The organism is Nocardioides sp. (assembly GCF_035576065.1).
In the GTDB taxonomy this organism is placed as follows: Bacteria; Actinomycetota; Actinomycetes; order Propionibacteriales; family Nocardioidaceae; genus Nocardioides.
This window is the reverse complement of record NZ_DATLWX010000018.1, coordinates 112,878-169,740: the sequence shown is the minus strand read 5'-3', so window position 1 is coordinate 169,740 and position 56,863 is coordinate 112,878. Positions and strand designations below refer to the sequence as shown.

Below are 56,863 nucleotides of genomic sequence, written 5' to 3'. Positions count from 1 at the left end.
CGATCGTGCAGAATTGCTTCGTGCCCCTCACCCGCAACTCCAGCGGGTGCAAGAGCAAGGTCGAGGCCGCCAGGGCGCTGCTGCCCGAGATCCGCGAGCGCCTGCTGGGCGGCATCGCCGCGATCCGCGCCAACGGGCTGCGCGACGACGCCAAGATGGTGCAGCTCGGCTATCCGTGGCTCCAGGTGGACAACAACTTCACGTTGTCGGACCCGCCCGGCTATGCCGCCGGCAACGAGGTCCGCGCCCTGGTCACGCAGGGCAACGCCGCCATCGCGGCCGCCATCCCTGCGGTCAACGCCGATCATCCGGGCCAGGCGACGTTCCTGGCAGGAGTGCCGGAGAAGTTCTCCGGCCACGAGCCCGACGCCACGACGCCGATGGGAAACCCGAACCGGTGGATCAACCAGGTGGGCGACGGAGACGCGGTCGAGGTCTTCTACCACCCCAACCGGCTGGGTCACCAGGCGTACGCCGACCTGCTGACCGCTCGCGGCACGTTCGGTGCGCCGACCGGCGCGGGGAGCCCCCCGTCCGACGTACGAGCCCGGATGCGTGTCCGGATGCCCCTGCACCGGGCGCAGGTGGGTGAGCAGGTACGGCTGCGGGTGGCCGTCAGGCTGACCGACGGGTCGCGCCCACGCGGCCGGTTGGTGGTGCGTGACGTGACCCACCACCGCAAGCTGGTCACGACCAGGGTGCAGAAGAGTGACCGCGGGAAGGTCCGCGTCACCGTGCGTCTGCGCAAGCCCGGCCGCACCAAGCTCCGCATCGTCTATCGCGACAAGGCGGCACCCGTCGTGCGCGCGACCCGACGCGTCAAGGTCACTCGTTAGCAGGCGTGGCGCGGCGGAGTGAGCGCTCCGAGAGCCGTGCCGTCGGGCCGATGAGCATCCGGTAGGGCAGCCGCAGCGCTCGGGCCGACAGCCGGGTGTGTCGCTCCTCGAGGGCGACCCGCGCGCGCAGGTGTTGCTTGGGCACGACGGCGGGCTCGTGGTGCTGGAAGTTGAGGGTCACGAGGTGCTTGACGTTCTTGTAGCCGTACTGGCTCGGCGTGACGAGCCGCAACGGCCCGCCGTGCCGAGCATCCAGCGCTTCGCCGTCCAGGTGGGTGGCCAGCAACACGTCGTCGGCGCTGAGGTCCTCCCACACGAAGGAGGCCCACTGGCGATCGGCGCCCAGCGCGACGGCGTACGGCGCAGGCACCTCGGTGATCCCCACCGCCGCCAGGACCTCGCGGAGCGGGACACCCCGCCAGACGAGTCCCTTGACGCTCCAGGTCGTCACGCAGTGGAAGTCCGCCCGGACGTCGCGCGGGCCGAGGGATTCCAACAGCTCGGCGGACACGCGGGCGAGCGGCTGGCGCCCGAGGGTGATGGCCAGGTCCGGTTCGGAGGGTGTCGCCGGCGGCGGGGCAAGCGGCTTGTCCGAGAAGCGCGGCATCTCGGCGAGGAGTCCCTGTCCCGGCGGGAGCCCGTCGGCGGCGCGGGGCCAGTAGCGCGTCATGCCCGAGCCCGACGGTCGATCGCGGCCAGCCAGCTGCGCCGGATCAGGCCGCTGGGACCCCGGATGATCAGCCAGTAGCGGCCGAAGACGCGTCGCGCAGCGGCGTCGGTCCCTGAGATCCGCGTCTCGGTCGTCACCAGCGTGGCTCCGTCCTGCTCCACCACCTCCAGCGAGAAGGCCACCTTGACCGTGCCGGGCAGTCGGTGCTGAGCGAAGGCCTTCGCGTCGGCCAGGGGAGTGGGGGCGTCGGCCCACGGCGACCAGAATCGGCCGGCCGCTCCGTAGAGGGCCACGGCGCGGCCGTCCGTGACGCGTGCGTCGCGGCGCAGGCAGACGAAACCTTCCTCCTCGAAGACGTCGATGAACGACGAGTCGTCCACTCGCATCGACCGCTGCCGGGTGCCCCGGACGAGCTGGGGTAGCGAGCGGAGGGCCATCAAGGGAGCGAGGAGACGAATCTCCTGGGGGCTGACGGACAGGGCTGCGGCCCAGACGACGTCAACGGGCGCGTGGACCGTGCGGTGGTGCCGCTCGGTGAAGTGGGGCGCGGGCAGGACCGCGTCCAGGTGGTTCCCGGTGCGTGCCACCGGTGCAGGTTGTGGGGTCATGAGGCGATCATGGCACATCGTGCCATCGCGTGTAGTCTCGGGGGATGGCCGGTCGGGTTCGTCAGCACGACACGCATCAGCGCATCGTCGGCGCTGCGCTCGCGCTCTTCGCCGAGCGGGGCTTCGGCCAGGTGACGATGGAGGAGATCGCGGTCGCCGCCGACGTCTCACGCCGGACGGTCTACCGCAGGTTCCCGACGAAGGGCCACGTGGTGCTGGCCGTTCCGCTGCGATGGCTCGAGGTGTGGGACGAGGCAGTCGACAAGGCGTCGGGGAGTCCGCCCTCGGTCGTGGTCGAGGCGGCCTCGCTCGCCGTCGGCGGCTACATCGATGCCCACCGGACCGATGTCCTGACGGCGTACGCCGCACTCGAGGAGTCACCCTCGCTCGAGTCTGCCGGCACGATCCATCACGAGTGGATCAGTCGGATCGTGACCCTCCTCGAGCTCGAGCCGGAGCCACTGCCCTCCTCCACGCAGCACGTCATCGCGGGTGCCTACATGGGCGCCATCGACGCCATGTTGGGGCAGTGGGTCAGGACCGGCGGTGAGGGTTCGGTGCTGGCCGAGACGGAGGCCGTGATCAGTCGGCTGCGACCGGTGTGGCCCGACTCGGGCCGCTGATGCCCGAGGTCCACTGCTCGCGGTGGAGCCGCTCGAATCCGTCGAGGAGAAGGTCCAGGGCGAACTCGAACTCGAACTGGTCGTCGCAACCCTGTCCCACGACGGTGGCACCGTCGTGGGCACTCGATGCGGCGATGGCCGCGATGTGGGGGTAGTGCGCGGCCATCTGCTCCATGAGCGCGGCACGAGCCTCCGGCGGCCCGGCGACGGGCTCCGCCGTGGCCGCGGGATCGACGAAGAGCTCCTGGGTGAACCCCCACATGCGTCCGCCCAGCGCGTGCATCACGTGGTGGGCCAGGTCCGCTGAGAACCCACCGGTCAGGAACATGCCGGCGAAGGAGTCCATGTACGACAGCACGGCCGGTGTCTGGGTGGTGCGGGACTCGATGACCCGGCGGGCCCACGGGTGGCGGGCCAGGGCGTGTCGGGCGGAGAGGACCCGCCTGCGGACCGCAGGCTTCCACTCGGCGTCGCTCTCATCAGGACCGATCTTGGCGATGATGACCTCGACCATGCCGTCGAGGAGCTCCTCCTTGTTGGCGACGTGCTTGTAGAGCGCCATCGGCACGACCCCGAGCTCCTGGGCCAGACGGCGCATGCTCAGCGCCTCGATGCCGATGGCGTCGGCCAGCGAGACAGCAGCGAGCAGGACGCGGTCCCGGTTGAGCCGGACCCGCGGGCTCGCCTCGCGCTCTGCGGTCACGTCCACACCTCTCGACCTCACGCCCACGAAGCGTCTGGGGGAGTACACCGTACGCTCACGTCACATCGTCGGCCACGTGCTCCTCAGCCGTCAGTCGAGTGAGCGCAGCGCTCGCAGCGCGAGGCGGTCGACGCCATGCGAGTGGTTGCTGAGCGCGACGACGCCGTCGCGCCGGCCGGGACGGAAGCCGACAAAGGAGCGATAGCCGCCGGTGCCGCCGTTGTGCCACCACATCAGCTCGGGGCGGTCGATCCGCATCCAGCCGAGGCCGATCGGCCGTCTGGGATCCTTGCGACGCACGTGAGCGAGCCTGATCGCCTTGGCCAGCGGGGACTGGTCGGGGTGCAGCTGCGCCGTGAGGAACAGCAGCAGGTCGTCGGTGCTGGACCGGAGTGCGCCGGCCGCGGGCAACCCCTCGAGAGGCCACGCTGCGGTGGGCTTCCCGCGACCACGGTGCCCCGGCACGAGACGCGACCGCTGTTCCGCGCTCAGCTGGGCGTCGACCCTGGTGTCGGCCAGACCGAGCGGATCGCAGATGCGCTCCACGACCAGGTCGGCGTACGACCGCCCGACAGCGTGTGCGAGCGCGGCTCCGAGCACCGCGACGCCGAGGTTCGAGTAGTGCATGCTCCCACTGCCGGGTGTCCGTCTGAGCTTCGCCGCGCCCAGCGCCCGGAGCAGCCCGTCCTCGGTCAGCCCGGCGTAGGGGTCGTGGCCTCGCAGCATCTTCAGGGTCCCGGGCACGATCGGGAGCGGCGCGCTGGGCAACCCGGACGTGTGGGTCGCGAGGTGCTCCAGCGTGATCTCGACGCCGTCCTTCGCGGGGACGGTCACCCCTGCCGGGAGCAGGTCACGCACCGGGGTGCCCAGCGACCAGTCGCCGCGAACGACGCCGTCGGCGAGCAGCAGTGAGGTGAAGGTCTTGGTGACGGAGCCGATCTCGAACAGGGTCGACCCGTCGAGCCGTCCGCCATCGGCCGCTCGGCCACACACGGACGTCTCCCCGTCGCTGAGGACCCCGATCACGAGACCGGCGCGTCGGCGTACGCCGCGATCCACCTCGGCCTGGACGCTCGGCCGCGCCTCTGACACCCCCGTCATGAGACAACCGTATCGGTCCTCTGGCTGCCGCTCAGGAGACGGACTGTCCGACCACCACGGGCGGGGGAGTGAGGTCGGCGCCGGTGGGACCCGGCGCGGAAGCCTTGAAACCCTTCACCACGAGGTAGCACCCGGCTGCCGCCTCGAACAGGCCGCCGGGGGCCGTCCTCGATGGGGTGCAGGCACGACTGACCCGCTGACCTGCCGGTCACAGAGCCGAGGTTCACCCTCAGGGACGAAGCGGAGCGCGTGAACTGGCAGCCATGATGAGGGTCCGGCACGACCCCCTTGGAAAGCGACACCTCATGACCAGCTCGCCGCGGATGCTGGGCGATCGTTATGAGCTGGGCGCTGTCGTGGGACGCGGCGGCACTGCCGACGTGTTCGCCGCCTTCGACCACGTCCTGCAGCGCGAGGTGGCCGTGAAGCTGCTCCGTGATGCCACCGAGGTGGACCGCGCGCGCTTCGCGAGCGAGGTCCGGCTGATGCGCATGCTCCATCACCCCAACGTCGTCAGTGCGCTCGACACGGGCACCGACGGCGGACGTCCCTGGCTCGTGCTGGAGCTGGTGGAAGGCATTCCCCTCGACGTCGTCATGGGCGAGGTGCCGGTGGAGGGTGCCCGAGTCGCGGCGATCGGCGCCCAGGTGGCGGGCGCGCTGGCGCACGCCCATGCCCACGGCATCGTGCACCGCGACGTGAAGCCGTCCAACGTGCTCATCGCCCCGGGAGACCGCGCCAAGCTCACAGACTTCGGCATCGCTCGCCGTACCGACTCAGCATCTGTGACCCTGACGGGTCACACGATCGGGACGGCCGCCTACCTGGCTCCCGAGCAGGTGGCGGGGGAGCCTGTCTCCGAGGCAGCAGACGTCTACGCCTTGGGCCTGGTCCTGCTGGAGGCCGTGACTGGACGCCGTGAGTACGACGGTCCGCCGGTCGAAGCTGCGTTGGCCAGGCTCCAGCGCTCGCCTGCCGTGCCCACCTCGTTGCCCTCGGGATGGTCGGGCCTCATCTCCACGATGACGACACGAGAGCCCACGGGACGTCCTACCGCATCGGAAGTCGCCTCACGGTTGAGCGCTCTCGCGGAGGGCTCCGCGGGTGCAGGCGCGTCGGTGACGCAGCCGACGGCGCTGATCTCCGTGGGTCGGACACCCGTCGCTCCGAGGAACAGGACCGCCATGGCGGTCGTGTGTTCCGCGGCCGCCGGCTTCGTCCTCGCGGCGACCCTGCTGGTGGTCGGCGGCGCCGACGACCAACCTGCTTCCGCGTCGGAGACGGCACCCTCCACGACCGCGACCTCTACGCCGCGCGCAAAGGCGTCAGCCAACACACCGAAGCCCGCCTCGAGCGTCCCCGGCACCGCAGCGGCGGCCACGACGATGGTGGCGCCCGTGACGAAGCGCCCCGCCACTCGTCAGCAGACTGGCACCCGCCAGGACCGCGCGAGCACGCGTCAGGGGACTGTCGGCAAGAAGAAGGCGAAGGCGAATGGGGCCAAGGGCAAGCAGCGCGGCTCCCAGAAGGCAAAGTCCGGCAAGGGTCGAGGCTGAGCCCTCGTCCGGGGTAGTCGTTCTGGCCGGAAAGTCTGCGGCCCCGGATTGGGCGACAAATGGCCCCTTTCGCGAACGAGCGCTGCCATGATTGAGCGCGTGACCCGTCCTCGTGACTCTCGGTCCGAGCAGGGCGCGGGCACCGGTGCCAACGCGCCGGCCTCGGACGCAGGGACCCTATTGCCACCGCAAGCCTCGGGTGACCCGCTGGCTGACCGGTTGACCCGGTTGGCCAGGGTCACCAGCGAGTTCGTCATGGCTGACTCGGTGGACGCGGTGTCGACGATCGTGGTCAACCATGGGGCAGAGGCCTTGGGCGCAATCGTGGCGACCATGACGCTCCTGTGCGACGATGGTGAGACCGTCCGCATGGCGGGCCTCAGCAGGGGCGCTCCGATTGACCGCGACGCCTGGCGCACGTTCCCGCTCTCTGCTCGTACGCCGTCGGGGGAGGCCATCCGGACGGGCCAACGGGTCGTGGTCATCGGGCATGACGCGATGAGGCAGAGGTATCCGGACATTCCCGACGTCGGCGCACGGGCCATCGTCACCCTTCCGCTGAGGAGCGGTGCATGCACCGTCGGGGCGATCGCCATGCTGTTCGCCGACGAGCGTGTGCTGGAGGCGTCCGAGGTGGAGTTCCTCGAGATCCTGGCCGACACCTGCGCACAGACGCTCGATCGCATCGCTGCGCAGCTGGACGCCTTGCGACAGAGCAGGAAGCTGAGCTTCCTGGCCGACGCGGCCGCCGAGCTTGCCAGCAGCCTCGACTACGAAGTGACGCTGAACAGCGTTGCCAAGCTGGCGGTGCCGACGTTCGCAGACTGGTGTGCCATCGACGTCGTGGACGACGGAAGGTTGCGGCGGGTCGCTGTCGCACACGTAGACCCCGCCAAGGTGCGACTGGCGACGGAGCTGGCCGAGCGCTACCCGCCCGATCCGGACGGACCACACGGCGCATGGCACGTGATGCGGACCGGCCAGAGCGAGCTCATCGAGAGCATCACCGACGAGATAGTGGCGGCCGGGGCAGTCGATGCGGAGCACGAGCGCATCATTCGCGCCCTTCACCTCCGCAGCGCCCTGACAGTGCCGCTCGTGGCTCGGGACCGCGTCCTCGGTGTGATCACCTGGGTCGCCGCCGAGTCCGAGCGCCACTACACCGAGGAGGACGTCACCCTCGCCGAGGAGCTGGCCAAGCGCGCGGCCGTCTCCCTCGACAACTCCGAGCTCCACAGCCAGACCCTCGCTGCAGCGGTGCAGCTGCAGAACGCAGTGCTTCCCCATCACTTGTCGGTCTCTGACGGCTGGGAGCTCGCGCTCCACTACAGCCCCGCCGGCCGCACCGAGGTGGGCGGGGACTTCTACGACGTCATCGAGCTGGACGACGGCCGCATGGTGATGTTCGTGGGGGACGTCATGGGCCGAGGCGTGGCTGCCGCCGCGGCCATGGCGCAGGTGCGTGCCGCCATCCGTGCCTATGTGGCCCTTGACCCGAGTCCCGACGTCGTCCTCAGCCGACTCGACACGATGTACGACCTCTACGAGGCCGAGCAGCTCGTCACGCTTCTCTACCTCGTGGCCGACCCGGCCACGGACCAGCTCGTCGTGGGCAACGCCGGCCACCCTCCACCGCTCGTGCTCCGCCGCGACGGCTCCGTGGTCCAGCATGTGCACGCGGACGGCGCGCCCCTCAATGTCGTCACGCAGGAGCGATCTACGACCAGCGTGGTCTTCGGCGCGGGGGACACCTTGGTGGCGTTCACTGATGGCCTCATCGAGCGGCGCGGAGAGGACATCACTGCCGGACAGCGGCGCTTGGGTCGCGCGATGCCTGCACTGGCGGGGAGGCCCCTGGCCGACGCACTGCCCGTCCTGGTCGCCGAGGTGGGCGACCCCTCGCGGGACGACGACGTCGCCGTGCTCGCCATACGACGCATCCATTGACAGACGGGGGAGCGGAGCAGGTCATTCCGACGCTGCTCGGCTACGGTCCGACGGTGGATCTGCAGCGACGCATCATCGAGGGGCGGGGCGAGTTCCTGCTCTTCGCGCTGACACCGCCGAGACAAACGGCATCCGCGGAGAGAGCCCAGGAGATCGCGGACATCACGGCCGAGCGCCTCCGGCCGGTGGGCGTGGACGGTCTGATCCTCTACGACATCGACGACGAGAGTGATCGCAACCCAGCGGAAAGACCGTTCCCCTTCCTGCCGACGATGGACCCGGCGGACTATCTTTCGCGACACTTCGACGGCTGGGACACCCCCGTCGTGGTCTACCGGTCAGTTGGGAAGTACCCCGAGCCGGACTTCGACGCATGGCTGCGTGCCCAGGACACGGACCGTCGGCTGTCGGTGTTCGTCGGGGCTGCTTCGCGGGACACGCCCGTCGCCACCTCCTTGGCGCGCGCGCACGCATTGCGGAGCCAGACACGACCCGACCTGCTGCTCGGCGGTGTCGCGATCCCCGAACGACATGCGCGCACCGGTGATGAGCACCTGCGACTGCTGCGGAAGCAGGCCGGGGGATGCTCGTTCTTCGTCACCCAGGTGGTCTACGACGTGAACGCGGCCAAGAACCTCGTGTCGGACTATCGCTACGAGTGCCTCGCACAGGGTGTGACCCCGGCCCCGATCGTGTTCACCTTCTCGGTCTGCGGCTCGATGAAGACGCTCGAGTTCCTCCGATGGCTGGGTGTGGACGTGCCTCGCTGGATCTCCAACGAGCTCCTGCACGCAGACGACACTCTCGAGGCCTCCTTCGAGTACGCCCTGGCTGCCGCCCGGGAACTGATCACCTACTGTCGCCGCCTCGGGGTGCCGTTCGGGCTCAACGTCGAGAGCGTTTCCATCCGGCGCGCTGAGATCGAGGCGTCGGTCGACCTCGCCGCGCAACTGCGCGACGAGCTGCACCGCTCGGACTAGTGGCCCACGCCCGAGCGAGGGCATGGAGGATCAGGTTGAGGGTCGAGCCGGCGACGGCTGCCGCGATGTACAACCATGAGGGGCAGGCGGGTCACCCGACGCGCGCTCCGGCGTGCAGCGCCAGCCCGTCCATCGCATTGACCGTGGCGGTGAACTGACCGGACGAGCTGACGACCACTGATCGACCCAGGCAGCCGGTGCGGGCGCTGTTGATGTCGCCCATGATGACGTCGCAGTAGGTGCCTGCCGGCAGGCTGGTCTGCCAGGTGCGAGAGACGGAGAAGCCCTCGCGGTTGACCACGGCGTACCCCTTGGTGCCGCGGCTGAAGGCGATGGCCTGGTAGCCGTTGCTCCACCAGTTGGAGACGCCCTGCCCGACCGTGGCGTTGTGGAACGAGACCATGTTGGCCACGCCGGTGCGCCGGTGCTCGCACACCCACTCGGTGCTGTTGCACCCGCTGGGCGAACCGTTGACCCAGACGCTGCGGGTCGTGTTGCCCCCGTTCGAAGGGGGTCCTTGGTCGCCGTTGCTGAAGTGGTAGCTCGACATCACCTGCGGGTAGCCGTACGGCCAGGCGAGCATGAAGTAGTTGGCGAGGTTATAGAGCTGACCGTCCTTGTGCGTCACGACCGTCCCGCCGCCGCCGTGGCCGCGCTGGTTGTCGTGGTTGTCGACGAAGACCTCGGCCAGGTCGCTGCGCATCATGCCCCAGGGCTCACCGAACTGGCTGAGCCAGGAAAGCTGGCCGCCCTTGAAGACGCGGCCGATCTCGGTGGAGTACTGGAACTCGGTCACGTCGCCGTTCTGGAAGTACTCGCTCTCCTTGACGGGCTCGCTCGCGGCCTCGATGACCTCCTGGTAGACGTACGCGTTCTGGTTCGAGAGGCGCGAGCGGATCGCCGCGATGTCGCCGGTGGCCATGTGCTTGGCGGCATCGATGCGGAACCCGTCGACGCCGAGCGAGAGGAGATCGTTCATGTACGCCGCGAGGCGGTCGCGGACGTACGTCGCCCCGGTGTCGAGGTCCGCGAGGTTGACCAGCTCGCAATTCTGCACCTCGTAGCGGTCGCCGTAGTTGACGATGTCGTCGTTGCCGTTGCGCCCGCAGTGGTGGAAGTCCCAGGACTGGTAGGTGCCGTTATAGGTGTACGGCGAGTAGGGAGTGCCGGCGCTGCCCGTGCCGGAGCCGACGCCGGTCATGTGGTTGATCACAACGTCGGCATAGACGTCGACGCCGACGTTGCCGCAGCGCCTGGTCATGTCGGCGAACTGGGCCCGGGTGCCGCCGCGGCTCTCGATCTTGTAGCTGACCGGCTGGTAACGCTGCCACCACGGATAGTTCGAGCCGGCCACGATCGCGTGCTCCTGTGGCGGCGACACCTGGACTGCCGCGAAGCCCTTGGGGCCGAGCCAGCGCTCGCACTCCAGGGCCACGTCGGTCCACTTCCACTCGAAGAGGTGGACCAGCACCGACCGGGGCGAGGTGACAGCGGCATGCGCTCCGTCCTGGTCGCGCCAGGGGAGTGGCGCGCCCAGGCTGAGGACCAGGCCCAGCGTGGCCGCGAGGCTCGTGCGCCGGGCCCAGCTACGACGAATGTGGCGTGCGGCCATGACGACTCCCTTGTCGGCGATTCCCGGAGACGCCGAGTCGCCGCCGGGGTTGCTGGAGCGTAGGACCGCTCGGCCGCCATTGTCGATGGTTTGCAGTGAGTGAAAGATCTTGCAACGCGCGGCAGGCGGTCAGGGGCCGACGTCTTGCAGAACTGGTCGCACGTGGGCCTGGTCTGACCGAAGCCGACCTCGACATCGTCAGCGGCGCGGGACCACGATCGCCCAGGGCTGGTCCCAGCCGCCGAGGTGGCTGCTGTCGTTGAGCCACTGCTCGCGGGTCACGGTCACGGTCCGGCCCTCGCCCGGCTCGTAGAAGGTCAGTGCGCCGGACTCGGCGCCAGTGACCAGCACGACGTGCCGGGGGAGTCCAGGGCTGCCGACGAAGACCGGGACGGTGTGTCCGGCCTGCGCGGCCGACGACATCGAGTCGAAGCTGGCGCCGCGGTCGTCGAGCCGCACGAAGTCGACTTCGTACGTCGTACCGGGGACGCCCGAGCCGCCGCCGGCCGACATCTCCCGGGCCACGTCGTTGGGGTGGGTGCCGAGGCCCATCGGCCAGGCCGGGTTGAAGTTGCCATCACGGTCGTTCCAGGCGTTGGTCCGCTCGTGCATCGCCAGCGACTCGGCGGCGAACCGGTCGCGCGGCGTCCCACCCGTGGTCTGGCCGGTCACCGGGTCGTAGCCGGTGAGGACGGACATCGCATACCCCGGGTTGTTGACCATCCGCGACATCACCAGGCTGGACGACCCGCAGGTCGTCCCGTCCGGCTGGACCGCGTCGGCGCCACGGAACCTCGCCGGGTCGAGCGCGGCGATCCGCTCAGGCGTCAGCTGGCCGAGCCGGTCGGCGTACCGCTGGAGCGCCTCGCCCCGCAGCCCCGACGCCTGCGCCCGCTGCACCAGCGCGCCGATCTGCCCGGCCCGCGGATCGGCGGCGGCAACCGTGAGCGCCACCGGCGCGGCGGCTGCAGCGCCACTCGTCTGGTCGGACGCCGCGTCCTGTGCATGCGCCTCCTGCCGGATCTGGGCCCCCAGCGCCGCCACGAACTGGCTGGCGCGGTCCAGCATCGGCCGCTCGGTCGTGCTCCACGAGTCCCGCACCCGCTCGGCGTCGCGGCCGGTCCAGTCGAACGCGTGCAGCAACGCCTCGAGCCGCGACGCCAGCGCGGCGATCTCGCGCGAACCGTTCTCGAGCTGGTCAGCCGAGGCCAGTCCCGCCACCGTGTCCATCCCGAGCACCGTCATGGCCAGAAGATAGGCGTCCCGTCCGCGCGGCAACAAGTGGAACATTCCGGGAGCAGTCGAGTGACGCTCGAGAAGTGCGCACGAGCTGCAAACCGTTTAACAAATCTTTCAACTCCTTAAATATCGCGGCGGCGACACCCCTGTCAACGTCCCAACGCTTGGCGGCGCCGGCGGCCATATTCGAGCTGCGATCGGAGGTCACTCCTCGCGCAAGTCGCCGGCGAGCTGCCTGGTCTTGGCTCTCGCTCGGCGGACCGGTCTGGGCTCCGAGCTCCTCGGCGGTGAGCTGATGTGCTCCGGACCTACGCGGCGACGCGTCCTCCGCGACGGCGCACCGAGCGGCGTCAACACGCCTGCTGGAGGCCTCGGGCGCGGGTCTAGCGGTTCCTCCAGGCAGACCTGAGCCGGGCTCCAGCGCGCCTGGAGGGGTTAGCGGCACGGTTGCTCTCGACCGCACCGCTGCGACCGAGGAGCCCGCGTGACGATCACCGCTGAGGTCAGCGGGCCTATTGGGCATCCAGTTGTGGCAGAGATGGGGCAAGAACAGCCGCCGCCCTTCCAGATGCGGCCGCGCGGGTCTTGTTTTCGACTGTTGTCCAGAGGCGTGCGTAGGTGCTTCGGGTGGATAGCGTGCTGGGGGTAGAGCTCCTCTGGCCGTCCGATGATCCGGTGACGGCGATCGCCCAGCTGACTGACTGGTTGTCCGCCCCAGACCCGGTCAGCCTGCTGATCGAGACCTCCGGGTCGACGGGCCGACCCAAGCAGGTGGTCCTCTCCCGGCCTGCCGTGGCGGCGTCCGTGGCCGCGAGTGCGCGTCGGTTGGGCGCTGAGAGCCAGTGGGTGCTGGCGCTCCCCTCGACGTGCCGCCGTCCGCCGTACGGTCAACGTGCGGATCGCGGCCGACGAGTCCATCCGGCGGGCAGCGGATCCCTACCGGGTGCGCGACCTCGGCGCCGCCGACATCGCGGTGCTGAAGGTCCAGCCGCTCGGCGGGGTGCGCGCGTGCCTGCGGATCGCCGAGGACATCGGCGTGTTGTGGGGCGACGCACCGCCGGCGACCGCGGCGGGGACTGTGCAGACCTACGTCTCGCAGCTGCGTCGGCTGCTCGAGCCTGGCAGCGACGCCCGGACGGCGTCGCTGCTCGTGACCCGCGGACCGGGCTACTGTCTGCTCGTCGACGACGTCGACTTGCGGCGCTTCTCGTCGCTCGTGGACGAAGGCGCTCGGCTTCTGGCCAGCGGCCGAGCTGCCGAGGCCGAGGTCGTGCTCGTCTCGGTGGTCGCGCTGTGGCGCGGCGAGCCGCTCGCCGACCTGACCAGCGACGACGCCGTCCCCGAGCGCAACCGCCTCGTAGAGCTGCACTTGGGAGCCCGGGAGCCGCTGCGCGAGCGCGTCTGGGCCCGGCTGGTCGAGGCGCTGTACGCCGGCGGGCGGCAGGCCGAGGCGCTCGCCGCCTACCGCACGTGCGCCAAGGTGCTGCGTGATGAGCTCGGCATCGACCCGGGGCCGGAGCTGCGTGAGCTCGAGGCCAGCGTCCTGCGCCAGGACTCGTCGCTGGCCCGCCTGGTCCCCAGGCAGCGGACCGCCGAGCCCATCAGCCTGAGCCACCGGGCATTGCACCGGCGTGCGTCAGCGTCGGGGCTTGACGGTCTTAGACTTTGCCGACTCGGGGCTGCGGCCTACGGCGTTCTTCGCGATGACCGTAAACCGGTACGAGACGCCGGGCTTCAGCTGGCGCACCGTGTAGCGGGTTGCCGATGCCGGCACGGCCACCGTTCGGATCTTGCGCCCGCCTGAGTAAACACCAATGGCTTGGCCGGTCAGGGGCGAACTTCCGGCGGCACCCGGGGTCCAGGAGACGCGTGCGGCCTTGACTCGTACTGAGGCAGTCGCCCGAGTGGGGGCGGTCGGCGCAGTCGGGGCCGGCTGCGCTAAGGCAGGCGCAGGCGCAGGCGCAGGCGCAGGCGCAGGCGCAGGGTCAGGGGCAGGGTCAGGGGCAGGCGCAGGGGCAGGGGCAGGCGCAGGTGCAGGTGCAGGGGCGACGAACAGCAGCCGATCCGGCGTGCCGGCAGACCTTGCGGTGACGACCCCTGTGGTGGTGTCGCTGGTAAGTCGGCTCGCGACGTCGGCAGGAGTGGTGGCCAGTCTCTGGGAGATCAGCAGGGCCGCTACGCCGGCCGCATGCGGGGAGGCCATCGAGGTGCCCGAGATGGTGGCGGTCGCCGTTGCGGAGGTGTGCCAGGTGGACGCGATGGAAACTCCGGGCGCGTAGAGGTCCACACAGGTGCCGTGGTTGGAGAAGGAAGCCTGCTGGTCGCTCTTGTTGGTGGCGGCGACTGTGATGGCTGCCGGAACCCGCGCCGGGGAGGTGTTGCAAGCGTCCGCGGCCTCGTTTCCGGCCGCGACGACGGCGGTGATCCCGTCGTCGATCACTGCCTTGAGCGCGGCGTCGACTGTGGAGTTGGCGTTGCCGCCGAGGCTGAGGTTCATAACCGCCTGGGTCCCGGCGGCGTGATGACCTACGGCCCAGTCGAGGCCACCGACCAAGTCCGACATGTAGCCGCTGCCGTCACAGCCCAGGACCCGGACGGGGACGAGCTGTACGGTCTTGGCGATGCCGTAAGTCTTCCCGGCGACGGTACCAGCGACGTGGGTACCGTGACCGTTGCAGTCGCTGGTCCCGTTTCCGTCAGCGATCCCCGTCCACCCCGAGACCACCCGACCACCGAAGTCCACGTGCGTGTCCAGGATCCCGGTGTCGACGACATAGGCGGTCACACCCGAACCCGACGAAGGCGCGGTGTAGTCGGTGGAGAGCGGAAGGCTGCGCTGGTCGGCACGGTCCAGGCCCCATGGCGCGCTGGGCTGGGTATCGGAGGACCGCACGACGCCGTCTATCTCGACCGCCGCCACGCTGGGTGACCTGGCGAGTACCGCAGCCTTCGTGGGAGTAGTGACGATGGCGGCGCCCCGCACCGCGTTGGAGAAGGTCCGCCGCACAGCCACACCCTGGGACCGTAAACTGCGGGCTTCCGCCGCAACATCGGCACCTTGGGCATAACGCACGAGGTAACGGGCAGCGCTCTCAGCTTCTTCTAACGGACGTTCCGATGCGCCGATGCTCGCGGCGGCAGACCCGGACAGATCCACGCTCGAGCCCAGGCTACCCGCGGTCACACCGGCCCCAACCACAACAACAGCGCCCGTGAGAGCACCTACCAGCACGCCTACCTGAGAAATCATCACAGTGGGTCCGTTCAACTTTTAGCACCGCACTGCGGACCGGGGGGAACCCGCAGCGTTGTTGCTTTGTTGCTTGACCTGGGTTCGGAGCCCGCTGCGGGGCCGGATTGGTGTCCGCGGGAGAACGCGCAAAACGCCTCGACAGCTTGCCGATCTCGGTCATCATCGACGCCAAGCTCACATTCCCCGGCATCGACTTGATCAACCCCAGCGCAGTCTCCGAACCTTGAATTTCATCCGGGTCACCGCCGCCATCGACCCCAGCTTCGGCGGCGATCAGGTTCAGAAGGCCGGCCCTCACCGGCGGGTCCAGGCGGGCCGAGATCCGCAGATTCCAATCCTGCTCGGCGCTGCGCAACGCCGAACGCACCATCCGCAGAGTGCCCGGAAGTGTGCCGGCCGTGGACCGGTCGATGGAGCTCGACGTACTGGGTGGGGTTATTGGACGTTGCTGACTGAAGAGTGCTCTGGTGGCTACCAGCGCGCCCGGCGCACTCGGGTGCTCGGGGCGAGGGTGGTTGGACACGCGGCCCGGTTGGCTGCCGAAGGCGGCTCCGGTCGTCTGGTCGTGGTCGTGTTGATGGACACCACCGGCGCCGCCTTCGGCAACGTCCTCAATCGCTGCGGAGGTTGGTGAGCTGTAGGCCATGGGTGCCGCTAGCTTGCTGAGGAAACCGCGTATAGCGCTAGGTGGTGATCTTGGCTGCACCGGCTTGCAGGATGACGGCGTGGTCGTCGACACCTCCGACCTGTTCTACGAGCCCGGCTGCGTCGCCGTTCACCCCGGACGCGGGGGCTCGCGGGACGACTTACTCTTCACCGTCGATGTCCGTGGGGGCACCAACTTCCTTGGCTGGCTGCCGCATGATGTCAGCGCGTGACGACGGCCGCTTCCCCCGCTCGAGGGTCGGGACACGACGGCGGGCTGGGCGTGGGTGTCCCCTGCTCCGGCAGGCGGTCCCGCAGTCCGGCCACGGCGACGAGGGCGACGAGGGCGCCGACCCCGGCCACCCAGGCGACGCCACCGCCGGTGGCGGCCGCGGCGCCGTGGTTCATGGCCTTCGCACGGTAGAGCGCTTCGCCGACGGCCAGGGCTACGACACCTACGACTTGGCGACCGAGGAGCAGCGTGCCCATTGCAGCGGCGAGGTCACGGGGGTGGCAGGTGCGTGCGATGGCGATCTGCAGCCCCGAGAGTGCCGGGCCCATGCCCAGTCCGAGGACTGCCATGGCGAGCAGTGGTAGCCAGCCGGGTGAGGAGCTGTCGACGAGTGCGAAGAGGCCGGCCCCGACGAGGACCACGCTGCCACTGACCAGCAGCGGTCCGCGGACGTCGTTGCCCCGGACGACCGCGACGACGCCGATGTTGACGGCGATTAGCAGTCCGACGAGCAACGGGTAGATACGGACGCCGGAGCCCGTGGCGCTCGCGCCCTGGTCGAGCTGGTACCAACGAGGCACCAGCAGGACGCAGGCGTACAGGCCGGTGGTCGCGAAGGCCCCTGCCAGGAGCAGCCGACCGGTGACGGGGTGGGTGAGGATCCGCAGCGGGATGACCGGTGCGACCGCCCGACGCTCGACCCAGAGCAAGACCCCCATGCCCAGCACGCCGAGCCCGACGGCCCCGCCCGTGGTGATGTCCGCCCAGGTGTGCAGCTCCTGGTGTCGGTTGATGCCGATCAGCAGGGCTCCGACTGACGCGGTCAGGGCGGCGATGCCCCGCATGTCCAGGGGTGTGTCGCGTGCCTCTGTGCGGCCGAACCCCGCAGGCAGCGCGACGAGTAGGACCGCCATCGCGGCGATGCCGATGGGAACGTTGACCAGGAACGCCCAGCGCCAGCCGGCGTGATCGGTGAGCAAACCCCCGACGAGCGGTCCGGCGATGAAGCTGACCCCCATGACTGCCGCGATGGCCGCCTGGCCTGCGCCCTTGCGGCTGACGTTCGACAGCTCGCTCAGGAGGATGAAGCTGACTGCCTCGAGCGCTGCGGCTCCAACCCCTTGGACGGCGCGACCGGCGGTCAGGACCTCCATCGACGCTGCCCAGGAGCAGACAATGGAACCGGCGACGAACATGCTCATCCCGACCAGCAGCACGCGCTGTCGTCCGTACCTGTCGGAGGAACGGGCCGCCACCGGCAGCAGGACGGTGGCCGGGACTAGGTAGGCGGTGAAGGCCCACACATACCACTCACGCCCCCCGAGGTCGTCCACGATCTCCGGGAGGGCTGTTCCGACGATCGTCTGGTCGAGCATGGCGAGAAGCAGGCCAGAGACGACGGCGACCCACAGCAGGACGCGGCGTCGGGGCGGGAGGTGATCAAGTTCCATAGGTTGACAATGACATGTCATTTTATACACGTCAAACGATATAGGTGCACGGTAGAGTCCTGGCATGTCACTGCGCCACGCGATCCTCGGCCTCCTGGCACGAAAGCCATCGACGGGCTACGAGCTGGCGCAGATGTTCGACCTCTCGCTGCGCACCGCCTGGCACGCCAAGCACAGCCAGATCTACCCAGAGCTGGCCAAGCTCGAGAGCGCGGGTCTGGCGGAGGTCACGGCCCGGGGGTCTCGGGGCAGCAAGACGTACTCGTTGACCGATGCGGGTCACGCCGAGCTGCGGCGGTGGCTGGTCGAGGAGGAACCCGACCGTTCGCAGCGCCACGAGAGCACCGTGCGGCTCTTTCTGGGCCAGCTCCTGGCCCCGGATGATCGGGGCGATGTCTTCGCCCGCGACCTGGCCTACGTCGAACGCGAAGATGCACAGCTGCGAGCACTTCACGAGCAGCTCCCGCCGGACGAGCCCTTCGCGGCCCAGCTCGAGTTGGGCCTGCGCCTCAATGCCGTACTCCTTGCCTGGCTGCGTGAGCAGCAGCAGCCCGCAGCGACGTCGAGTTCCCAGACGGGACTGCCGTCGCAGTAGGACCGGCTGGGTAGGGGTGCTCGGTCAGCTCGCTTGATTCATCTGATGCAATACGCAGACTACAAACTGACATAATGTCAGTTATCGGCGGTTCTTCGGTTCCTGCCACACCAGTCACAGACAGGTTCCGTGCACGTGTACCAGACTCATCGACGTTGGTGGACTGTGGCCGACGCTGCCCGTGTTCTCCGTGTGCATACCGACACGCTTTACGACGCTTGCGCGTCGGGAGACTTTCCCCACGACCTCCAGGACCTCGCGGTCACCAGAGCGCAACACCAGAGCCGGAGCAGGATGATTCGCCATGCCCCCATAATTTCAGACCCATAGCGTTCATCTATTTACGACACGCGACACTAGCCTTCAAGGGCGCCAATTAGCGACACCCGGATCGTCAAGATGCCGCACGTCGGGCCGCCCTCATCGGCACGGCGTCGCCTTGGGAAGGTGCGACCACAGCGGTAGGACGCCGGGGAGACGGCCTCCGTCGCGGCACCGAGGCTGGTCGGGTACGGTTTCCTCGCTGTTGGCCCCGGTAGCCCAACGGCAGAGGCGATGGTCTCAAACACCATTCAGTGTGAGTTCGAATCTCACCCGGGGCACTGTCGGGCGCGTTGTCGGTGGTGGCTGGCACGTTGAGGGCATGTATGCCGAACGCGAACGCGCCCGAGCCTGGGACCTTGTCTCCTCCGGCGCGAGCCTCAGCGCGGCGAGTCGCAGCACCGCGATCGCGCGGTCGACGATCCGCTCCTGGATGTTGTCCCGAAGACCGGCTCGGACGGACTGCGCTCCCTGCAACAACGCGTCGCCCACGTGCGGTCCGACTACGCCGCACTCCTCGGCTTCTACCTCGGCGACGGCTGTGTCTCGACCCACGGCACGCACACGACCTTGCGGGTCTCGTGCGATGCAAGACTCTCCTCGGGATTGTCGGTGATGTCTCCCGCCTCGTCGGCGCCGTCCATCCTGGTGGGGGCGTCTTCCACGTCCGCGCTCCCGGAGCGACCGTGGTGCAAGGCAATCGGAAGCACTGGCCGAGTCTCTTCCCTCAGCATGGTGCCGGCCGCAAGCACGAGCGCCCGATCGTGCTGGAGGACTGGCAGCGAGACATCGTGACGGCGTTCCCTGCCGACTTCCTGCGCGGGCTCTTCCACTCCGACGGCGCCCGGGTCAACAACTGGGCGACACGGGTGGTCGCCGGCGAGCGGAAACGCTACGACTACCCGAGGTGGCAGTTCAGCAACCGCTCCGGCGACATCCGCGACCTCTGCTGCTGGGCACTCGACCTCGTCGAGGTGTCGTGGCGCGCGTCGGGCCCATGGACGATCTCGGTCTTCCGGCGGGAGGCCGTCGCCATATTGGACGAGCTGATCGGACCGAAGTCCTGACTCAGCGCGGACGCCGATAGGCCGGCGCGGCGCCGTTGATCGCGTCGCCCATCCGGTGGATCCGCAGTGCGTTGGTCGAACCCGGGATGCCGGGCGGGCTGCCGGCGATGATGACCACGAGGTCACCCTCCTTGACCCGGCCGATGTGGATGAGCGCCTCGTCCACCTGTCGCACCATCTCGTCGGTGTGCTCGACCTCGGCGCCCTGGAAGGTCTCGACCCCCCAGGTCAGGGCCAGCTGCGAGCGGGTGCGCGACTCCGGGGTGAAGGCCAGGATCGGGATGGGACCGCGGTAGCGCGAGAGGCGCCGGGCCGAGTCGCCACTGACCGTGAACGCCACCAGGAACGCGGCACCGACCGCCTCGGCGACTTCGGCCGCCGCCTTGGCGATGATGCCACCGCGGGTGTGGGGCTGCCAGGACACGGCCGCCATGTGACTGAGTCCGTGCTCCTCGGTCGAGGTGACGATGCGCGCCATGGTCTGCACCGCCACGATGGGGTGCTCCCCCACGCTGGTCTCGCCGGAGAGCATCACCGCGTCGGCTCCATCGAGCACGGCGTTGGCGACGTCGCTGGCCTCCGCGCGGGTCGGCGCGGGAGCGGTGATCATCGACTCCAGCATCTGGGTCGCGACGATCACCGGCTTGGCGTTGCGGCGGGCCTTGTCGATGATCCGCTTCTGGTGGATCGGCACGTCTTCGAGGGGGCACTCGACGCCGAGGTCGCCGCGCGCGACCATGATCCCGTCGAACGCGTCGACGATCTCGTCGATGTTGTCGATCGCCTGGGGCTTCTCGATCTTCGCGATGACGGGGACGGAGATGCCCTCCTCGCGCATGATCACGCGGACGTCCTCGGCGTCGGCAGCGCTGCGGACGAAGCTGAGCGCAATGAAGTCGACACCGATCCTGAGCGCCCAGCGAAGGTCGGCGGTGTCCTTGGCCGACAGGGCCGGGACCGACACGGCCACGCCGGGCAGGTTGATGCCCTTGTGGTTGGAGACCTTGCCCCCGACCACGACCTCGGTCTTCACGTCCGTCCCGTTGACGTCGACCACCCGCAGGCGCACCTTGCCGTCGTCGATGAGCAGCGGGTCGCCCGCCTCCACATCGCCCGGCAGTCCGGAGTACGTCGTCCCGCAGCCGTTCACGTCGCCGAGCACGTCTCGGGTGGTGATCGTGAAGGTGGCGCCGGTCTTGAGCTCGACCGGGCCGTCGGCGAACTCGCCCAACCGGATCTTCGGCCCCTGGAGGTCAGCGAAGACCCCGACGCCGTGACCGGACTCGTCGCTGGCCTGCCGCACCAGGTGGTAGAGCCGTTCGTGCTCGGCGTGGTCGCCGTGACTCATGTTGAGACGGGCGACGTCCATCCCGGCGTCCACGAGTTCGCGGATGCTCTGGGAGGTGGACACCGCAGGGCCGAGGGTGCAGACAATCTTCGCTCTACGCACGCGCTGAGCCTAGCGGTTAGATCGATCCAATGCCCGTCCAGGCTCGAAAGCTTTCCTCGACGTGGTCGTTCAGACGCCGAGCGGGCGTTCGTGCGGCTTGATCGGCACCGGCAGCGTCGAGGATCCCGTGAGGTAGGTGTCGACCGCGGCCGCTGCTGCCCGACCCTCGGCGATCGCCCACACGATCAGCGACTGCCCGCGACCCACGTCGCCGGCGACGAAGACGCCGGGCACGCTGGAGGCGTACGTCGCATCGCGGACGACGTTGCCCCGCGCGTCCAGGTCGACGCCGAGCTGCTCGACCAGACCCTCCTGCTCGGGGCCGGTGAAGCCCATCGCGAAGAGCACCAGCTGCGCCGGGATCTCCCGCGCGGTGCCCTCGATCGGCTGGAACTTCGCGTCGACCTCGATGATGCGCAGCGCGGACACGTTCCCGGAGTCGTCGCCCAGGAACTCCTGCGTCGAGACGGCGAAGACCCGGTCGCCAGCCTCTTCGTGGGCCGACGAGACACGGAACGTCATCGGGTAGGTGGGCCAGGGCTGGGTCCCAGGACGCGTCTGCGGCGGCTGCGGCATGATCTCGAGCTGGGTGATCGTGCGGGCACCCTGACGGATCGAGGTGCCCAGGCAGTCAGCACCGGTGTCGCCGCCACCGATGATGACGACGTCCTTGCCGGTGGCGAGGATCTGGCCCGCGACCTCCTGGCCGAGGGAGGACCGGTTGGCCTGGGGCAGGAACTCCATCGCCTGGTGGATGCCTCCGAGCTCACGCCCGGGCACCGGCAGGTCCCGCGCCTTGGTCGCGCCCATGGCGAGGACCACGGCGTCGTAGCGCTCGACCAGCTGCGGTCCCGTCAGCTCGGCACCGACGTTGACGCCGGCACGGAAGACGGTGCCTTCCCGCTTCATCTGGTCGAGGCGACGGTCGAGGTGCTTCTTCTCCATCTTGAACTCAGGGATGCCGTATCGCAGCAGTCCACCGATCTTGTCGGCCCGCTCGTAGACGGCGACCGTGTGCCCGGCGCGTGTGAGCTGTTGTGCCGTGGCAAGGCCCGCCGGACCGGAGCCGATGACGGCAACGGTCTTGCCCGAGAGCCACTCCGGCGGCTGGGGGCGGACGTTGCCCGACTCCCACGCCCGGTCGATGATCGAGACCTCGACGTTCTTGATGGTGACCGGGTCCTGGTTGATGCCCAGCACGCAAGCGGTCTCGCAGGGAGCAGGGCACAGGCGACCGGTGAACTCGGGGAAGTTGTTGGTCGCGTGCAGGCGCTCGATCGCGCCCTCCCAGTCGTCGCGCCAGACGAGGTCGTTCCACTCGGGGATGATGTTGCCCAGCGGGCAGCCCTGGTGACAGAACGGGATGCCGCAGTCCATGCAGCGCCCCGCCTGCGGCCCGATGATCGGCAGCAGCGCGCGACCGATCCCGTCGGGATAGACCTCGTTCCAGTCCTGGACGCGCTCCTCGACGACGCGGCGCGTGGCGACCTGCCGTCCGTGCTTCAAAAAACCCTTCGGGTCAGCCATGGGACGACGCCTCCTTCGTCGGCGCGCCCAGGGCGGCCATGCAGTGCTGAATTTCCATGGACTTCGCAACCTCAGCCATGGAGGACCTCCATGATCCGGGCGTTCGCCTCGTCCTCGGTGAGCCCCTCGTCGAGGGCCTCCGCGCGGGCTTCTAGCACCCGCTTGTAGTCGCGCGGCAGCACCTCGGTGAAGCGCTCCAACGCGGAGTCCCAGTCGGCCAGCAGGGTGGCGGCGACCGCCGAGCCGGTCTCCTCGCCGTGCTGGACGACCAGGGCCTTGAGCCGCTCGGCAGCGTCGCCGGTGACGGGGCCGAGGCCCACGAGCTCCGGGTTGACCCGGCCCTCGTCGAGATCCAGCACGAACGCATGGCCACCGGACATACCGGCGGCGAAGTTGCGTCCGGTCGGGCCGAGCACGACCACGACTCCCCCGGTCATGTATTCGCAGCCATGATCACCAACACCTTCGACCACGGCGGTTGCCCCGGAGTTGCGGACGCAGAAGCGCTCACCGGCGGTGCCGCGGAGGAAGATCTGGCCCGACGTGGCGCCATACGCGATCGTGTTGCCCGCGATCACCTGGAGGCTGGCGTCGAACAGGGCGCCGCGATCGGGGCGTACGACGATGTGTCCGCCGGACAGGCCCTTGCCGACGTAGTCATTGGCGTCACCCTCGAGGCGCAGCGTGATCCCGCGGGGCAGGAAGGCTCCGAACGACTGTCCCGCAGACCCGGTGAGGGTGATGTCGATGGTGCCGTCCGGGAGACCCGCGCCCCGATAGCGCTTGGTCACCTCGTGGCCCAGCATGGTGCCGACCGTGCGGTTGACGTTGCGGATCGCGACCTGCGCACGCACCGGCTCGCCCCGCTCGAGCGCTGGGGCCGCGAGCCGGATGAGCTCGTTGTCGAGCGCCTTCTCCAGGGCGTGGTCCTGCGTCTTGGTGTTGCGGAGGTCCTGGTCGGCGAACTGACCGGACTGACCGTGCACGGAGGCCTGGTGCAGGATCGGCCTCAGGTCCAGGCCCGCTGCCTTCCAGTGGCCGACGGCCTGCTCGACGTCGAGCGAACCGACCTGGCCGACGGCCTCGTCGAGGGTGCGGAACCCGAGCTGGGCGAGGATCTCCCGCACTTCTTCGGCGATGTAGGTGAAGAAGTTGACGACGTGCTCGGCCTGCCCGCTGTAGCGCTGGCGCAACACCGGGTTCTGGGTGGCGACGCCCACCGGGCAGGTGTCGAGGTGGCAGACGCGCATCATGATGCAGCCCGAGACGACGAGCGGCGCGGTGGCGAAGCCGTACTCCTCCGCTCCGAGGAGTGCGGCGATCACGACGTCGCGTCCGGTCTTGAGCTGTCCGTCGGCCTGCACGACGATGCGGTCGCGGAGCCCGTTGAGCAGCAACGTCTGCTGTGTCTCCGCGAGGCCGAGCTCCCACGGTCCACCCGCATGCTTGAGCGAGGTGAGGGGCGAGGCCCCGGTGCCGCCGTCGTGACCGGAGATCAGCACGACGTCTGCGTGCGCCTTGGAGACCCCGGCCGCGACCGTGCCGACCCCGACCTCGGAGACGAGCTTGACGTGCACCCGGGCGCTCGGGTTGGCGTTCTTGAGGTCGTGGATGAGCTGCGCCAGATCCTCGATCGAGTAGATGTCGTGGTGCGGCGGCGGGCTGATCAGCCCGACGCCGGGCGTCGAGTGCCGGGTCTTGGCCACCCAGGGATAGACCTTGTGACCGGGCAGCTGGCCGCCCTCCCCCGGCTTGGCGCCCTGAGCCATCTTGATCTGGATGTCGTCGGCGTTGGTGAGGTATTCGCTCGTCACCCCGAACCGTCCCGAGGCGACCTGCTTGATCGAGCTGCGGCGCTCCGGGTCGTGGAGGCGGTCCGCGTCCTCGCCGCCCTCACCGGTGTTGGACTTGGCACCGAGACGGTTCATCGCGATGGCCAGGGTCTCGTGTGCCTCCTGGCTGATGGAGCCGTAGGACATGGCGCCGGTCGAGAATCGCTTGACGATCTCGCTGACGGGCTCGACCTCGTCGATGCCGATCGGTGCCCGGCCGGTGCTCTCGCCGTCCTTGAAGCGGAACAACCCGCGCAGCGTCATCAGCCGCTCCGACTGCTCATCGACCCGGGCGGTGTACTGCTTGAAGATCTCGTAGCTGCCGGTGCGCGTGGAGTGCTGGAGGCGGAAGACCGTCTCGGGATCAAAGAGGTGGGGCTCGCCCTCTCGCCGCCACTGGTATTCGCCACCGATCTGCAGCTCCCGGTGTGCGGGGGCGATGCCGCCGCGGGGGTACGCCGAAGCGTGGCGCCTGGCGACCTCCTCGGCGATCGTGTCCAGCTCGATGCCGCCCAGCTTGGACGTGGTGCCGGTGAAGTACTTGTCCACCACGGACTGCGACAGACCGACCGCCTCGAAGATCTGCGCGCCGGTGTAGGACGCGACCGTGGACACGCCCATCTTGGACATCACCTTCAGGACGCCCTTGCCGAGGCCCTTGATGAGGTTCGTGACGGCCTGCTCGGGCTCGACCTTGACGTAGTAGCCCTCACGAGCAAGGTCCTCGACGGACTCCATGGCGAGGTAGGGGTTGACCGCCGCTGCGCCGTACCCGACGAGAAGGGCGACGTGGTGCACCTCGCGGACGTCGCCGGCCTCCACGAGGAGGCCGACCTGGGTCCGGGTCTTCTCCCGTACGAGGTGGTGGTGGATGGCGCCGGTGAGCAGCAGTGAGGGGATCGGGGCCAGCTCCGCGGTGGAGTGCCGGTCGGAGAGCACGATGATGCGTGCGCCCCCGGCGATGGCCTGGGACACCTCGGCGCAGATCTCCTCGAGGCGCTTCGCCATCGAGGCGCCGCCGCCCTCCACCTCGTAGAGGCCGCGGGAGGTGTGGGTGATGAACCCGGGCATGTCACCGTCGCGGTTGATGTGGCGGATCTTGGCGAGGTCGTCGTTGGAGATGACCGGGAAGGGCAGCACGACCTGCCGGCAGGAGGCGGGCGTCGGCTCCAGGAGGTTGGCCTCCGGCCCGATCGTGCCGCTGAGCGAGGTGACGAGCTCCTCGCGGATGGCGTCCAGCGGCGGGTTCGTCACCTGCGCGAAGAGCTGCGCGAAGTAGTCGAACAGCAGTCGCGGCTTGTCGCTCAGGACGGCGATGGGCGTGTCGGTCCCCATCGAGCCGAGCGCCTCGCCCCCGGTGTTCGCCATCGGCGTCAGCAGCACGCGCAGCTCCTCCTCGGTGTAGCCGAAGATCTGCTGGCGGCGCGTCACCGAGGCGTGCGTGTGGACGATGTGCTCGCGGGCGACGATGTCGTCGAGGTGGATGAGACCGGCGTGGAGCCACTCGTCGTAGGGGTGCTCGCTGGCGAGCTCCGACTTGATCTCCTCGTCCTCGACGATCCGGTGCTCGTCGGTGTCGATCAGGAACATCCGGCCCGGTTGGAGCCTGCCCTTGCGGACGATCGTGGCCGGGTCGAGGTCGAGCACGCCGACCTCGGAGGCGAGGACGACCAGGCCGTCGTCGGTGACCCAGTAGCGACTGGGGCGGAGACCGTTGCGGTCGAGGACGGCGCCGATCTGGCTGCCATCGGTGAACACCACGCACGCAGGGCCGTCCCACGGCTCCATCATCGAGGAATGGAACTCGTAGAAGGCGCGCCGCTTGGCGTCCATCTCGGTGTGGTTCTCCCAAGCCTCGGGGATCATCATCAGCACCGAGTGGGGAAGCGACCGACCGCCCATGTGCAGAAGCTCGAGCACCTCGTCGAAGGACGCGGAGTCGGAGTGGCCCGGCGTGCAGATCGGGTAGAGCCGATCGAGGTCGCCGGGGATGAGGTCGCTGTCGAGCAGTGCCTCCCGCGCCCGCATCCAGTTGCGGTTGCCCATGACGGTGTTGATCTCCCCGTTGTGGGCGATGAACCGGAACGGGTGCGCCAGTGGCCAGCTCGGGAAGGTGTTGGTCGAGAAGCGGGAGTGCACGACGGCGAGGGCCGAGGCGACCCGCTCGTCGCGAAGGTCGGGATAGAAGCTGTCGAGCTGGTCGGTGGTGAGCATCCCCTTGTAGGCCAGGGTGCGCCCGGACAGTGACGGGAAGTAGACGTCGGCCTCGCGCTCGGCGCGCTTGCGCAGGCAGAAGGCGAGCCGTTCCAGCGCCATACCCCCCACGCGCTTGGTGGCGCCGGCGACGAAGAGCTGCAGGAAGGTCGGCATCACGCTCTTGGCCGTGGCGCCGAGGATGTCGGGCTCGATCGGCACCTCGCGCCAACCGAGGACGTCGAGACCCTCTTCGCCGGCGAGCTGGGCGATCTGCGCCGTGGTCTTGGCCAGGGAGTCGGCGCCGCCGAGCATGAAGGCGGTGCCGACCGCGTAGCTGCCGGCAGCGGGAAGGTCGAAGTCGACCACTGCACGCAGGAAGGCGTCGGGGACCTGCATCAGGATGCCCGCGCCGTCGCCCGAGTTGGTCTCGGCGCCGGCGGCGCCGCGGTGATCGAGGTTGCGCAACGCAGTGAGTGCCTTGGCCACGATGTCGTGGCTGGCGACGCCGGTCAGGGTGGCGACGAAGGCCACGCCGCACGCGTCGTGCTCGTGGCGCGGGTCGTAGAGACCTTGTGCCTGGGGGCCTGCGAGTAGTCCCGAAGTGGCTTCGGCTGCAGGCGGCGGGAAGGCGTGCATCTCGGCGTTCTCCCGTCGTCGTGTGCACTCGTGAGCGTCAGGGACGCACGAGGGCGAGCTGATGGCGATCGGCAGGGGACGACGTTGGCCCGAGCACGACGAATCTAACACCGCGACGGTCAGGGGGTGAGACAGCAATCTCAGTCCGCAGACGGTTCCTTTTCGTCCTCGGTGACGGGCGGTCGGGTGTAGACGACCTCTTCGCGCCCCGACGATCGCCTGCCGGCCCACACGAAGTAGGCCGTGGCCAGGGCGAACAACACCAGAGAGGTCCACTGGTTGAAGCGGAGCCCGGAGACATCGGAGAGCTGCACCTCGTCGATGCGCAGCGACTCGATCCAGAAGCGGCCCGCTGTGTAGGTCATGACGTAGAGCGCGGCGACGCGGCCGTGACTGAGCTGCAGGCGACGGTCCAGCAGGATGATCAGCGCGAAGGCAGCCAGGCACCAGAGGAACTCGTACAGGAAGGTGGGATGGAACGTCGGCTGGTCCAAGAAGGCGCTGGGACGATGCTCCTCGTCGATCTCGAGCGCCCAGGGCAGGTCGGTGGGACGCCCGAACAGCTCCTGGTTGAACCAGTTGCCCCAGCGGCCCAGCGCCTGGGCGACCAGCACGCCGGGGGCGATGGCATCGAGCAGGGGCAGCAGCTTGATGCCGCGGATCTTGGCGCCGATGATGACGCCGAGGGCGCCCATCGCGATGCCGCCCCAGATGCCGAGTCCCCCGCGCCAGACGTAGAGGGCGGTGACCGGGTTCTCGCCCTCACCGAAGTAGAGCTGCCAGTCCGTCAGCACGTGGTACAGCCGAGCGCCGACGAGGCCGAACGGCACCCCCCACACGGCCAGGTCCGACACCTCGCCAGCCGTGCCACCGCGCGCGACCCAGCGACGCTCGCCGATCCAGATCGCGGCGATGATGCCGGCGATGATGCACAGTGCGTAGCCGCGGAGCGGGAGGGGTCCGATCTCCCAAGTGCCCTGACTGGGGCTCGGGATGCTCAGGACAGTGATCAAGGTCAGCATCACGCCGCCTCCCTCAACAGGTGCTGGATGTCGGCGGCCAGCTGCGCCGACGAGACGTCCTGGCTCCAGTAGGCGACGCCCTCGTCGTCGGCGTCGATCGCGACGACCTGGGTGCCGTGGGTGACTTCGTAGCCGCCGCTCGGCAGCTTGTTGCCCTTCTCCACGGCGATGCCCAGGGGCTTGGCGACGTCGATGATCGTCTGCAGGTCCCCGGAGACGCCGATGAAGCTCTCGTCGAAGTTGGTCGCGTAGTCGGCCGCCACCTCGGGGGTGTCACGCGCCGGGTCGGTGGTCACGAACACGACGTCGACGTCCGCGCGCTCCTCGTCGCTGAGCCGTGCCGTGGCCGAGGCGAGGTTGGACATGACGATCCCGCAGATGTCGGGGCAGTGGGTGTAGCCGAAGAACACCAGCGTCAGGTCCTTGTCGGTGTCCTTGACCAGGCTGTACGCCGAGCCGGACTCCGCGACGAGGGCGGCGTCCTTGACCACGAAGTGCGGGTCGAGCAGGGTGCCGGTCATCTCATGGTCTCCCGTGCTGGCCTCGAAGGACCCGCATCCGCTCAGCAGCGACAGACCGAGCAGGGCCGAGACGAGGAGTGCAGGTCTACCCACGGCGCACTCCCGCCGCGAGGTCCTCGGTGAGCGCGCGCAGGGCCTTGAGCCCTCCGGCGGGGTCGTCCGCGTGGTCGAGCAGCACGCGGACGAAGGCGGACCCCACGATCACACCGTCGGCGTACGCCGCGATCTCGGCAGCCTGGTCGCCGTTGCTCACTCCCAGGCCCACGCCGACCGGCAGGTCGGTGGCCTCCTTGGTGCGCGCGACCAGGGGCGCCGCGAGGTCGCTCGTGGTGGCGCGTGCCCCGGTGACGCCCATGACCGCGGTGGCGTAGACGAAGCCGCGGCAGGCAGCCGTCGTCATGGCGATGCGCTCGGGCGTCGAGCTGGGGGCCACCAGGAAGACCTTGTCGAGGTCGTGGTCGTCGGCTGCGGCGATCCACTCACCGCCCGCGTCGGGAGTGAGGTCGGGCGTGATCAGTCCCGCTCCCCCGGCACTGGCGAGATCGGCGGCGAACAGGTCGACGCCACTGCGCCCGGTCCGGCGGCTGCCGCCGTAGTGCTCGACGGGGTTCCAGTAGGTCATCACGACGGTGGGCGCACCGGTCGCGGCGACGGCCTCGACGACGCGCATCAGGTCGGTCGTGCGGACCCCGCCCTCGAGGGCCTGCTGTGCGGCGGCCTGGATCGTGGGTCCGTCCATCACCGGGTCGCTGTAGGGCATGCCCACCTCGATGACGTCGCACCCGGCCTCGACCATGACGCGCATCGCCTCGATGGAGCCGTCCACGCTGGGGAAGCCGGCCGGCAGGTAGCCCACCAGCGCGGCGCGGCCCTCGGTGCGTGCGGTGTCGAATGCCGACGTGGTGCTCATGCTTCGACCTCCTCTGCGCGCGGGTCGGTGTCGGGGTCCCCCACCGGCTCGGCGGTGACCTCATCGGGGTCTCCCAGGCCGAACCACTCGATCGCGGTGCCCATGTCCTTGTCACCGCGGCCGGAGAGGTTGATGAGGACCGTCGCGTCCGGTCCACGTTCGGCACCGAGTCGCCGGGCGACCTCGAGGCCGCCGTGGATCGCGTGGGCCGACTCGATCGCCGGGATGATCCCCTCCGTGCGGCTCAGCAGGGCGAGTGCATCCATGGCCTGCGCGTCCGTGACCGGGGCGTACGCCGCACGCCCGATCGCCGCGAGGTGGGCGTGCTGCGGGCCCACGCCGGGGTAGTCGAGACCGGCCGAGATCGAGTGGGACTCGATGGTCTGGCCGTCCTCGTCCTGGAGCACGTAGGTGCGGGCTCCGTGCAGCACGCCCGTGTCACCGGCATGGATCGTGGCGGCGTGCCGGCCGGTCTCCACCCCGTCGCCACCCGGCTCGAACCCGTGGATCTCCACGCTGTCGTCGTCGAGGAATGCGGTGAACAGGCCGATCGCGTTGGAGCCGCCGCCGACGCACGCGGCGATGGCGTCCGGCAGCACGCCGTACTGGTCGAGGCACTGCTGGCGCGCCTCGTCGCCGATCCCGCGGGTGAAGTCACGCACCATGCTCGGGAAGGGGTGCGGACCCGCGGCGGTGCCGAAGAGGTAGGCCGTGTGGTCGACGCTGGCGACCCAGTCACGCAAGGCCTCGTTGATGGCGTCCTTCAGGGTGGCGCTCCCGGACTCGACCGGGATCACCTTGGCGCCGAGCAGGTGCATGCGCGCGACGTTGAGCGCTTGGCGCCGGGTGTCGACGGCGCCCATGTAGACGGTGCAGTCCAGGCCGAAGTAGGCAGCCGCGGTGGCGCTGGCGACGCCGTGCTGGCCGGCGCCGGTCTCGGCGATGACGCGCGTCTTGCCCATGCGCTGGGTCAGCAGGGCCTGGCCCATCACGTTGCGGATCTTGTGGGCGCCGGTGTGGTTGAGGTCCTCGCGCTTGAGCAGGACCCGGGCGCCGACCTGCGCCGAGAGCCGCTCCGCGTGGTAGAGCAGGCTCGGAGCGCCGGCGTACTCCCGGCAGATCTTCTCGAACGCGGCCACGAACTCCGGGTCGGCCATCGCGTCGTGCCAGGCGACGGTCAGCTCGTCCAGAGCAGCCACCAGCGCCTCGGGCATGAACCGGCCGCCCCAGTCCTCGCCGAAGAAGCCGCGCTCGTTCGCGTCGTACCTGCTGACCTGCGTGTCGCTCATCTGTGCACTCCTGTCATGGCCCGCACCGCAGCGGCCGGGTCACCGTCCTTGACCAGCGCTTCGCCGACCAGCACCACGTCGGCACCCTCGCCGACGAAGCGGGCCACGTCGTCGGGGCCGTTGATGCCCGACTCGGCGACCAGGACCCGGTCCTCGGGGAAGAGGGGCGCGAGCCGGCCGAACGTGTCGTTGTCGACCGCAAGAGTCTTGAGGTTGCGGGCGTTGACGCCGATCAGCTCGGCGCCGACGGCCACGGCGCGTTCGGCCTCGTGCTCGTCGTGGACCTCGACCAGCACGGTCAGGCCCAGCTCGCGGGCCTCGTCGTGGAGACGTCGGAGGTCGTCGTCGTCGAGGGCGGCAACGATGAGCAGCACGAGGTCCGCACCGGCCGACCGTGCCTCGAGGAGCTGATAGCTGGTGACGATGAAGTCCTTGCGCAGCAGCGGAGTGTCCACGGCTTGCCGGACCGCGCGCAGGTCGTCGAGGCTGCCGCCGAAGCGTCGCTGCTCGGTGAGCACCGAGATCGCGGCAGCGCCTCCCTCTGCGTAGGCCGTCGCAAGCGCCGCGGGGTCGGGGATGTCGGCCAACGCGCCCTTGCTCGGGCTCTTGCGCTTCACCTCGGCGATCACGCTCGATCCGGCACCGCGGAAGACCGGCATCGGGTCGTACGGCGGGTCGACGTCGGCCAGGGCGGCGCGCACGTCGGTCAACGACGTGGCGGCCTCGCGAACGGCGAGATCCTCGCGGACGCCGGCGATGATCTCATCGAGCACGGACATGCCCATACCCTCTCACTGCGACACCAACTGACCGGCGGGTGGTTCAAGCAGCGAGCCAGGACCCCGGCACGTTGCGCACGACGGTGAAGACCGCCAGCACGACCAGGCCACCGACCCAGGCCCAGGTGGGAACCGTGAGTGGCCGCATCGCCTCACCCCCACGCCAGCAGGCCCGCAGCCTGCGGAGCCAGAGGACCAGAATCACGGGGATCGCCAGCATGAGGACGAGGTTGCTCGACAACGCGGCCCCGACCTCGAGATGGGTGAGGTCGTTGACCGCACGCAGAGCCCCGCACATCGGGCAGTCGAGGCTCGTCAGCAGCTTGGTGGGGCACAGGCCCCAGCTCCCGGACACGTGCGGGTCGCGCAGGCGCAACGCGAGGGCGGTGAGCGCTGCTCCAGCGCCGACCGCGAGAGGCGAGGCGAGCCGGCGGGCTCGCGGACCCACCGTGTCAGTGGTGCTCGGTGTGGAAACCGAGCTTCGAGAGGATCAGGAAGAGCGGGAACGCCACGAGGCCGAGAGCCACGCCCACCCAGAACAGCGTCATGTTGACCGGCGAGAGCATCAGCGCGATGCCGCCGACCACGAAGCCGAGCAGCGCCACTGCGACCGCAGTCCAGGCCGCCGGGGTGTTGCCGTGGTTGTCCGCCATGTGAAGTGCTCCTCGTGGTGCCGACTGGATCGCGGTCAGTCTAGGGGTCGCTCGGACGCCGTCGGATCGTGACCCTCGTCGAGGGCCTTCCAGAGCTCCAGGTTGCCCTCGGGCTCGACCTCCGTCGGGGAGTCCCCCGCAGGGGCGTCGTAACGCGAGCCCATCTCCGGCCAGGTCGGCAGGTAGCGCACCGCGGCCACCGTGGAGACGAGGCTGATGACGGCGGCGACCAGCGCTGCGGGATACCAGCCGGTGATTCCCAGCACCGCGTTGTCGACGCCAGAGGCGGCGAGAAGCGCTTCACTCAGTGCGTCCTGCAGCGACCGGATGGCCAGGACGGTCGTGACGAGCAGTCCGAGCGAGGCCACGGCGGCCAGCGCCGCCACGGCCCGGCGCACCCGACCACGGGTCACCAGGATGACGCCCCAGCAGGCCAGCACGACGAGGGCCAACGCGCCGGCCAGGGGCGATTCCCGGACCCCGCTCAGGTCGATGGTGGCGGCCCCGCGCGTGGTGGAGGTGTCGATGTTGCCGGATGACCCGGTCACCCAGGGCCGTGCCCCGGCGACGGCGGCCAGGACCCCGCTGGCGAGCCCGAACAGCAGGACCGGGCCGAAGGTCCGACTCCGCTCAGCCATCGACCTGGGCCTCGAGCTGGTCCGCGTCGAAGCAGGTGCGGTCGCCGGTGTGGCAGGCCGCCCCCACCTGGTCGACCTTGATGAGGAGGGTGTCGCCGTCGCAGTCGAGGCGCACCTCACGCACGTGCTGGACGTGGCCGCTCGTGTCGCCCTTGACCCAGTACTCGCTCCGAGAGCGGCTCCAGTACGTCGCCCGTCCGGTCGACAGGGTGCGTGCGAGTGCTTCGTCGTCCATCCACCCCAGCATCAGCACCTCGCCGGTGTCCCACTGCTGAGCGATCGCCGGCACCAACCCGTCGGGGGTGCGCTTGAGACGTGCAGCGATGGCAGGGTCGAGGGCACTCACCCCCCAAGTATCACGGGTCGGGGTGTTCGGCCTCGCGCTGTATCCAGGTGCGCCAACAGTCACGCGTGATCGGACCCGGGGCGGGCAGGTCGCGGTCGTCCCAGCGCGAGATGGCCTGGACGTCACGGGTGGTGGACACGAGGAACGCCTCGCTCGCACGCTCCATGACCGACATGGGCTCGTCGACCTCGACTCCCCCGCACCACTCGAGCACCAGGGCCCGGGTGACCCCGGCGAGGCATCCGCTCTTCAGGGTCGGTGTCCGGAGCTCGCCGTCGACGACGTAGAAGACGTTGGAACCGGTGCCTTCGCACAGGTTGCCGGCGGTGTTGGCGACAATCGCCTCGCTGGCACCAGCATCGGTCGCGCGGGCAAGGGCGATGACGTTCTCGGCGTACGACGTGGTCTTGAGGCCCGCGGTCGCGCCGCGCTCGTTTCGGGGCCAGGGCACGGTGGCCACTGCGGTGGTAAGCGGAAGCTTTCGGATGGCCGAGTAGGCGACGACCAGGGTGGGCGGGCCGCCCCCTCGCCCGGAGCCCATCGGCGCCGGTCCAGCCGTGTAGGTGATCCGCAGGCGGCCCCGGGCGTCGTCGGTGCCCTGCAGCACCTCGGCCACCCCGCGGCGTACCTCCGCCTCGTCGGGCGTCGGCAACCCGAGGCCTGATGCCGACACGGCCAGCCGTTCCAGGTGCCGGGTCAGGGCGAAGGGGACGCCGTCGAGCGTCTTGATCGATTCGAAGACACCGTCCCCGACGGTGAACCCGTGATCCGCGACGCTGAGGGTGGCCCCGGTCGCATCGTCGAGCAGGTGTCCGTTGAGCCATGCACGCATGGCGCCACTCTAGGCAGGTTCCTCCCGCGTCGACGGAGCGGGGACACGCGTGGTCGAACCCGATTTTGGCGGCTCGGAACGCATCGGCTAGTGTTCTGCTCGCACTTCCCAGCGGCTCCGGCCGCAGGAATTTGCGTGCGGACATAGCTCAGTTGGTAGAGCGCAACCTTGCCAAGGTTGAGGTCGCGAGTTCGAGTCTCGTTGTCCGCTCGGAGAGGTCTCTCCCCGTGCCTTCTTGATAGTGGGAAGGCCTCCGCGGTGGGTTGGCCGAGAGGCGAGGCAACGGACTGCAAATCCGTGTACACGGGTTCAAATCCCGTACCCACCTCCATGCTCCACCAGGCTCCACAAGTGAAAAAGCACCACACCGGGCGATTGGCGCAGCGGTAGCGCGCTTCCCTGACACGGAAGAGGTCACTGGTTCAATCCCAGTATCGCCCACCAGAACACGCAGGAAAGAGGCCCCTCCGGGGCCTCTTTCCATGTCAGGGACAGACGAGGACCAAGGCGCGGCAAGGTCTGGCAGTTGCCCCTGTGCACACATCTTGGAGTAGTCGCCTCTGTATCAGGGCTCGCAGGACGTGGACGGCTCAGCCCAGCTGTTCGCTGTAGGGTGCCGCGAAGCGACGTGTAGCTCAGCAGTAGAGCACCGGGCTTCACCCCGGAGGGCGCCGGGGCAGCACCGGCCACGTCGGCGCAACGACGTGTAGCTCAGTAGTAGAGCACCGGGCTCTGGACCCGGAGGGGGCAGGGGCGGAACCTGCCACGTCGGCGATCACAACCTGAACAGGCGGACGATGACGAACGGTTACGCACTCGGGCAACTGAGCAAGACCTTCCTCACGGCGACCACGCACGAGGATCCTGACGTGCGTCGCCGTGCCGATCGGCGTGCCCAGCGGTGGGCGCAGTCAATGGAGCGCATGGCGGACGGCCGCGTCGAGGTCGGCGCCCGAGTGCCCGTCCGAGGACTTCCGAAGTGGGTGACGCTCGAGGTGCTGCGCGGCGGGTTCGCCACCGGCAGCGCCTTGGCCGAGGTGCCGCTGCAGGCAGACGAGATCGCGCTTGCCCGACGGCTCGGGATCCCGGCGGCGCGACGACTGATCTTCGGGTACTTCCTCACGGATGCGGGCCTTCAAGAGCTACACGACCTCCTGGACTCCGGCGCCTACCGCGTGGAGATCCCTGAAGATGCTGCCCTTCTCACCATCGCTTGGCTTGTACGCGCGGGCGACCGCGCGGGAGCCCTCGACCTCCTCGAGCAGGTGTCACCGTTCGCCGAGAAGCTCAGGTTGGCGCCGAAGCCTACGAATGCTCCGACCACACCGCCGGACCACGTCTTCCGGATCACCGCGGGCGAAGCGGCTGACGCCCTTCGTAGCCGGAAGCCGAACCCGCGGGTGGAGGCGCAGCGCGAAGCGCTTGCCGTATGGAACCCCTTCAGCGACCGAGTTCTCTCGCTCTGGCTCGAGCAGTATCAAGATGGCCAGCTCTCATTGGACTGTGACGCCGCCTGGCGCGCCAGTGCCTCAGCGCTTGTCGACGAGTGCGACCGTCTCGCTACGGTGCACACACTCTGCACCAAGTACAGGAAGCCGAAGGAGAACCTCGCCATCCTGCTCCGTGCGCTGAAGGCGGTCGCTGGTGGCGAGAACCTGCTCAACCGCGACATCGGCCTGGTTCGGTGTGCCATCGAGGCCCAGGTCGCGAAGCGTGGACGGCCGGAGTCCGACGAACACGCGGCTCTCCGGGATCAGCAGCGTGTCGTCGCGACGGCGCCAGCACACAGCCGACTTGCGGCTGTCGCAGCCGACCGCGTGAGCCGCCTCGACGTGGCCGAGGGCATCGGTGAGCCGGAAGCCTTCTTCGGAGACGTCACTGCGGAGGAAGAATCCCAGTCCGGAGTCGCGGAGGGCTCCGCCATGCCCCGGATCGTGCCCAGGGTGCTGACTCGCGCACACTCTGCTCCGATTGAGGACCTGCTTGAGGAGGGCGTGGTGCCATCGGCCGAGGTGCTCGCCGCGTTGGTGCCCCGGGTCAGCGCATCAGTCGTCGCTTCGGCCTACGCCGACCAAGCACTTGCCAGGCTGGCCGCCGCGAACTACAGGGCCTTTCGTCGGCGTCGATCGCTTCTGCTGCTGAACCTGGAGAAGCAGATCCAGATCACCGAGCTTCCCTGGGTACGTGCCGTCGCTGGACACAGTCACGCAACGACTGATGAGGCAATGGCCGTCGCCCGTCGTGTCGGTGCGCTTGCGCTCGATCACTTCCCTTCGACGATCTTGCCGAATCCGCTGGTCCAGGAGCTCCACCACCTGTTGTCGACCGCCGGCCACGACATACCGCTCGTGGAGGAGTTGGCCGCCGACATCTTCATGGGTGGTTTTTCGGACAAGTTCCGCCGAGCTTCACAAGGGGCGACGCGCGTCATCGGCGGGACGCTCTACGCCAAGTACTACGGCATCGACTCCGATCAGATCACCAGTCTTGCCGAGCCGCCGAAGCAACAGCCGACGTCAGGCTGGACGTGGCGACGAGCTCGAGCGACCGAGCACGGGCTGACCTTCGGCGATCTCTGCTGGGCGCGAGCGGGACGCACGCCGGACGGCGGCTGGTCGGTGGCCGCAAACGGGATGATCATCGAGCAGTCCCAGATCCTGACGACCCACAACCTCGCCGCACTCGTGTCGATCGGTGTCCAGCCGACACGGTCTTGGATGGACCTCGCCCGCGATGCCATCCATCGGACCAGCGCGCTCCTCGAGCTCGCATCCCGGCAGCGACGCCCGCTCGCGACGGTCAAGGACGCGGCCTACGCCTGGCGACAGGCAATCTTCTACCTCAGTGTGGCTGGACCGGCCGAGGCCGAGAAGGTGTTGAACGACGAGTCTGTAGGTGCGGCGGGGCCAGCCGTGATGGCCGAACTGCTCGACGGTCTTCGCCAGGTGGCCGCTGGTCACGTGCACGCCGACGATCGATCGCCCTTCCTCGGGTGGGCCGTGGGGCGGCACTGGATTCTTGAAGCCACCGATCATCCCCCTGCGCTCCCCGGTCAGTAGGCATCACCACTCGACGGACGACTCAGCGGTCTGTCGCCTCTCAGCAGGCCTGGCCCTCGAAGGGACGTATGTTGACCCGCGTGATGAGCACCTCCCTCCACCCGCGCGGGTTGCCCGACATCGGACAGGTGCTGCTCTTCGTCGCTCTCGTCTTCATGTTCGCGCCGATCGGCTGGGTGCAGGTGCACGAGGGCGAACTGTCAGCGCCCTGGACCGCGGTCCTGGTGGTCACCCTTGCTGTGCTCCACCTGAGCGTGCTGGCCGCACGCTGGCGACCAGTGAGCTCCTACGCCGTGGGCTGCCTGTGCATGCTGCTGCTCACAGTCGCTCCGGACCTCGGAGGGCCGACGGCGGTCTCGGCCGGGATGGACTACTCACCCCTGCTCCTGCCGAGCAGCCTGTGCTTCCTCGCCCTGATCTACGCCTTGAGTGCAGGCAAGAGCGACCCGTGGCCGCAGATCGCGCTGGCCACCGGCCTGATGGGTGCGGTGCTGATCACGGCGCGACTGTGGGGATTTACGGTCACCGGTCTGGCTCCGTGGGCCTGGCAGCTGATGCAGGTGACCGTCGTGCTCACCGGGACAGTCGCCGCGTGGGCGCTCGGTCGCTTCGTCGCCGTACGAACCGCGTGGATCTCCGAGCTGAGCGCACGCGGCGCAGCCGACGAGCGTCGCCGCATCGCTCGAGAGATGCATGACGTGGTCGCCCATTCGCTCGCTGTCATGGTCAGCCACGCCGAGGCTGGTCGGCTGGTCGTCGCACGCCAACCTGAGCGGGCGCCGATGATCTTGGAGACCATCGCCGGCACCGGCCGTGAAGCGCTCAACGAGATGCGCGGTCTGCTCGGGGTGCTTCGAGGGTCGTCGGACGAGACCGCCCCAGCGGTCGACCCCCAGCCGGGTCTCCCTGACCTGCCGGCCCTGGTCGAGCGGATCCGCGCTGCGGGACAACGGGTCGAGTTCGATGACTCCGCGACGCCCCCACCGGGGTCGCTCGCGGTCGGGCTGACCGCCTATCGCGTGGTGCAGGAGGCCTTGACCAACGTGATCCGGCACGCGACGCCGGGCTCGACGGCTCACGTCACGGTCAACTGCGACGACCGCAACCTCGTGGTGGTGGTGAGCGACAACGGCACCACGGCGGTCGCGGCGGCGCCGGGCCGCGGCCTGGTCGGCATGCGCGAACGTGTCGAGGCGGTCGGCGGCGAGGTCGACGCGGGACCGGCGGCGCAGGGTTGGCGGGTCCGCGCCCGGCTCCCGCGGGAGGGGGCGAGGGAGCGTGGGTGACGTGATCCGGGTTGCGGTCGTCGACGACCAGGAGCTGATGCGCTCGGCCCTGACGATGATGGTGGAGAGCCAGCCCGATCTGAGCCTGGTCGGCGAGGCGGCTGACGGGCACGAGGCGCTCGCCCTGGTGCGCTCGCGGACGGTCGACGTCGTACTCATGGATCTGCGAATGCCTCGCCTGGGGGGCATCGAGGCCACCGAGATCATCACCAGCGAGCTCCCCTCCACCCGGGTGATCGCCCTCACCACCTTCGACGAGGACGACCATGCCTTCCCCGCCATCCGAGCGGGCGCCAGTGCGTTCCTGCTCAAGGACGCTCGGGCGGAGCAGATCGTGGAGGCGATCCGCATCGTGCATGCTGGGCACTCAGTCGTGGCGCCGTCGACGACGAAGCGTCTCATCGAACACGTCGCGGCGTCCTCCGCGCCCGATGACGCCCGCGCGCGAAGGGTCCGGACCCTGCTCACGCCCCGCGAGCTGGAGACATTGCTGCTTCTGGCCACCGGCGAGTCCAACTCCGAGATCGCCGCCCGCCTCCACCTCTCCGAAGCCACCGTGAAGACCCACGTGGGTCAGGTGCTGGCCAAGCTCGCGCTGCGTGACCGAGTCCAGGCGGTCGTCCTCGCCTACGAGAGTGGACTGGTCCGACCCGGCTGATCTCATCCTCCAGGATGAGACAACCGCGCCTTGAGGCTGATCCCCCCAGGCTCCCGCGCGCGCAGGGTGGGGCCATGACAACCACTCATACCGAGCAGCCCCCCACCAGGACCAGTCCGCTCCCTGCGAGCGCGCACACCGAGCAACCGTGGCGGCTTCACGACGTCGCCCGCGACTTCTACCTCGAGGACGTCTGGGCACTGCCCATGCGCGGTGGTCCCGACGACCTCGCCAGCATCGTCGACTGGTTCGTGGCCCTGGACGAGAAGGAGGACCCGCTCGTCAACCGTGTCCTGTTGGCCATCCGCTTCAAGCTCGGCGCCCTGCTCGGCCTCGACAGCGAGGAGTCCGGCATCAAGGCCCGCGTGCCGTCCCTGCGAGACCGACTGCCTGACGATCTGGCGACCGGACCGACCGGGCCCGACCTGTCGGACAAGCCCTTCCAACCGGTCTACCTCACCGACCGCGAGTGGGTGGCCGAGATCGCCAACCAGACCTGTCATGCCCTGGTGCACTTCGGCTGGGTGCCGGACGGCGACGATCGGTGGCACGCCCAGATGGCGGTCCTGGTCAAGCCCAACGGAACGTTCGGCCGCGCCTACATGGACTTCATCAAGCCGTTCCGCTACCTGATCGTCTACCCCGCCTTGCTGCGCAACCTCGACCGCCGCTGGGCCAGCCGGGAGCCAGCGGCATGAACAGGAAGCTCAGCTGGGCGAGATCGCGTGAGTCCTACTTCGTTACGGTGCATACCCGGGAACACCTTGCGCTTTGGCCCCTCACAGAACAGGCACACTGATGGCCAATGAGCTCGACCTTCTGATTCCCGACTACGTCTCGCGGTCGCAACACCGTCTTTGGATAGCAGCACCCCCCGAGCAGGTCTGGGAGGCGATGCTGGCCGTGGCTCTGACGGATCTGCCCCTGGCACGGACGTTGTTGGCCGCGCGAAATCTGCCGGCTCGACTGAGGGGGAGCCCCACCGTCCGTAGCTGCCCGCGACCGTTGGCGCAGCTGTTCCGTGACGACGACCGCTGGGTCACCCTGATCGAGGAACCTGGCCGCCGTCTGGTGGTCGGCCGAGCCGCCCGGTTCTGGGAACTCGTACCCACAGCCGCGCCGGGTATCGGGTCACGGTCCGACTTCCTCGCCTTCAGCGAGCCCGGCTTCGCCAAGGCGGTCGTCTCCCACGAGATCGTCCCTGACGGTGCAGGCTCCTACCTGATCACCGAGACCCGCGTCGTGGGGACAGACGCAAGGGCAAGGCGGGTCTTCGCCGCCTACTGGCAAGTGATCCGGCCAGGCGTAGGGCTGATCCGACGCAGCACTCTCAAAGCTGTCTCACGACGATGTGCCGTACTCCCCGGTCGCTCGCAGACATCGGAAGCCGTGCCAGCCGCCACCCCGCCGATGCCCGGGGCCTTGCCAGTGCGCGCCTCAGGTCTGCTCCAACTGCTCGGCGTCGCGCATGCCGCTGTCGGCGTCATCAAATACCGCTCAGAACTGGCAGCTATCGCCTCCGATGGCGTCTTCAACGCCGTCAAGGGTCATCCCGACCGGCTTCTCGCCTTCTGGTTCCTCGTCGTAGCACCGGCGCTGTGGATGTGTGGGCGGCTTTTGGCCGTGGCAGAGTCCACCGGCCACCTGAAGGTTCAGGTGGCTGCGGGTCGCCTGCTCATCGGTCTGGGGCTGGTCGGAATCCTCGTCATGCCGACAAGCCCGTTCTGGGCACTCGGCGCGGTAGGAGTGATCGCCCTGCGTGACGGATCCCCGAGGAGATCACCAACACCCGAAACTAGACGGTATGACGTGACCCGGTCGCTGTGACGGGGATTCGCCGACTGAGTCGGGGACGGGCTGTGGGCGACGGTGCCGTTGCTGCCCGACTCCACGATGGCGGTGGCTGGTGCGGCACTTGACTCGGCAACAGCTCCCGGGCCCTTCCTGGGTGGGCTGGGGCCTCGTGGCCTGGTCGGGCGTCGCCGGGCTGATGCTGGTTCCGTCGCCCGCCGTCGGCGTCATCCCTGGCCTGCTGATCGTCGCGGCGGCGCGCGAGCACCCGGTTGTCCCGGTCCTCCGCTCACGTGCCCGGCAGCCCGAAATGAATCGTGTGAATGAGGTTTCAACCAAGATCGCGTGGGTATGACGCAAACCTGTTCAACCGATGGACGGCCCACCCGCGGCCCACGCGCCACGCCCGTAGGTGCCCTCGAGCAACAGAACCGCCCGCGAACTAGAGCTTCGCGGGCGGTTCTCGAGTGACAGCCGGGGTGAGGGTCGGGCCGAGGCCACCCAAACTCGCCGTCCTCCACGGCTCCCGCTGCGGCAGGAGACCGGGCGCCCCTTGCGGGGTCGCCGCCCACTCTAGGCGCTGCGGCTGCACGGCCGTCAGGGGCCGCGCAAGACGGTCACTCCTTCAGGTCGCACACTTCGGGACGGCTGTTGTCGCAGGCCCACTCACGCGCGGCGTCTGTCCAGTCGAAGCCGTGCTTGTCGGTCGCGTAGCAACCGTCGGGGTTGCAGGCGAATCCCGCAGCGATACCCCGGCTGGCGATCCGTGCATTGCCGCACTCTTCGAGCTGGACCCTGCTCATGGTTCCCGGGTTGCCGAGCGTCTTGCGAACCGAGGACACGCCGGCGACTTCGTCCATCCAGATCCCGACACACGTCGACATCGCTTCCTGCATGGGGCGATCAGCCGGCACGGCGGCGGACTTGCTGGCATCGGCGTTCCCGCCACAAGCAGCCAACAGGAGAAGCAACGACATGGTGGAGATGGCACGGAGTACGGCGTTCATCGGTGACCTGTCTTTTCGTGGTGGCATCCACCGACGTCCTGGCCATGAGAACCGTGCCGAGTGTTCACATGATTGATTCACGGAACCGCCAAGGGTCTCGGGCCCCCTGACGGTTCCGTGGCCGCTCACGTTAGTTGCATCACACCCGGCGGGCGCGGGTTGTACCAACCTGTTGACGTGCGCTGGATCCACTGTTCCGTAGGTGGCCGTAATGAGGTGTAGGGACACAACAAAACCGCCCACGGTCTCGGGTCCGTGGGCGGTTCTGGTTGAACTCTATAGGCCGGGGTGAGGGTCGTGCCGAAGCCACCCAAACTCGCCATCAAGCGTGATCCCTTGCGGGAACAGCACAAGCCTATGTACTGGATCGCTGGGGCGTCTGTAGTCAATTGTGACTAGTCCAGGATGCCTACACGGGCCTCGCGGCCCGGCTTCCTGACGCGCATTGCTTGGTGCGTCATCATGGTGACCACCCATGGATGAACTTTCAGCCACCTTCACCGAGCTCCTGGCCGACCCGGTCCGAGCCCGGTCAGCAGAACGGCTCCTTCCGCCCGAGGGGCGACGCTCGGCGCTCGACCGGTTGACCTCGCTCGCCGCCCAGCTGCTCGGCGCCCCGTCGGCGCAGGTGTCCCTCCTCGCGACCGAGCAAACCGTGGTGGCCGGCGCCGGCGAGGCCTTTGATCACGTCGGCGTGCGCGGCGACCTCAAGGACACGCTCTGCAGTGTCACGGCCGCGTCGCGAGCACCGCTCGTGGTCGGTGCCACGGCAGTCGATGACCGGGTCCGGATGCTTCCGCCGGTCACCTCCGGTCTTGTGGGCTCCTACCTGGGAGTGCCCCTGATCAACGACGAGGGCTCGTGCGTGGGAGCGCTGTGCGTGTGGGGACCCGAACCGCAGGAGTGGGTCGACGGCGACGTGGCCACCTTGACCCAGCTCGCGACCGCCGTGATGGCCGAGCTGGAGCTCGCGGCCCTCACCACGGACTTCGACCGCGAGCGGAGACGGTGGGAGCTCGCCCTCGACGCCGCGGAGGTGGGTTCCTTCGACTGGGACCTGCGCAGCGGGGCGCTCCACTGGGATCGACGGTTGAGGGTGGTCCTCGGTTTCGACCCCGACCAGGACGAGACGACCCACATCGACACCCTGATTGAGTTCATCGACCCGCAGGACCGAGCCCAGGTCGACGACGCCATCGCAGCGGCCGTCGCCTCGTGCGGCAACTATCGGACGGACTACCGCATCCAGCTTGCCAGCGGCGAGACCCGCTGGATCGCCGCCAGGGGACGGGTTTTCGCCGGCCCCGAGGGCAAGCCGCAGAGAATGCTCGGCACCGCTCAGGACATCACCGAGCTGCGGACGGCACGGGACGAAGCGGCGCGCCTGGCCGACTCGATGCTCACCGGCTTCGTGTCCGTCGATCGCGAGTGGCACGTGACCTACCTCAACCCGGCGGGGTCCGCGGTCGTCGGGTACACCCCCAGACAGCTGGTGGGCCTGAACTTCTGGGACGCCTTTCCCGAGATGGCGGAGCTTGAGTTCGGCCGCCAGTACGAGCGCGCGGTCGCGACCGGAGAGGTCGTTGACTTCGAGGCCTATTACCCACGCCTCCATGCCTGGTTCGACGTCAGGGCGGTCCCCGGCCAGGACGGACTGGTCATCTACTTCAGTGATATCACCGAGCGCCACGCCGACCAGGAGGCAGCCGCGGAGGCTGCCCGCAACCTCCGTCTCCTGGCGCGGGCCGCGGAGGCTCTGGTCGAGCCCGACATCGACCGAGCAATCGCCGGCCTGGCCCGGGCGCTCGTCCCAGAGCTGGCGTGCTGGACCTTGGTGTCGGTCCGTGACGAAGCGGGGCGGTTCCTCGAGCAGGCCCGCGCGCACGCCGATGCTGCGCTGCAACCCGTGCTCGACGCGTACGTCGATGCGGGGCTCGCTGCCCTCACCGAGGACGCCGCGCTCTCGATCGTGACCCGTAGCGGTGAGCCCCTCCTCGTCGAGGACTACATGAACACCAAGCTGCCGACGTCCTTGTCCAGCGAGTCCAGGCGCGACCAGCTCAGGGCCCTGGAGCCGGACCGCGTCCTCACGGTGCCGATCTCGGGCCGCACGACGACCATGGGCGCCATCACACTCGTCCGCCGACCGGGACGAGCGCCGTGGAGCGTCGCGGAGACAGCGACGGCGATGGAGATCGGTCGTCGCGCTGGGGGCGCGTTGCAGAACGCCCAGCTCGTCCGTCAGCAGCGTCAGCTCTCCGAGACCTTGCAGAACAGCCTGCTGTCGACCCCGCCGCGCTCCCCCGACGCCGAGATCGCGGTGCGCTACCAGCCGGCGGCGCTCGACGCTGCTGTGGGCGGCGACTGGTATGACAGCTTCCTGCTCCGCGACGGCGCCACCAAGCTCGTCGTGGGCGACGTCAGCGGACACGACCGCGAGGCGGCAGCCGCCATGGGTCAGGTCCGGGCTCTGCTCCGGGGCACGGCGTACGCCACATCCGGCTCCTGCGGCGAGGTGCTCACGGCCCTCGACGAGGCGATGGAAGGGCTGGAGATCGACACGCTCGCGACGTGCGTGCTGGGCAAGATCACCGCGAACGACGCCGGAGCCCGGGTCTTCGAATGGAGCAACGCCGGCCACCCACCACCCGTGCTCGTCGCACCCGGGCAGGCACCTACCCTCCTGGCTCGAGAACCTGAGCTTCTGCTCGGTCTCGACCCCACGGCTGCACGCAGTGCCCACGCGGTGGACCTCCCGGACGACTCGTTGGTGCTCCTCTACACCGACGGTCTCGTCGAGCGTCGAGATGAGGGTCTCGACGCCGGCCTCGATCGCCTGCTCCACGTCCTCGAGGGTCTCGAGGGACTCCCATTGGACGAGCTGTGCGACAAGCTCCTGCTGACGATGGCGCCAGACCCCCAGGACGATGTCGTGCTGCTCGCTGCCCGGGTCCTGCGCCGCGGCTGAGACAGGTGGTGGTCGCGAGGTCTTGGCGATCGGCCGGTGATGCGGTCCTCGTTGTCATATGTTGACGAGGTGGCTGGGCCCGTCGGTGGGCCGCCCTAGCCTCTCCCGTATGGCGGGTGGGATGAGCTCAGGACACGGCGAGAGCCTCGATCAGCGCGTCGCCGAGATGACGTCGCGCGGCCTCGGCGCAACGCCTCCGGACGCGCACGGCTCAGTCCCCCCGATCAAGCACTGCTGGTATTCCGGACCCCATGGCCGACAAGCTGCACTGCTGCTCGAGTGGCGCAGGGTCGGGGACGGCTATGACGGACGGGTCGCCGTCGCGGTGCCGGACTCGTCCGGGTGGGGACTCGTCGAGATGTGGGTCGACGCCGCGTTGCTCGAGCCCGGCTAGACATCACAGCTGGCTGGGCGGCGCACACCGGCCCGGCCACCTGAGGCGCTCCCGGCAGCGGCCTACGCTGGCCTCATGGCCCCTTCCGCCGACAACGACGAGGTCGAGCGCACTCCGGACGGACACCACATCGTCGTGGCTGGGCGGAAGTGGCGCGCGACTGATCCGCTCATCCCCGAGAGCTTTCGAGCCGAGCTCGTCGCCGAGCTGATGCGGGCCCGGCGTCTGGTGGGCAGCCAGGGCGACGCTGCCCGGCCGATGGTGCACGACGCGAAGACGGCACTCGGAGAGCGGGGCGAGCCGTGGTGGGAGCCGTCGACCGACGACGGACGACGCGACCGACTGGCCGCCACCATCCGCACCCTCCTGCGCCATCGCAACGGCACGACCATCTGCCCCAGCGACGCCGCCCGGGTCGTCGGGGGTGCAAGCTGGCGCGACCTTGTTCCGGTCACGCGCGAAGTGGCACACGCACTGGTCCAGCAGGACGTCGTCGTCGTGCAGCAGAAGGGCGTCACGGTCGACGTGCGCGAGGCTCGGGGTCCGGTCCGGATCGCGCCGGGACCCGGCCTGCAACGCTAGTCCTGGTCGGAGGCCGTGTCCTCGCCGTGGGTGCCGGGGCGAGGAGCCCAGGGCAGCTCCTTGGCCGGGCGGACGACGATCAGGCGGTCACCTCGGGCCAGCAGGGTGACGACGGGGTCGAAGTAGCGATAGACCTGCTCGTCCCGCACGACGGCGATGACCTGGTCGGGCAAGGACTGCGGGGGCTTGCCGACCTCGCTGACGAGCAGGTCGCGCTCGGCGACCTCCAGGCCCTCGCCGTACGTCAGGAGGTCCTCCATCACCGAGCCCAGCATCGGCGACATCGAGGACAGGCCGAGCAGGCGGCCGACGGCGTCGGAGGAGGTGATGACGGAGTTGGCACCGGACTGGCGCATGAGCGGGACGTTTTCCTGCTCGCGCACCGCGGCCACGATCCAGACGTCGGGGTTGAGCTGACGCACCGTGAGTGTCGAGAGCACGTTGGAGGCATCGCTGTCGGTGGTGATGATGACGTGGGTGGCGAGCTGGACGCGAGCGCTGCGCAGCACTTCGCGCCGGGTGGCATCGCCCGTGATCACGGCCAGGCCGTCGCGGTGCGCCTCCTCCTTGGCGAGGGCGCTGGGATCCACGACGATGATGGACTCCCGGTCATGACCGTTGCTGACCAGGGTCTCGACTGCGCTGCGGCCCTTCGTGCCGTAGCCGACGACGACGACGTGTTCTCCCATTTTCTTCCTCCACCGGGCGACCCGGAACGTCTCGCGGCCCTGCGAGGCGAGGACCTCGAGGGTGGTGCCGATCAGCAGCACCAGGAAGGCGATGCGGGCAGGGGTGATGACGAACGCGTTGATCAAGCGCGCCTGATCCGAGACGGGCGCGATGTCGCCGTACCCGGTCGTGCTCAGCGTGACGGTGGTGTAGTAGATCGAGTCGATCACGCTGATCGTGTTGGTCGGGTCGTTGCCGTCCACGTAACCGTCCCGGTCGAACCACACCAGCAGTGCGGTGCCGACCAGGATCGAGAGCGCCGCGAGCAGCCTTCGCGCCAGTTGCCTCCCCGGCGACCGGACGACGTCCGGCAGCGCGATGCGGGTCGAGGTGCTCGGCACGCCCGGTCGGTCATCCACGGCCGGAGTCTTTCATGCCGCCTCCTTGGACGTGATCGCCTGACGCAGTCGCTGCACCAGCTCCTGGCGAGCACTGGTGGTCGAGCCCTGGGGGAAGACGGTGTCGAAGGCGGCGTTGACCGCGGCACCGATGAGGACCGCGATGGCCAGGAGATACAGCCACAGGAGTACGGCGATGGGGGCGGCCAGCGGGCCGTAGATGGATCTCGACTCCGCGGCGGTGACCGTCAGCACCCACCGCAGCACGAACGAGCCGGCGATCCAGGCAATGAGCGAGAACGTCGCTCCCGGCAGGTTGAAGGTCCAGCTCGTCCGGACCGGGACGGAGACGTGGTAGAGCGTGGCGAGGAAGCAGATGCACATCACGATGACCACGGGCCAGTAGAACGACATCACGAACTCGAAGCGCTGTGGAAGCCAGTCGCGGATGAGCCCGGGACCCGCGACGACCAGCGGCAGCGTGACCATCCCGGTGAGCATCGCCAGCAGGTAGAGCGCGAACGACAGTGCGCGGGTCTTGACGATCCCTCGGTGCCCGCCCAGGCCGTGCATGATCGTGATGGTGTCGACGAAGACGTTGAGGGCGCGCGAGCCCGACCACAACGCCAGCACGAACCCCACCGAGACGACGTCGAACCGACCGCCGTCCAGGACGGAGTTGAGCGTCGGCGCGATGATGTCCTCGACCGCCTTCTCCGTCAGTCCCCGCGAGGCGAGCTCGATGATCGCGCTGCGGACCTCGGCGATGTCCGCGGGTGAGAACTGCTCGGAGACATAGCCCACCGCGCCCGCGAGCGCGAAGATCAACGGCGGCACGGACAGCACCGCGAAGAACGCGGCCTCGGCCGCCAGTCCGGTGACGCGATAGCGCATGCAGGAGCCGACGGTGCTCACGGTGAGGCGCCACGCCTGTCCGCGCAGGATGTCCCACCGTGCCTGGACCGTTCGCAGCGCGGGGTGCTGCGAACTCTCCTCGGCCATGAGCCCCACCGTATCCGCGTCCCTCGGCGGGGCGCGGAACCTCCTCCCCCGTTTCACCCTTCGCTCGCTGGCCGCCACGTCGTCGTCCTGGCGCCTACGGTGGGGCCCATGACCGAACCGAGCTCCCGGGGGTCACTCCGGGTCGTCAACAACCAGGCGCCGCCCCTCGCCGGACACAACGTCGTCACCTCCGACGTCGCCCTGACCGAAGCTGTGACCCGCCACGCCTCTGCTGGCCTCGTCGAGGAGCTGACGTTGCTGGGGCTCGACGCAGGGACGGCCGAGGCGCGTGAGCACGGGGTGCTGGCCAACCGGCACCACCCGGAGCTGACGCCGTACGACCGCTACGGCAACCGCATCGACGAGGTCACCTTCCACCCGTCCTGGCACTGGCTGATGGAGCGAGGCATCGGTCACGGACTCGCTGCGACAGCGTGGGAGCAGCAGGAGGCGGGCGATCCCCACGCGCACGTCCGACGAGCCGGCGGGTTCTTCGCGTGGTCGCAGACCGAGCCTGGGCACGGCTGCCCGATCTCGATGACGTATGCCGCAGTGCCGGCCCTCCGCGCGGACGACGCCATCGCCAAGGACTGGATTCCCCTGCTCGCGTCACGTCGCTACGACCCCGGCGTCCGGGCGCGCAGCGACAAGGTCGGGGCCCTGGCGGGCATGGGGATGACCGAGAAGCAGGGAGGCTCCGACGTCAGGAGCAACGTCACCGAGGCCAGAGCCACCTCGGAGGACGGCTTCTACACGTTGCACGGACACAAGTGGTTCACGAGCGCTCCGATGAACGACATGTTCCTCGTCCTTGCGCAGGCGGGAAGTCGCGCTGAGGGACAGGCGCTGAGCTGTTTCGTCGTCCCCCGGGTGCTGGCCGACGGCACCCGCAACCAGCTCGACGTGGTGCGGCTCAAGGACAAGCTGGGCAACCGGTCCAACGCCTCCTCCGAGCTGGAGTTCGACGGGACTGTCGGCCAACGTCTCGGGGACGAGGGCCGCGGGGTCCGGACGATCATCGACATGGTGGCGGCCACGCGGCTCGACTGCGTCCTGGGCTCGGCCTCGCTGATGCGGCGAGCACTGGCCGAGGCGTCCTGGCACGTCTCCCACCGCTCTGCCTTCGGTGGGCGCTTGGTCGACAAGCCCCTGATGCAGAACGTCATCGCCGACCTCGCCGTCGAGTCCGAGGCCGCCACCGCACTGGCGCTGCGCCTCGCGGCGGCCGTGGACCGGCCGGGCGACGTACACGAGGCAGCCCTGCGCCGGATCGCCCTGCCGCTGGCGAAGTTCTGGGTCTGCAAGCGCACCCCCTTCATGGTGGCCGAGGCACTGGAGTGCCTCGGCGGCAACGGCTACGTCGAGGAGTCGGGTCTGCCGCTGCTCTTCCGCGAGTCGCCGCTCAACTCCATCTGGGAGGGCTCGGGCAACGTCAACGCGCTCGACGTCCTGCGGGCGCTGACCCGCGAGCCCGAGGTGCTGGCGGCGTGGATCACGGAGGTGGGCCTGGCCCGCGGCGCCGACCACCGCCTCGACCGGGCCATCGACGACACCTTGGCGCTGCTCGGCGACGTGGCGGGTCTCGAGGTCGGCGCCCGACGCCTGGCCGGCCAGATGGCCGCCTGTCTGCAGGGCTCGCTCCTCGTCCGGTTCGCCCCCGCCGAGGTGGCCGACGCCTTCTGCTCCTCGCGGCTCGGGACCACCTACAACGGCACCTTCGGCACGCTGTCCGGCGGCGACCTGCGCGCCATCGTCGACCGCACGACCCCGGTGCTGTGATGGCTCCTCGCGAGTGGGATGCCGCCACCTACGACTCCCTTCCCCTCCCCCACGTCGCGTGGGGTGCGGGGGTGCTCGACCGGATGCGTCTCGCCGGTCACGAGCGGGTCCTCGACGCCGGATGTGGCACCGGCCGCGACGGTGTCGCCCTGCTCTCGCGCTGGCCCGAGGCACGGCTCGTCGGGGTCGACGGCTCCGCCCGGATGATCGAGGAGGCTCGGGCCAAGCTCGGCGACGACGTGGAGCTGCACGTCGCGGACCTGACGTCCCCGCTTCCGCTGACCGAGCCGGTCGACGCGGTGATGAGCGTGGCTGCGTTCCACTGGATCGAGGACCACGACCTCCTCTTCACCCACCTCGCGGCAGTGATGCGCCCCGGTGCCCGCCTCACGTCCGACTGCGGCGGCCAGGGCCAGCTGGCGATCCTGGGTGCCGCCCTGGAGGAGGTGACCGGGGAGGGGAAGTACGGCGTCAGCTATCGCGGCGTCGAGGAGACCCGGGCCTCGCTCACGGGCGCCGGCTTCGACGTCGAGGACGTCCGTCTGCGTCCTGACCCCCTTCGGATCGACGATCCTGAGGTGCTGGACACCTACCTCGCGGTGGTCTGCCTCGGCAGCCACTTGGTCGACCTGCCGCTGGAGGAGCAGCGAGACTTCGTACGCCGCGTGCGTACTGCCATGACCGAACCCGTCATCGACTACGTCCGGCTCGAGATCGAGGCTGTTCGCCGCTGAGCGGGCCTGCGTGCCGGCTGGCGGGTGGACGGCTACTGGGTCGATGAGCCCTCGAGGCCCTCACGCCTGACCACCCGGCGCTGCTCGAGACGAGGCTGGGGGCGGTACTGAAGGAGCAGGAAGCTGACGTCGTCGCTCAGCTTGTCGTGGTGGTGCTCCAGGAGGGCGAGGGTGACGCGCCGCATGGTCTCCGTCGGGGGCAGGCCCGCGGCAAGATGGAGCGTCAGGAGCTCCACGAGCCGATCAGTGCCGAAGAACGCGCCGCGTATGGAACGCGCCTCGACGACCCCGTCGGAGTGGAGCAGCACCATGTCGCCGGGTTCGAGGCGCTCCTGCCCGACGTGGACTCCCTGACCCTCGGCCAGGCGACCCAGACCGAACGGCAACATCGGCTCGACGTCCAGCGTGCGCACCAGCCGGCCGTTGCGGAGCAGCAAGGGTGCAGGATGTCCTGCGTTGATCCACCGCAGCACCCCGGTCTCGGTGTCGAGCTGGACCACTACTCCGGTCGCGAACGCATCAGCACCGAAGACCGAGGCGACCGCGGTGTCGATGGAACGCGCCAGTGCGGGCAGTCCGAGCCCTCCTCGTCGGGCGTTGCGGTAGGCCGAGACCGTCAGGGCGGACAGCTGAGCACTGGGCAGCCCGTGCCCCATGGCATCGAACACCGCGAGGTGCGCCAGCCCAGGGTCGACGGCGTAGTCGATGGTGTCGCCACCCACCCCGTAGGCCGGCTCCACGCCGCCCGTGATGGTCACGTCGTCGCTGACGAAGGCCAGAGGAGGGAGCAAGGACCACTGCATCTCGGCTGCCAGGCTCATGTCCCTGGTCCGGCGCAGCCGCACCAGGGTGTCGCCATGCTTCGTCTTGCTGGCGATCAGCTCGGCCGCCACGGAGGCGAAGGTGAGCAACCGCTCCCGGAGCGCACCACCATGGGCGTCGAGTGCGTGGGCACCGGGCAACGTCACCGCCAGGACGCCCAGCCGCTCCGTGCCGTCGACCAGGGGCAGCCAGACCTGCAGCCGCTCGTCTGTGCTCCCGTCGTCCTGCACGACCTGCTGGACCACCTCGAGGTGCTGGAACGCCCGGCCCGCGATGGTGCGATCAACGCTGAGGACGTCGACGTGCGAAGCCCGATCCTGCACCCCGGGGCCCAGGAGCGGAGCCAGGGACCGCGCTTGCAGGTCCGCCAGATAGGCAACCACCCGACTCACGCCGATCGCCTGGCCGTACTGCGAGAAGAGCTCCGGCAGGGCGTAGTCCGGGGCCGCGTGGGACCGCTCCAGCAGCACGGCCAGCGCGCGCTCCGCGGCGTTGCGCGGCGTCATGTCCACGTCAGGCGCCCGATGGGCCGCCGATCCGACGTCGGCGGGCAGTGGCGGGTCAGCGCCGGCGTTCCCACGCCGAGTGCCCCCGGTGAGGCTCTGGGTTCGACGCGACCGCTGCCGCAGCAGGGGTGATCGCCATCGCGACCGCGGGGGTTGTTCAGGGACGGCATCCGGTGCATGCGGCTGCTCAGGGGCGGCAGCGGGTGCACGGGGCAGCCGGATCGTCACGGTGGTGCCGACCGCGACGTCGCTGACCAGGTCGACGGTGCCTCCCTGGATGTCGACCAGGCGTTGGACACTGGCGAGCCCGAGACCGCTCCCCGCGTCGTGGTCGTTGGCCACGCGACCCCGCTCGAACTCCAGGAAGATCGAGCCGAGATCGCGGTCCACCGTGCCGCGGCCCTGATCGCTGATCGTCACCACGACCGCGTCCTCGCTCGGTTCGCAGGCGATGGTGATGTCGCTGTTGGCAGGCGAGTCCGTGAGTGCCTTGATGACGAGGTTCGCGATGACTCGCTCCATCGCTGCGGGGTCGGCCAGCGCCCTCATCGGGACGTCCGCGGTGATCCGGACCCGTGAGATCTCAGCACGCGTGGCCAGCTCGGAGACCGTGCGACGGACGAGCGCCGCCAGGTCCACGACCTGGAGCCGGATCGGCAGCTGCCCCGGTCGCAGCCTGGCGTTGTCGATCAGCTCCTCGACCATCGTCAGGAGCCTGGTGGTGTTGGACTCGATGCGCTGGACGAAGTGCTCCTGCTCGTGCACGTCGACGTCCGTGAGCAGCTCGGCGAAGCCCTGGATGGCCGTGATCGGCATCTTGAATTCGTGGTTGAAGGCGTTGTAGAAGGAGTTCTGGGCGGCCTCGAGGCGATGTTGCTCGGTGAGATCGCGCACGACCTTGACGAATCCGGTGTGGTGCCCGCGGTCGTCCAGCATCGAGTTGATGACCACGTCGCTCCACAGGAGGGTGCCGTCCTTCTTGAGCAGCCAACCGGTGTGCTTGTGACTCCCATGGGCCCGCGCCTGCTCGAGGAGCTGTCGGGGCCGACCGGCCTCGCGGTCTGCCGGGGGGAACAGCATGGAGAAGTCCAGGCCCATCGCTTCGTCGTGGCTGTAGCCCTTCATGCGTTCGGCACCGGTGTTCCAGGACTCGATGACCCCGTCCGGGTCGAGGGTGAAGATCGAATACTCGGTCACTGCGTCGACCAGCAGCCGGAGACGGTCCTCGCTCTCACGCAGGGCACTCTCGAGCATCGCGACCCTGGCGATGATCTGGCTCATCGGCAACCCTGCCAGGGTCTGGGGGTCGACGATGATGGGGGCAGCGACGCGGGGGGACGGGGGCATGGGGGTCTCGGCGTGCGGCTCTGAACGCGACATCACGGCTCCCCTGGACGCTGAATCACCGGCACGAGGCCTTGGTTGTGCGTCGTCGGGATTCTATCTGCCGGTCCAAGGCCCCGCAGCCCACAAATTGGCTACGTGCGACCCTCAGCCCAGTGCCGCCGAGACGACCTGTCGCGCCTCCTCCTGCACCTGGGCAAGATGCGCGGGGCCGCGGAACGACTCGGCATAGATCTTGTAGACGTCCTCCGTGCCACTGGGGCGGGCGGCGAACCACGCCGACCCGGTCGTCACCTTGAGCCCACCGATCTTGGCGCCGTTCCCGGGGGCCTCGGTCAACCGCCCGGTGATCTCCTCCCCCGCCAGCGAGGTCGCCGTCACGTCCTCGGGCGAGAGCGCCGCGAGCTTGGCCTTCTGCTGTCGATCGGCCGGCGCGTCGACGCGGGCGTAGGCAGGCTCGCCGTGCTCGGCGACGAGCCGCGCATAGAGCTCACTGGGCGTCGAACCGGTCCGGGCCAGGATCTCGGATGCCAGCAGGCACAGGATCAGACCGTCCTTGTCAGTGGTCCACGTGGTCCCGTCCATCCGTAGGAAGGACGCCCCTGCCGACTCCTCGCCACCGAAGCCGAACGATCCGTCCATCAGGCCGGGCACGAACCACTTGAAGCCCACTGGCACCTCCACCATGGGCTTGCCCAGCGACGTCGCCACTCGGTCGATCATCGAGCTGGACACCAGGGTCTTGCCGATCTGCGCGCCGACGGGCCAACCCGGACGATTGCCGCCGAAGAGGTACTGGATCGCGACGGCCAGGAAGTGGTTGGGATTCATCAGTCCGGCGTCCGGCGTGACGATCCCGTGGCGGTCGGCGTCCGCGTCGTTGCCGGTGGCGATGTCGTAGTCGTCCTTGCGCGAGATCAGCGAGGCCATGGCAGACGGCGAGGAGCAGTCCATCCGGATCTTCTCGTCCCAGTCGAGCGTCATGAAGCGCCACGTCGGGTCGACGAGCGGGTTGACGACCGTCAGGTCGAGGCCGTGCCGGTCCGCGATCTCACCCCAGTAGTGGACGCTGGCCCCGCCCAGGGGGTCGGCTCCGATGCGCACCCCGGCCGCCTTGATCGCGGCGAGGTCGACCACCGCGGGCAGGCCGTCGACGTAGGTGCCCATGAAGTCGTACGCGGCCGCGTCCGCCCTGGCCCGCGCGAACGGGATGCGGCGGACGCCCGTGAGCCCGGCAGCGATGAGCTCGTTGGCCCGGGTCGCGATCACACTCGTGGCGTCGCTGTCGGCGGGACCGCCGTGGGGCGGGTTGTACTTGAAGCCACCGTCGGCAGGCGGGTTGTGGGACGGCGTCACCACGATGCCGTCGGCCAGCCCGGAGCCTTCTGTGCGCCCGCCGTTTGCGCGGATGATGGCGTGGGACACGGCTGGGGTCGGCGTGTAGCCGTCGCGGTCGTCCAGCAACACGGTCACGTCGTTGGCTGCCAGCACCTCGAGCGCGGTGGCCCAGGCGGGCTCGGACAGGGCGTGCGTGTCGCGCCCGAGGAACAGGGGGCCGTCGTAGCCCTGCTCGCGCCGGTGGTCACAGATCGCCTGGGTCGTGGCGGCGATGTGGGTGTCGTTGAAGGACGTCTTGAGGCTCGACCCCCGGTGCCCGCTCGTGCCGAACGCGACCTGCTGCTCCACGTCCTCGGGATCCGGCTGTTGCGTGTAATAGGCGGTCACGAGATGGGCGACGTCCACCAGGTCGCCAGGTTGAGCGGGAGTGCCAGCACGGGATCCGGGAGCCATAGCGCCATCTTGTCGTCGCGGCGGGCGTGAGTCGAGGCAGACTCGCTCCGATCAGCTCGACCAATCTCACCCCCGGACCCGGTTCGGCGACATACCGTGAGGTGTGGTGGACGACGATGTCGCGCGGATGGCGTGCCCATGCGGCCTGGGCCCGGGGCTGACGAACCGGTGAACAACGCCCTGACGAGCCTCCGGAGCCGCGACGAGCTCGATCGCGCCCTGCTGGCCCTCGAGGACCAGCCCGGCTACGGCCTGATCAACGAGGACGAGGTCACCCAGTTGGAGCGGGCAGCCGTCGCCGCTCAGGACCAGGAACTCATCTGGCGCGCCCGGCTGCTCGCAGCGGAGATTTCGGGACGCCGCGGGGAGCTGGCGGAGGCGATGAGAAGGATGCAGGAGGTCAACGAGCTCGCCGCCGCCCACGGTCACACCAGGTTGTTGGCGCGAAGCCACCTCAACATCGCGTGGACCTACCGCAATGTCGGCGACCTGGCCTCGGGTCTGGAGCACGCGGTCAAGGCCGTCGAGCTTCTCGACGACGACGCACCGGCCGCCATGCGCGCCATGCATCTCATGCGGCTGGCAGACGCGTTGGACGAGTGCGGCTCGTGGGACGAGGCACTCCTGCACTACGAGCAGGCCGAGCAGGTCGCCCTCGGGGCCGGCCAGGTCGCTCGGCAGGTCATGTGCCTGAACAACCGTGCCTACGCCGAGTACGTCAACGGTGACCTGGAGGCCGCCGAGTCCACCGTCAACCGGCTCCTGCAGGTCTGCCGCCTCCACGACGCACCCCTGCGCGCCAACACCTTGGACACCATCGCCCGGATCCAGATAGCGCTGGGCCGCTACGAGGACGCGATCTCGACCATCGACCGGGCAGTTGAGGTCTATCACGCAATGGGGGTGCAGGAGGCGCTGACCCCGGCGGAGTTCCTGCTGACGAGGGTCTTGATCCAGCGGAAACTGGGTGACCTGGACGGCGCTCAGCGCAGCCTGGACGAGTCCAGGTCCCTCGGCTCGGCGTCGGGGTTGGCGTCGGTGCTCGTCAACGTCGAGGAGGAGCAGGCTGAGCTGCACGCCGCCCGGGGCGACTTCGAGAAGGCCTTCCGCTGCTTCAAGGCGTTCCACGCAGCGGAGAAGGCGTTGATCTCCGAGCAGCGGGCAGCGCAGTCCAAGCTGCGCCAGGCGTTGCTCGAGACCAACGAGGTTCGCGCCGAGGCCGCGCGTCTCCAGCGTCTCGACGCCTTCCGCACCCAGATGATCGCGACGATCTCCCACGAGCTGAAGAACCCCCTCACCGCCGTGACCGGCCACCTGGAGCTGATGTCGTCGCTGCCGAACATCCCCGCCGACGGGCTGCGCTCGATGTCAGCGATCCAGAGGGGCGCCGATCGTCTGTGGGCGCTCACCGACAGCCTGCTCGAGCTGACCCGCCTCGAGCAGAGCGAGGACCCGCCTCGACGAGAGCTCGTCGACCTCGACGCCGTCCTGACCGGGGCCCTCGACCAGGTGGAGGTCGTGGCGGACGGCGAGGGAGTGCGCATCGATCGTCGCGCGTCGCTCCACCCGCTGCTCGTCCTGGGCGACGCCGACGAGCTCCACCGCGCCCTGGTCAACCTGCTGAGCAACGCCGTCAAGTACGGCGACGGCGGCGACGCGGTCGTCGTCAGCCTCGAGCGCGTCGGACACGAGATCGAGTTCCGCTGCGCCGACACGGGCCTCGGCATCTCCGAGGACGATCAGCAGCGCCTGTTCACCGAGTTCTTCCGCTCGACCAACGAGGCGGCCCTCGGGCGGCCCGGAACGGGTCTGGGACTCGCGATCGTCCAGCACATCGTCGTACGCCACGGAGGTCGCATCGACGTGGACTCGGAGCTGGGGGTCGGCTCGACCTTCACCGTGCGCCTCCCCGTCGCCAGCCCCGCCGACTGACACCGCGCCCCCGGACGATCCCAGTCCCGGGACATCTCGAGAAAGTCTGCCTGCGGGTGTCGATCGAGGCG

46 protein-coding genes, 5 tRNA genes and 2 pseudogenes (1 of these 53 running past the window's edge) are annotated in these 56,863 nt (G+C 69.2%); 26 read left to right on the top strand and 27 right to left on the bottom strand.

Annotated elements, in window-relative coordinates; all coding sequences use genetic code 11:
• A protein-coding gene (locus VNJ48_RS10320; protein ID WP_325601730.1) for a hypothetical protein crosses the window boundary here: on the top strand, window positions 1-836 show its 3' portion. The gene continues 628 nt to the left of window position 1, outside the view; 836 of the gene's 1,464 nt are visible here — the last part of the coding sequence; the start codon falls outside the window, past its left edge; it ends in the stop codon at window positions 834-836.
• Here VNJ48_RS10320 and VNJ48_RS10315 read toward each other — a convergent pair.
• Entirely contained in the window at window positions 826-1,506 is a 681-nt protein-coding gene (locus VNJ48_RS10315; protein ID WP_325601728.1) for a molybdopterin-dependent oxidoreductase, read from the bottom strand. The two genes, VNJ48_RS10320 and VNJ48_RS10315, sit on opposite strands and share 11 nt — an antisense overlap.
• Window positions 1,503-2,114, bottom strand: a complete 612-nt coding sequence (locus VNJ48_RS10310) for a hypothetical protein (protein ID WP_325601726.1) — start codon at window positions 2,112-2,114, stop codon at window positions 1,503-1,505. The genes VNJ48_RS10315 and VNJ48_RS10310 overlap by 4 nt, the downstream gene beginning before the upstream one ends.
• Before the next feature lie 44 nt (window positions 2,115-2,158).
• Here VNJ48_RS10310 and VNJ48_RS10305 point away from each other — a divergent pair, with 44 nt between their 5' ends.
• Window positions 2,159-2,737, top strand: coding sequence for a TetR/AcrR family transcriptional regulator (locus VNJ48_RS10305; RefSeq protein ID WP_325601725.1), 579 nt, complete (start codon window positions 2,159-2,161; stop codon window positions 2,735-2,737).
• Here the strand turns inward: VNJ48_RS10305 and VNJ48_RS10300 are convergent.
• Both VNJ48_RS10300 and VNJ48_RS10295 read right to left on the bottom strand, forming a co-directional pair.
• Window positions 2,697-3,440, bottom strand: coding sequence for a TetR/AcrR family transcriptional regulator C-terminal domain-containing protein (locus tag VNJ48_RS10300; protein WP_325601723.1), 744 nt, complete (start codon window positions 3,438-3,440; stop codon window positions 2,697-2,699). The genes VNJ48_RS10305 and VNJ48_RS10300 overlap by 41 nt on opposite strands.
• Before the next feature lie 90 nt (window positions 3,441-3,530).
• Window positions 3,531-4,541 (bottom strand): serine hydrolase domain-containing protein, encoded by a 1,011-nt coding sequence (locus tag VNJ48_RS10295; RefSeq protein ID WP_325601721.1) that lies wholly within the window; start codon window positions 4,539-4,541, stop codon window positions 3,531-3,533.
• Window positions 4,542-4,846: 305 nt separating this feature from the next.
• On the opposite strand from VNJ48_RS10295, the gene VNJ48_RS10290 reads away from it, so the two are divergent.
• The 3 genes from VNJ48_RS10290 to VNJ48_RS10280 all read left to right on the top strand — a co-directional run bounded on the left by VNJ48_RS10290 (window position 4,847) and on the right by VNJ48_RS10280 (window position 9,024).
• A complete protein-coding gene (locus VNJ48_RS10290; protein WP_325601720.1) occupies window positions 4,847-6,097 on the top strand; it encodes a serine/threonine-protein kinase in 1,251 nt (416 codons plus the stop codon).
• 255 nt (window positions 6,098-6,352) lie between these two features.
• Complete coding sequence (locus VNJ48_RS10285) at window positions 6,353-8,044, top strand: GAF domain-containing SpoIIE family protein phosphatase (protein ID WP_325601719.1); 1,692 nt, start codon at window positions 6,353-6,355, stop codon at window positions 8,042-8,044.
• Between the two features lie 53 nt (window positions 8,045-8,097).
• Window positions 8,098-9,024: a methylenetetrahydrofolate reductase gene (locus VNJ48_RS10280; protein WP_325601717.1), complete on the top strand. Its 927-nt coding sequence runs from the start codon at window positions 8,098-8,100 to the stop codon at window positions 9,022-9,024.
• Between the two features lie 91 nt (window positions 9,025-9,115).
• Here VNJ48_RS10280 and VNJ48_RS10275 read toward each other — a convergent pair whose 3' ends face one another.
• Together VNJ48_RS10275 and VNJ48_RS10270 are read right to left on the bottom strand one after the other, a co-directional pair.
• Entirely contained in the window at window positions 9,116-10,636 is a 1,521-nt protein-coding gene (locus VNJ48_RS10275) for an alpha-amylase family protein (RefSeq protein ID WP_325601715.1), read from the bottom strand.
• Window positions 10,637-10,834: 198 nt separating this feature from the next.
• Window positions 10,835-11,881, bottom strand: coding sequence for a hypothetical protein (locus VNJ48_RS10270; protein ID WP_325601713.1), 1,047 nt, complete (start codon window positions 11,879-11,881; stop codon window positions 10,835-10,837).
• A gap of 862 nt (window positions 11,882-12,743) precedes the next feature.
• On the opposite strand from VNJ48_RS10270, the pseudogene VNJ48_RS10265 reads away from it, so the two are divergent.
• A pseudogene (locus VNJ48_RS10265) lies at window positions 12,744-12,968 on the top strand (enolase C-terminal domain-like protein); the annotation flags it as partial.
• A pseudogene (locus VNJ48_RS22660) lies at window positions 12,954-13,409 on the top strand (AfsR/SARP family transcriptional regulator); the annotation flags it as partial. The pseudogenes VNJ48_RS10265 and VNJ48_RS22660, both read left to right, overlap by 15 nt.
• Window positions 13,410-13,511: 102 nt before the next feature.
• On the opposite strand, the gene VNJ48_RS22655 reads toward VNJ48_RS22660, so the two are convergent.
• The gene (locus VNJ48_RS22655) at window positions 13,512-15,125 is read right to left on the bottom strand and encodes a S8 family serine peptidase (RefSeq protein ID WP_414689939.1); all 1,614 of its coding nucleotides are present in this window, start codon (window positions 15,123-15,125) and stop codon (window positions 13,512-13,514) included.
• Between the two features lie 728 nt (window positions 15,126-15,853).
• Between VNJ48_RS22655 and VNJ48_RS10245 the strand changes: the two genes are divergently transcribed.
• Window positions 15,854-16,006, top strand: coding sequence for a hypothetical protein (locus VNJ48_RS10245; protein ID WP_325601709.1), 153 nt, complete (start codon window positions 15,854-15,856; stop codon window positions 16,004-16,006).
• On the opposite strand, the gene VNJ48_RS10240 is transcribed toward VNJ48_RS10245, so the two are convergent.
• Window positions 15,996-17,456 carry an MFS transporter gene (locus VNJ48_RS10240; RefSeq protein ID WP_325601707.1) on the bottom strand — a complete coding sequence of 487 codons (1,461 nt, stop codon included), beginning with the start codon at window positions 17,454-17,456 and terminating at the stop codon, window positions 15,996-15,998. The genes VNJ48_RS10245 and VNJ48_RS10240 overlap by 11 nt on opposite strands.
• A 64-nt stretch (window positions 17,457-17,520) precedes the next feature.
• On the opposite strand from VNJ48_RS10240, the gene VNJ48_RS10235 reads away from it, so the two are divergent.
• Window positions 17,521-18,051, top strand: coding sequence for a PadR family transcriptional regulator (locus VNJ48_RS10235; protein ID WP_325601705.1), 531 nt, complete (start codon window positions 17,521-17,523; stop codon window positions 18,049-18,051).
• A 529-nt stretch (window positions 18,052-18,580) separates the two neighbouring features.
• A tRNA-Leu gene (locus VNJ48_RS10230) sits at window positions 18,581-18,653 on the top strand.
• Between the two features lie 243 nt (window positions 18,654-18,896).
• Here VNJ48_RS10230 and VNJ48_RS10225 read toward each other — a convergent pair.
• Window positions 18,897-19,037 carry a hypothetical protein gene (locus tag VNJ48_RS10225; RefSeq protein ID WP_325601703.1) on the bottom strand — a complete coding sequence of 47 codons (141 nt, stop codon included), beginning with the start codon at window positions 19,035-19,037 and terminating at the stop codon, window positions 18,897-18,899.
• Window positions 19,038-19,058: 21 nt separating this feature from the next.
• Here VNJ48_RS10225 and VNJ48_RS10220 point away from each other — a divergent pair, with 21 nt between their 5' ends.
• The gene (locus VNJ48_RS10220) at window positions 19,059-19,439 is read left to right on the top strand and encodes a hypothetical protein (RefSeq protein ID WP_325601701.1); all 381 of its coding nucleotides are present in this window, start codon (window positions 19,059-19,061) and stop codon (window positions 19,437-19,439) included.
• Between the two features lies 1 nt (window position 19,440).
• On the opposite strand, the gene pyk is transcribed toward VNJ48_RS10220, so the two are convergent.
• The 13 genes from pyk to VNJ48_RS10155 all read right to left on the bottom strand — a co-directional run bounded on the left by pyk (window position 19,441) and on the right by VNJ48_RS10155 (window position 34,070).
• Window positions 19,441-20,889 carry a pyruvate kinase gene (pyk, locus tag VNJ48_RS10215; protein WP_325601699.1) on the bottom strand — a complete coding sequence of 483 codons (1,449 nt, stop codon included), beginning with the start codon at window positions 20,887-20,889 and terminating at the stop codon, window positions 19,441-19,443.
• 69 nt (window positions 20,890-20,958) lie between these two features.
• Window positions 20,959-22,416, bottom strand: a complete 1,458-nt coding sequence (locus VNJ48_RS10210) for a glutamate synthase subunit beta (RefSeq protein WP_325601697.1) — start codon at window positions 22,414-22,416, stop codon at window positions 20,959-20,961.
• 71 nt (window positions 22,417-22,487) lie between these two features.
• Window positions 22,488-27,080, bottom strand: coding sequence for a glutamate synthase large subunit (gene gltB, locus VNJ48_RS10205; protein WP_325601695.1), 4,593 nt, complete (start codon window positions 27,078-27,080; stop codon window positions 22,488-22,490).
• Between the two features lie 140 nt (window positions 27,081-27,220).
• The gene (gene lgt / locus VNJ48_RS10200) at window positions 27,221-28,102 is read right to left on the bottom strand and encodes a prolipoprotein diacylglyceryl transferase (protein ID WP_325601760.1); all 882 of its coding nucleotides are present in this window, start codon (window positions 28,100-28,102) and stop codon (window positions 27,221-27,223) included.
• On the bottom strand, window positions 28,102-28,716 hold the full coding sequence (locus VNJ48_RS10195; RefSeq protein WP_325601693.1) for an SCO family protein: 615 nt from the start codon (window positions 28,714-28,716) through the stop codon (window positions 28,102-28,104). Before VNJ48_RS10195 ends, lgt begins: the two co-directional genes overlap by 1 nt.
• Window positions 28,709-29,533, bottom strand: coding sequence for a tryptophan synthase subunit alpha (trpA, locus tag VNJ48_RS10190; protein ID WP_325601691.1), 825 nt, complete (start codon window positions 29,531-29,533; stop codon window positions 28,709-28,711). The genes VNJ48_RS10195 and trpA overlap by 8 nt, the downstream gene beginning before the upstream one ends.
• Complete coding sequence (gene trpB / locus VNJ48_RS10185; protein WP_325601689.1) at window positions 29,530-30,822, bottom strand: tryptophan synthase subunit beta; 1,293 nt, start codon at window positions 30,820-30,822, stop codon at window positions 29,530-29,532. The genes trpA and trpB overlap by 4 nt, the downstream gene beginning before the upstream one ends.
• Complete coding sequence (gene trpC, locus VNJ48_RS10180) at window positions 30,819-31,601, bottom strand: indole-3-glycerol phosphate synthase TrpC (RefSeq protein ID WP_325601687.1); 783 nt, start codon at window positions 31,599-31,601, stop codon at window positions 30,819-30,821. The genes trpB and trpC overlap by 4 nt, the downstream gene beginning before the upstream one ends.
• A 43-nt stretch (window positions 31,602-31,644) precedes the next feature.
• Window positions 31,645-32,049 (bottom strand): DUF2752 domain-containing protein, encoded by a 405-nt coding sequence (locus VNJ48_RS10175; protein WP_325601685.1) that lies wholly within the window; start codon window positions 32,047-32,049, stop codon window positions 31,645-31,647.
• A gap of 4 nt (window positions 32,050-32,053) precedes the next feature.
• A complete protein-coding gene (locus VNJ48_RS10170) occupies window positions 32,054-32,254 on the bottom strand; it encodes an HGxxPAAW family protein (RefSeq protein WP_297740126.1) in 201 nt (66 codons plus the stop codon).
• Between the two features lie 35 nt (window positions 32,255-32,289).
• On the bottom strand, window positions 32,290-32,892 hold the full coding sequence (locus VNJ48_RS10165) for a Trp biosynthesis-associated membrane protein (RefSeq protein WP_325601681.1): 603 nt from the start codon (window positions 32,890-32,892) through the stop codon (window positions 32,290-32,292).
• Window positions 32,885-33,238 carry a phosphoribosyl-AMP cyclohydrolase gene (gene hisI / locus VNJ48_RS10160; RefSeq protein ID WP_325601679.1) on the bottom strand — a complete coding sequence of 118 codons (354 nt, stop codon included), beginning with the start codon at window positions 33,236-33,238 and terminating at the stop codon, window positions 32,885-32,887. The genes VNJ48_RS10165 and hisI overlap by 8 nt, the downstream gene beginning before the upstream one ends.
• Before the next feature lie 10 nt (window positions 33,239-33,248).
• Complete coding sequence (locus tag VNJ48_RS10155) at window positions 33,249-34,070, bottom strand: aminotransferase class IV (protein ID WP_325601677.1); 822 nt, start codon at window positions 34,068-34,070, stop codon at window positions 33,249-33,251.
• A 137-nt stretch (window positions 34,071-34,207) separates the two neighbouring features.
• On the opposite strand from VNJ48_RS10155, the gene VNJ48_RS10150 reads away from it, so the two are divergent.
• The 9 genes from VNJ48_RS10150 (at window position 34,208) to VNJ48_RS10110 (ending at window position 40,900) form a co-directional block, all read left to right on the top strand.
• Window positions 34,208-34,280: transfer RNA gene (locus VNJ48_RS10150), tRNA-Gly, on the top strand.
• Window positions 34,281-34,327: 47 nt separating this feature from the next.
• A tRNA-Cys gene (locus tag VNJ48_RS10145) sits at window positions 34,328-34,401 on the top strand.
• Between the two features lie 38 nt (window positions 34,402-34,439).
• Window positions 34,440-34,514, top strand: a tRNA-Val gene (locus VNJ48_RS10140).
• Between the two features lie 256 nt (window positions 34,515-34,770).
• A tRNA-Gln gene (locus tag VNJ48_RS10135) sits at window positions 34,771-34,842 on the top strand.
• 25 nt (window positions 34,843-34,867) lie between these two features.
• Window positions 34,868-37,129, top strand: a complete 2,262-nt coding sequence (locus VNJ48_RS10130; RefSeq protein WP_325601675.1) for a hypothetical protein — start codon at window positions 34,868-34,870, stop codon at window positions 37,127-37,129.
• 83 nt (window positions 37,130-37,212) lie between these two features.
• Complete coding sequence (locus VNJ48_RS10125; protein ID WP_325601673.1) at window positions 37,213-38,415, top strand: sensor histidine kinase; 1,203 nt, start codon at window positions 37,213-37,215, stop codon at window positions 38,413-38,415.
• The gene (locus tag VNJ48_RS10120; protein WP_414689938.1) at window positions 38,408-39,073 is read left to right on the top strand and encodes a response regulator; all 666 of its coding nucleotides are present in this window, start codon (window positions 38,408-38,410) and stop codon (window positions 39,071-39,073) included. The genes VNJ48_RS10125 and VNJ48_RS10120 overlap by 8 nt, the downstream gene beginning before the upstream one ends.
• Window positions 39,074-39,147: 74 nt before the next feature.
• Window positions 39,148-39,771, top strand: coding sequence for a DUF2867 domain-containing protein (locus VNJ48_RS10115; protein WP_325601671.1), 624 nt, complete (start codon window positions 39,148-39,150; stop codon window positions 39,769-39,771).
• A gap of 307 nt (window positions 39,772-40,078) precedes the next feature.
• Window positions 40,079-40,900: a DUF6463 family protein gene (locus VNJ48_RS10110; RefSeq protein ID WP_325601669.1), complete on the top strand. Its 822-nt coding sequence runs from the start codon at window positions 40,079-40,081 to the stop codon at window positions 40,898-40,900.
• Between the two features lie 581 nt (window positions 40,901-41,481).
• On the opposite strand, the gene VNJ48_RS10105 is transcribed toward VNJ48_RS10110, so the two are convergent.
• Entirely contained in the window at window positions 41,482-41,871 is a 390-nt protein-coding gene (locus VNJ48_RS10105; protein WP_325601667.1) for a hypothetical protein, read from the bottom strand.
• 475 nt (window positions 41,872-42,346) lie between these two features.
• Between VNJ48_RS10105 and VNJ48_RS10100 the strand changes: the two genes are divergently transcribed.
• From VNJ48_RS10100 to VNJ48_RS10090, 3 genes are all read left to right on the top strand, one after another.
• Complete coding sequence (locus tag VNJ48_RS10100) at window positions 42,347-44,839, top strand: SpoIIE family protein phosphatase (RefSeq protein ID WP_325601665.1); 2,493 nt, start codon at window positions 42,347-42,349, stop codon at window positions 44,837-44,839.
• A 121-nt stretch (window positions 44,840-44,960) separates the two neighbouring features.
• Window positions 44,961-45,233 (top strand): hypothetical protein, encoded by a 273-nt coding sequence (locus tag VNJ48_RS10095; RefSeq protein WP_325601663.1) that lies wholly within the window; start codon window positions 44,961-44,963, stop codon window positions 45,231-45,233.
• Window positions 45,234-45,308: 75 nt separating this feature from the next.
• The gene (locus tag VNJ48_RS10090) at window positions 45,309-45,815 is read left to right on the top strand and encodes a DUF3253 domain-containing protein (RefSeq protein WP_325601661.1); all 507 of its coding nucleotides are present in this window, start codon (window positions 45,309-45,311) and stop codon (window positions 45,813-45,815) included.
• On the opposite strand, the gene VNJ48_RS10085 is transcribed toward VNJ48_RS10090, so the two are convergent.
• Window positions 45,812-46,903, bottom strand: a complete 1,092-nt coding sequence (locus VNJ48_RS10085) for a potassium channel family protein (RefSeq protein ID WP_325601659.1) — start codon at window positions 46,901-46,903, stop codon at window positions 45,812-45,814. The two genes, VNJ48_RS10090 and VNJ48_RS10085, sit on opposite strands and share 4 nt — an antisense overlap.
• A 12-nt stretch (window positions 46,904-46,915) precedes the next feature.
• Window positions 46,916-47,884: a YihY/virulence factor BrkB family protein gene (locus tag VNJ48_RS10080; RefSeq protein ID WP_325601658.1), complete on the bottom strand. Its 969-nt coding sequence runs from the start codon at window positions 47,882-47,884 to the stop codon at window positions 46,916-46,918.
• Window positions 47,885-47,992: 108 nt separating this feature from the next.
• Between VNJ48_RS10080 and VNJ48_RS10075 the strand changes: the two genes are divergently transcribed.
• Window positions 47,993-49,663 (top strand): acyl-CoA dehydrogenase family protein, encoded by a 1,671-nt coding sequence (locus VNJ48_RS10075; RefSeq protein WP_325601656.1) that lies wholly within the window; start codon window positions 47,993-47,995, stop codon window positions 49,661-49,663.
• A complete protein-coding gene (locus VNJ48_RS10070; RefSeq protein ID WP_325601654.1) occupies window positions 49,663-50,397 on the top strand; it encodes a class I SAM-dependent methyltransferase in 735 nt (244 codons plus the stop codon). Before VNJ48_RS10075 ends, VNJ48_RS10070 begins: the two co-directional genes overlap by 1 nt.
• A gap of 32 nt (window positions 50,398-50,429) precedes the next feature.
• On the opposite strand, the gene VNJ48_RS10065 is transcribed toward VNJ48_RS10070, so the two are convergent.
• Together VNJ48_RS10065 and pgm are read right to left on the bottom strand one after the other, a co-directional pair.
• Window positions 50,430-53,105 carry a SpoIIE family protein phosphatase gene (locus VNJ48_RS10065; RefSeq protein ID WP_325601652.1) on the bottom strand — a complete coding sequence of 892 codons (2,676 nt, stop codon included), beginning with the start codon at window positions 53,103-53,105 and terminating at the stop codon, window positions 50,430-50,432.
• Window positions 53,106-53,216: 111 nt separating this feature from the next.
• On the bottom strand, window positions 53,217-54,860 hold the full coding sequence (pgm, locus tag VNJ48_RS10060; protein ID WP_325601650.1) for a phosphoglucomutase (alpha-D-glucose-1,6-bisphosphate-dependent): 1,644 nt from the start codon (window positions 54,858-54,860) through the stop codon (window positions 53,217-53,219).
• Window positions 54,861-55,028: 168 nt separating this feature from the next.
• Here pgm and VNJ48_RS10055 point away from each other — a divergent pair, with 168 nt between their 5' ends.
• A complete protein-coding gene (locus VNJ48_RS10055) occupies window positions 55,029-56,792 on the top strand; it encodes an ATP-binding protein (protein ID WP_325601648.1) in 1,764 nt (587 codons plus the stop codon).
• The last annotated feature ends 71 nt before the right edge of the window (window positions 56,793-56,863 follow it).

What these genes read in the sequence shown, in the direction of transcription:
- VNJ48_RS10285 (WP_325601719.1), top strand. Translation starts at nt 6,353, where the DNA reads ATGGCTGACTCGGTGGACGCGGTGTCGACGATCGTGGTCAACCATGGG.
- lgt (WP_325601760.1), bottom strand. Translation starts at nt 28,102, where the DNA reads ATGCTGACCTTGATCACTGTCCTGAGCATCCCGAGCCCCAGTCAGGGC.
- trpB (WP_325601689.1), bottom strand. Translation starts at nt 30,822, where the DNA reads ATGAGCGACACGCAGGTCAGCAGGTACGACGCGAACGAGCGCGGCTTC.
- trpC (WP_325601687.1), bottom strand. Translation starts at nt 31,601, where the DNA reads ATGTCCGTGCTCGATGAGATCATCGCCGGCGTCCGCGAGGATCTCGCC.
- VNJ48_RS10080 (WP_325601658.1), bottom strand. Translation starts at nt 47,884, where the DNA reads ATGGCCGAGGAGAGTTCGCAGCACCCCGCGCTGCGAACGGTCCAGGCA.
- VNJ48_RS10130 (WP_325601675.1), top strand. Translation starts at nt 34,868, where the DNA reads ATGACGAACGGTTACGCACTCGGGCAACTGAGCAAGACCTTCCTCACG.
- gltB (WP_325601695.1), bottom strand. Translation starts at nt 27,080, where the DNA reads ATGCACGCCTTCCCGCCGCCTGCAGCCGAAGCCACTTCGGGACTACTC.
- VNJ48_RS10090 (WP_325601661.1), top strand. Translation starts at nt 45,309, where the DNA reads ATGGCCCCTTCCGCCGACAACGACGAGGTCGAGCGCACTCCGGACGGA.
- pgm (WP_325601650.1), bottom strand. Translation starts at nt 54,860, where the DNA reads ATGGCTCCCGGATCCCGTGCTGGCACTCCCGCTCAACCTGGCGACCTG.
- VNJ48_RS10290 (WP_325601720.1), top strand. Translation starts at nt 4,847, where the DNA reads ATGACCAGCTCGCCGCGGATGCTGGGCGATCGTTATGAGCTGGGCGCT.
- VNJ48_RS10305 (WP_325601725.1), top strand. Translation starts at nt 2,159, where the DNA reads ATGGCCGGTCGGGTTCGTCAGCACGACACGCATCAGCGCATCGTCGGC.
- VNJ48_RS10100 (WP_325601665.1), top strand. Translation starts at nt 42,347, where the DNA reads ATGGATGAACTTTCAGCCACCTTCACCGAGCTCCTGGCCGACCCGGTC.
- VNJ48_RS10275 (WP_325601715.1), bottom strand. Translation starts at nt 10,636, where the DNA reads ATGGCCGCACGCCACATTCGTCGTAGCTGGGCCCGGCGCACGAGCCTC.
- VNJ48_RS10095 (WP_325601663.1), top strand. Translation starts at nt 44,961, where the DNA reads ATGAGCTCAGGACACGGCGAGAGCCTCGATCAGCGCGTCGCCGAGATG.
- VNJ48_RS10155 (WP_325601677.1), bottom strand. Translation starts at nt 34,070, where the DNA reads ATGCGTGCATGGCTCAACGGACACCTGCTCGACGATGCGACCGGGGCC.
- VNJ48_RS10310 (WP_325601726.1), bottom strand. Translation starts at nt 2,114, where the DNA reads ATGACCCCACAACCTGCACCGGTGGCACGCACCGGGAACCACCTGGAC.
- VNJ48_RS10165 (WP_325601681.1), bottom strand. Translation starts at nt 32,892, where the DNA reads ATGGCTGAGCGGAGTCGGACCTTCGGCCCGGTCCTGCTGTTCGGGCTC.
- VNJ48_RS10070 (WP_325601654.1), top strand. Translation starts at nt 49,663, where the DNA reads ATGGCTCCTCGCGAGTGGGATGCCGCCACCTACGACTCCCTTCCCCTC.
- VNJ48_RS10065 (WP_325601652.1), bottom strand. Translation starts at nt 53,105, where the DNA reads ATGTCGCGTTCAGAGCCGCACGCCGAGACCCCCATGCCCCCGTCCCCC.
- VNJ48_RS10105 (WP_325601667.1), bottom strand. Translation starts at nt 41,871, where the DNA reads ATGAACGCCGTACTCCGTGCCATCTCCACCATGTCGTTGCTTCTCCTG.
- VNJ48_RS10295 (WP_325601721.1), bottom strand. Translation starts at nt 4,541, where the DNA reads ATGACGGGGGTGTCAGAGGCGCGGCCGAGCGTCCAGGCCGAGGTGGAT.
- VNJ48_RS10075 (WP_325601656.1), top strand. Translation starts at nt 47,993, where the DNA reads ATGACCGAACCGAGCTCCCGGGGGTCACTCCGGGTCGTCAACAACCAG.
- VNJ48_RS10270 (WP_325601713.1), bottom strand. Translation starts at nt 11,881, where the DNA reads ATGACGGTGCTCGGGATGGACACGGTGGCGGGACTGGCCTCGGCTGAC.
- VNJ48_RS10235 (WP_325601705.1), top strand. Translation starts at nt 17,521, where the DNA reads ATGTCACTGCGCCACGCGATCCTCGGCCTCCTGGCACGAAAGCCATCG.
- VNJ48_RS10170 (WP_297740126.1), bottom strand. Translation starts at nt 32,254, where the DNA reads ATGGCGGACAACCACGGCAACACCCCGGCGGCCTGGACTGCGGTCGCA.
- VNJ48_RS10315 (WP_325601728.1), bottom strand. Translation starts at nt 1,506, where the DNA reads ATGACGCGCTACTGGCCCCGCGCCGCCGACGGGCTCCCGCCGGGACAG.
- VNJ48_RS10115 (WP_325601671.1), top strand. Translation starts at nt 39,148, where the DNA reads ATGACAACCACTCATACCGAGCAGCCCCCCACCAGGACCAGTCCGCTC.
- VNJ48_RS10240 (WP_325601707.1), bottom strand. Translation starts at nt 17,456, where the DNA reads ATGGAACTTGATCACCTCCCGCCCCGACGCCGCGTCCTGCTGTGGGTC.
- VNJ48_RS22655 (WP_414689939.1), bottom strand. Translation starts at nt 15,125, where the DNA reads ATGATTTCTCAGGTAGGCGTGCTGGTAGGTGCTCTCACGGGCGCTGTT.
- trpA (WP_325601691.1), bottom strand. Translation starts at nt 29,533, where the DNA reads ATGAGCACCACGTCGGCATTCGACACCGCACGCACCGAGGGCCGCGCC.
- VNJ48_RS10125 (WP_325601673.1), top strand. Translation starts at nt 37,213, where the DNA reads ATGAGCACCTCCCTCCACCCGCGCGGGTTGCCCGACATCGGACAGGTG.
- VNJ48_RS10210 (WP_325601697.1), bottom strand. Translation starts at nt 22,416, where the DNA reads ATGGCTGACCCGAAGGGTTTTTTGAAGCACGGACGGCAGGTCGCCACG.